The organism is Pseudomonas sp. Leaf59 (assembly GCF_920984685.1).
Taxonomy (GTDB): Bacteria; Pseudomonadota; Gammaproteobacteria; order Pseudomonadales; family Pseudomonadaceae; genus Aquipseudomonas.
Genome location: NZ_CAKLBR010000002.1, coordinates 344,435 through 398,429 on the forward strand (window position 1 = coordinate 344,435; position 53,995 = coordinate 398,429).

Annotated in this window: 52 protein-coding genes (1 of these 52 only partly in view); 22 read left to right on the plus strand and 30 right to left on the minus strand. The window is 62.0% G+C overall.

Going from position 1 to position 53,995, the window contains the following annotated elements; translation table 11 throughout:
• The 6 genes from LUB09_RS03220 to minC form a co-directional block, all read right to left on the minus strand.
• Positions 1-987, minus strand: the beginning of a protein-coding gene (locus LUB09_RS03220; protein ID WP_209983385.1) for a mechanosensitive ion channel family protein. The gene continues 1,185 nt to the left of window position 1, outside the view; only the first 987 of its 2,172 coding nucleotides appear in the window; the start codon lies at positions 985-987; its stop codon lies beyond the left edge, outside the window.
• Between the two features lie 144 nt (positions 988-1,131).
• Positions 1,132-2,421, minus strand: a complete 1,290-nt coding sequence (locus tag LUB09_RS03225; RefSeq protein ID WP_209983383.1) for a M18 family aminopeptidase — start codon at positions 2,419-2,421, stop codon at positions 1,132-1,134.
• Between the two features lie 107 nt (positions 2,422-2,528).
• Positions 2,529-3,164, minus strand: a complete 636-nt coding sequence (locus tag LUB09_RS03230; RefSeq protein WP_209983381.1) for an RluA family pseudouridine synthase — start codon at positions 3,162-3,164, stop codon at positions 2,529-2,531.
• A 96-nt stretch (positions 3,165-3,260) separates the two neighbouring features.
• Positions 3,261-3,515, minus strand: coding sequence for a cell division topological specificity factor MinE (gene minE, locus LUB09_RS03235; protein WP_003175252.1), 255 nt, complete (start codon positions 3,513-3,515; stop codon positions 3,261-3,263).
• A gap of 3 nt (positions 3,516-3,518) precedes the next feature.
• A complete protein-coding gene (gene minD / locus LUB09_RS03240) occupies positions 3,519-4,331 on the minus strand; it encodes a septum site-determining protein MinD (RefSeq protein WP_057008132.1) in 813 nt (270 codons plus the stop codon).
• 199 nt (positions 4,332-4,530) lie between these two features.
• Positions 4,531-5,268 carry a septum site-determining protein MinC gene (gene minC / locus LUB09_RS03245; RefSeq protein WP_231421603.1) on the minus strand — a complete coding sequence of 246 codons (738 nt, stop codon included), beginning with the start codon at positions 5,266-5,268 and terminating at the stop codon, positions 4,531-4,533.
• 118 nt (positions 5,269-5,386) lie between these two features.
• Between minC and LUB09_RS03250 the strand changes: the two genes are divergently transcribed.
• Entirely contained in the window at positions 5,387-6,322 is a 936-nt protein-coding gene (locus LUB09_RS03250) for a lipid A biosynthesis lauroyl acyltransferase (RefSeq protein WP_209983377.1), read from the plus strand.
• A gap of 30 nt (positions 6,323-6,352) precedes the next feature.
• Entirely contained in the window at positions 6,353-7,489 is a 1,137-nt protein-coding gene (locus LUB09_RS03255; RefSeq protein WP_231421604.1) for a patatin-like phospholipase family protein, read from the plus strand.
• Here the strand turns inward: LUB09_RS03255 and LUB09_RS03260 are convergent.
• From LUB09_RS03260 to puuE, 6 genes are all read right to left on the minus strand, one after another.
• Complete coding sequence (locus LUB09_RS03260) at positions 7,486-8,271, minus strand: outer membrane protein OmpK (RefSeq protein ID WP_231421606.1); 786 nt, start codon at positions 8,269-8,271, stop codon at positions 7,486-7,488. The two genes, LUB09_RS03255 and LUB09_RS03260, sit on opposite strands and share 4 nt — an antisense overlap.
• A gap of 290 nt (positions 8,272-8,561) precedes the next feature.
• Positions 8,562-9,845, minus strand: coding sequence for a urate hydroxylase PuuD (locus LUB09_RS03265; RefSeq protein WP_231421607.1), 1,284 nt, complete (start codon positions 9,843-9,845; stop codon positions 8,562-8,564).
• Positions 9,846-9,896: 51 nt separating this feature from the next.
• The gene (locus LUB09_RS03270; protein WP_209983370.1) at positions 9,897-10,400 is read right to left on the minus strand and encodes an ureidoglycolate lyase; all 504 of its coding nucleotides are present in this window, start codon (positions 10,398-10,400) and stop codon (positions 9,897-9,899) included.
• A gap of 119 nt (positions 10,401-10,519) precedes the next feature.
• Entirely contained in the window at positions 10,520-11,515 is a 996-nt protein-coding gene (gene alc, locus LUB09_RS03275) for an allantoicase (protein ID WP_209983368.1), read from the minus strand.
• A 40-nt stretch (positions 11,516-11,555) separates the two neighbouring features.
• Positions 11,556-12,071 (minus strand): 2-oxo-4-hydroxy-4-carboxy-5-ureidoimidazoline decarboxylase, encoded by a 516-nt coding sequence (uraD, locus tag LUB09_RS03280; RefSeq protein WP_209983366.1) that lies wholly within the window; start codon positions 12,069-12,071, stop codon positions 11,556-11,558.
• Positions 12,068-12,994, minus strand: a complete 927-nt coding sequence (gene puuE, locus LUB09_RS03285; RefSeq protein ID WP_209983364.1) for an allantoinase PuuE — start codon at positions 12,992-12,994, stop codon at positions 12,068-12,070. Before puuE ends, uraD begins: the two co-directional genes overlap by 4 nt.
• Before the next feature lie 426 nt (positions 12,995-13,420).
• On the opposite strand from puuE, the gene uraH reads away from it, so the two are divergent.
• Entirely contained in the window at positions 13,421-13,774 is a 354-nt protein-coding gene (uraH, locus tag LUB09_RS03290) for a hydroxyisourate hydrolase (protein ID WP_209983362.1), read from the plus strand.
• A gap of 140 nt (positions 13,775-13,914) precedes the next feature.
• Complete coding sequence (locus LUB09_RS03295) at positions 13,915-19,116, plus strand: dermonecrotic toxin domain-containing protein (RefSeq protein WP_231421608.1); 5,202 nt, start codon at positions 13,915-13,917, stop codon at positions 19,114-19,116.
• On the opposite strand, the gene LUB09_RS03300 is transcribed toward LUB09_RS03295, so the two are convergent.
• From LUB09_RS03300 to LUB09_RS03310, 3 genes are all read right to left on the minus strand, one after another.
• On the minus strand, positions 19,094-19,732 hold the full coding sequence (locus LUB09_RS03300) for a LysE family translocator (protein WP_231421610.1): 639 nt from the start codon (positions 19,730-19,732) through the stop codon (positions 19,094-19,096). The two genes, LUB09_RS03295 and LUB09_RS03300, sit on opposite strands and share 23 nt — an antisense overlap.
• A gap of 33 nt (positions 19,733-19,765) precedes the next feature.
• Positions 19,766-21,112: an NCS2 family permease gene (locus LUB09_RS03305; RefSeq protein ID WP_231421611.1), complete on the minus strand. Its 1,347-nt coding sequence runs from the start codon at positions 21,110-21,112 to the stop codon at positions 19,766-19,768.
• 186 nt (positions 21,113-21,298) lie between these two features.
• Positions 21,299-21,727, minus strand: a complete 429-nt coding sequence (locus LUB09_RS03310) for a MarR family winged helix-turn-helix transcriptional regulator (RefSeq protein WP_209983355.1) — start codon at positions 21,725-21,727, stop codon at positions 21,299-21,301.
• 82 nt (positions 21,728-21,809) lie between these two features.
• Here LUB09_RS03310 and LUB09_RS03315 point away from each other — a divergent pair, with 82 nt between their 5' ends.
• Both LUB09_RS03315 and LUB09_RS03320 read left to right on the plus strand, forming a co-directional pair.
• Positions 21,810-22,976 carry an aminotransferase-like domain-containing protein gene (locus LUB09_RS03315; RefSeq protein ID WP_231421612.1) on the plus strand — a complete coding sequence of 389 codons (1,167 nt, stop codon included), beginning with the start codon at positions 21,810-21,812 and terminating at the stop codon, positions 22,974-22,976.
• Positions 22,977-22,986: 10 nt separating this feature from the next.
• On the plus strand, positions 22,987-23,589 hold the full coding sequence (locus tag LUB09_RS03320) for a glutathione S-transferase family protein (RefSeq protein ID WP_231421613.1): 603 nt from the start codon (positions 22,987-22,989) through the stop codon (positions 23,587-23,589).
• 33 nt (positions 23,590-23,622) lie between these two features.
• Here LUB09_RS03320 and LUB09_RS03325 read toward each other — a convergent pair whose 3' ends face one another.
• Complete coding sequence (locus LUB09_RS03325; RefSeq protein WP_231421614.1) at positions 23,623-24,507, minus strand: LysR family transcriptional regulator; 885 nt, start codon at positions 24,505-24,507, stop codon at positions 23,623-23,625.
• Between the two features lie 111 nt (positions 24,508-24,618).
• On the opposite strand from LUB09_RS03325, the gene LUB09_RS03330 reads away from it, so the two are divergent.
• From LUB09_RS03330 to LUB09_RS03340, 3 genes are read left to right on the plus strand one after another with little or no spacing between them, the layout of a single operon-like run.
• The gene (locus tag LUB09_RS03330; RefSeq protein WP_209983346.1) at positions 24,619-25,911 is read left to right on the plus strand and encodes a CitMHS family transporter; all 1,293 of its coding nucleotides are present in this window, start codon (positions 24,619-24,621) and stop codon (positions 25,909-25,911) included.
• A 1-nt stretch (position 25,912) separates the two neighbouring features.
• Positions 25,913-27,238, plus strand: a complete 1,326-nt coding sequence (locus LUB09_RS03335) for an acyclic terpene utilization AtuA family protein (protein ID WP_231421616.1) — start codon at positions 25,913-25,915, stop codon at positions 27,236-27,238.
• The gene (locus LUB09_RS03340) at positions 27,235-27,549 is read left to right on the plus strand and encodes an AtuA-related protein (RefSeq protein WP_209983343.1); all 315 of its coding nucleotides are present in this window, start codon (positions 27,235-27,237) and stop codon (positions 27,547-27,549) included. The genes LUB09_RS03335 and LUB09_RS03340 overlap by 4 nt, the downstream gene beginning before the upstream one ends.
• Before the next feature lie 409 nt (positions 27,550-27,958).
• On the opposite strand, the gene LUB09_RS03345 is transcribed toward LUB09_RS03340, so the two are convergent.
• The 5 genes from LUB09_RS03345 to LUB09_RS03365 all read right to left on the minus strand — a co-directional run bounded on the left by LUB09_RS03345 (position 27,959) and on the right by LUB09_RS03365 (position 30,738).
• The gene (locus LUB09_RS03345; protein ID WP_057008115.1) at positions 27,959-28,330 is read right to left on the minus strand and encodes a glutaredoxin family protein; all 372 of its coding nucleotides are present in this window, start codon (positions 28,328-28,330) and stop codon (positions 27,959-27,961) included.
• A gap of 105 nt (positions 28,331-28,435) precedes the next feature.
• Positions 28,436-28,981 (minus strand): GTP cyclohydrolase I FolE, encoded by a 546-nt coding sequence (folE, locus tag LUB09_RS03350; protein WP_003192797.1) that lies wholly within the window; start codon positions 28,979-28,981, stop codon positions 28,436-28,438.
• Between the two features lie 78 nt (positions 28,982-29,059).
• Positions 29,060-29,617: a Smr/MutS family protein gene (locus tag LUB09_RS03355; protein WP_209983341.1), complete on the minus strand. Its 558-nt coding sequence runs from the start codon at positions 29,615-29,617 to the stop codon at positions 29,060-29,062.
• A gap of 74 nt (positions 29,618-29,691) precedes the next feature.
• Positions 29,692-30,012, minus strand: a complete 321-nt coding sequence (locus LUB09_RS03360; protein WP_209983339.1) for a hypothetical protein — start codon at positions 30,010-30,012, stop codon at positions 29,692-29,694.
• Positions 30,013-30,147: 135 nt separating this feature from the next.
• Positions 30,148-30,738, minus strand: a complete 591-nt coding sequence (locus LUB09_RS03365) for a cysteine hydrolase family protein (protein ID WP_209983337.1) — start codon at positions 30,736-30,738, stop codon at positions 30,148-30,150.
• A gap of 238 nt (positions 30,739-30,976) precedes the next feature.
• Between LUB09_RS03365 and prmB the strand changes: the two genes are divergently transcribed.
• Positions 30,977-31,885, plus strand: coding sequence for a 50S ribosomal protein L3 N(5)-glutamine methyltransferase (prmB, locus tag LUB09_RS03370; RefSeq protein WP_209983335.1), 909 nt, complete (start codon positions 30,977-30,979; stop codon positions 31,883-31,885).
• Between the two features lie 129 nt (positions 31,886-32,014).
• Here prmB and LUB09_RS03375 read toward each other — a convergent pair whose 3' ends face one another.
• Both LUB09_RS03375 and LUB09_RS03380 read right to left on the minus strand, forming a co-directional pair.
• Positions 32,015-32,821, minus strand: coding sequence for a hypothetical protein (locus LUB09_RS03375; RefSeq protein ID WP_231421617.1), 807 nt, complete (start codon positions 32,819-32,821; stop codon positions 32,015-32,017).
• Positions 32,822-32,920: 99 nt separating this feature from the next.
• Positions 32,921-33,883, minus strand: coding sequence for an alpha/beta hydrolase (locus LUB09_RS03380; RefSeq protein WP_209983331.1), 963 nt, complete (start codon positions 33,881-33,883; stop codon positions 32,921-32,923).
• Between the two features lie 142 nt (positions 33,884-34,025).
• Here LUB09_RS03380 and aroC point away from each other — a divergent pair, with 142 nt between their 5' ends.
• The 4 genes from aroC to LUB09_RS03400 all read left to right on the plus strand — a co-directional run bounded on the left by aroC (position 34,026) and on the right by LUB09_RS03400 (position 37,412).
• On the plus strand, positions 34,026-35,117 hold the full coding sequence (gene aroC / locus LUB09_RS03385) for a chorismate synthase (RefSeq protein ID WP_231421624.1): 1,092 nt from the start codon (positions 34,026-34,028) through the stop codon (positions 35,115-35,117).
• A gap of 77 nt (positions 35,118-35,194) precedes the next feature.
• Positions 35,195-36,358 (plus strand): MFS transporter, encoded by a 1,164-nt coding sequence (locus tag LUB09_RS03390; protein WP_231421625.1) that lies wholly within the window; start codon positions 35,195-35,197, stop codon positions 36,356-36,358.
• A complete protein-coding gene (locus tag LUB09_RS03395; RefSeq protein ID WP_231421626.1) occupies positions 36,355-36,885 on the plus strand; it encodes a 1,2-dihydroxy-3-keto-5-methylthiopentene dioxygenase in 531 nt (176 codons plus the stop codon). Before LUB09_RS03390 ends, LUB09_RS03395 begins: the two co-directional genes overlap by 4 nt.
• 248 nt (positions 36,886-37,133) lie before the next feature.
• Complete coding sequence (locus LUB09_RS03400) at positions 37,134-37,412, plus strand: response regulator transcription factor (protein ID WP_209983322.1); 279 nt, start codon at positions 37,134-37,136, stop codon at positions 37,410-37,412.
• Positions 37,413-37,474: 62 nt separating this feature from the next.
• Here LUB09_RS03400 and LUB09_RS03405 read toward each other — a convergent pair whose 3' ends face one another.
• Positions 37,475-37,753: a DUF3509 domain-containing protein gene (locus LUB09_RS03405; RefSeq protein WP_003236719.1), complete on the minus strand. Its 279-nt coding sequence runs from the start codon at positions 37,751-37,753 to the stop codon at positions 37,475-37,477.
• 366 nt (positions 37,754-38,119) lie between these two features.
• On the opposite strand from LUB09_RS03405, the gene LUB09_RS03410 reads away from it, so the two are divergent.
• The 4 genes from LUB09_RS03410 (at position 38,120) to LUB09_RS03425 (ending at position 41,915) form a co-directional block, all read left to right on the plus strand.
• The gene (locus tag LUB09_RS03410; protein WP_209983319.1) at positions 38,120-38,635 is read left to right on the plus strand and encodes an ankyrin repeat domain-containing protein; all 516 of its coding nucleotides are present in this window, start codon (positions 38,120-38,122) and stop codon (positions 38,633-38,635) included.
• Positions 38,636-38,676: 41 nt separating this feature from the next.
• Complete coding sequence (locus LUB09_RS03415; RefSeq protein WP_209983317.1) at positions 38,677-39,207, plus strand: hypothetical protein; 531 nt, start codon at positions 38,677-38,679, stop codon at positions 39,205-39,207.
• A gap of 68 nt (positions 39,208-39,275) precedes the next feature.
• Positions 39,276-39,467, plus strand: a complete 192-nt coding sequence (locus LUB09_RS03420; protein ID WP_003172956.1) for a PLDc N-terminal domain-containing protein — start codon at positions 39,276-39,278, stop codon at positions 39,465-39,467.
• 360 nt (positions 39,468-39,827) lie between these two features.
• Positions 39,828-41,915 carry an LTA synthase family protein gene (locus LUB09_RS03425; RefSeq protein ID WP_231421627.1) on the plus strand — a complete coding sequence of 696 codons (2,088 nt, stop codon included), beginning with the start codon at positions 39,828-39,830 and terminating at the stop codon, positions 41,913-41,915.
• Between the two features lie 53 nt (positions 41,916-41,968).
• On the opposite strand, the gene LUB09_RS03430 is transcribed toward LUB09_RS03425, so the two are convergent.
• The gene (locus LUB09_RS03430; protein ID WP_003236711.1) at positions 41,969-42,121 is read right to left on the minus strand and encodes a DUF3309 family protein; all 153 of its coding nucleotides are present in this window, start codon (positions 42,119-42,121) and stop codon (positions 41,969-41,971) included.
• Between the two features lie 329 nt (positions 42,122-42,450).
• Between LUB09_RS03430 and LUB09_RS03435 the strand changes: the two genes are divergently transcribed.
• Both LUB09_RS03435 and csrA read left to right on the plus strand, forming a co-directional pair.
• Complete coding sequence (locus LUB09_RS03435; protein ID WP_209983313.1) at positions 42,451-43,266, plus strand: SDR family oxidoreductase; 816 nt, start codon at positions 42,451-42,453, stop codon at positions 43,264-43,266.
• Positions 43,267-43,394: 128 nt separating this feature from the next.
• Positions 43,395-43,598: a carbon storage regulator CsrA gene (gene csrA / locus LUB09_RS03440; RefSeq protein ID WP_209983311.1), complete on the plus strand. Its 204-nt coding sequence runs from the start codon at positions 43,395-43,397 to the stop codon at positions 43,596-43,598.
• 10 nt (positions 43,599-43,608) lie between these two features.
• On the opposite strand, the gene LUB09_RS03445 is transcribed toward csrA, so the two are convergent.
• The 5 genes from LUB09_RS03445 to mnmC form a co-directional block, all read right to left on the minus strand.
• Positions 43,609-43,836, minus strand: a complete 228-nt coding sequence (locus LUB09_RS03445) for a YheU family protein (protein ID WP_003236706.1) — start codon at positions 43,834-43,836, stop codon at positions 43,609-43,611.
• Between the two features lie 59 nt (positions 43,837-43,895).
• The gene (locus LUB09_RS03450; protein WP_057008098.1) at positions 43,896-45,080 is read right to left on the minus strand and encodes an osmoprotectant NAGGN system M42 family peptidase; all 1,185 of its coding nucleotides are present in this window, start codon (positions 45,078-45,080) and stop codon (positions 43,896-43,898) included.
• A gap of 144 nt (positions 45,081-45,224) precedes the next feature.
• Entirely contained in the window at positions 45,225-46,970 is a 1,746-nt protein-coding gene (gene ngg, locus LUB09_RS03455) for an N-acetylglutaminylglutamine synthetase (protein WP_209983309.1), read from the minus strand.
• A gap of 3 nt (positions 46,971-46,973) precedes the next feature.
• Entirely contained in the window at positions 46,974-48,746 is a 1,773-nt protein-coding gene (locus tag LUB09_RS03460) for an N-acetylglutaminylglutamine amidotransferase (protein ID WP_231421628.1), read from the minus strand.
• Between the two features lie 127 nt (positions 48,747-48,873).
• Positions 48,874-50,856: a bifunctional tRNA (5-methylaminomethyl-2-thiouridine)(34)-methyltransferase MnmD/FAD-dependent 5-carboxymethylaminomethyl-2-thiouridine(34) oxidoreductase MnmC gene (gene mnmC / locus LUB09_RS03465; RefSeq protein WP_231421629.1), complete on the minus strand. Its 1,983-nt coding sequence runs from the start codon at positions 50,854-50,856 to the stop codon at positions 48,874-48,876.
• 141 nt (positions 50,857-50,997) lie between these two features.
• Here mnmC and pap point away from each other — a divergent pair, with 141 nt between their 5' ends.
• A complete protein-coding gene (gene pap, locus LUB09_RS03470; RefSeq protein WP_231421630.1) occupies positions 50,998-52,512 on the plus strand; it encodes a polyphosphate:AMP phosphotransferase in 1,515 nt (504 codons plus the stop codon).
• 131 nt (positions 52,513-52,643) lie between these two features.
• Positions 52,644-53,828: a thiolase family protein gene (locus LUB09_RS03475; protein ID WP_209983301.1), complete on the plus strand. Its 1,185-nt coding sequence runs from the start codon at positions 52,644-52,646 to the stop codon at positions 53,826-53,828.
• The last annotated feature ends 167 nt before the right edge of the window (positions 53,829-53,995 follow it).

Below are 53,995 nucleotides of genomic sequence, written 5' to 3' on the forward strand. Positions count from 1 at the left end.
GCGATTAAGGCGGCGCGACAGCGGCTGGTTGCGGATCAGGTGCGCAATCGGCCGGCGAAAGCGCAGGATAAACACGCCGGTGGACAGCGCGGCCATCACATTCGCCACGGTCGCGGCGGTATGGGCCAGGTGCTGTCCGAGGGCCTGCATCATGCGTGGGTCGCTCAAGGCTTCGCCGAACGCAGCGAAACTGCCGATCAGCCACAACGGGCGGAAGGCCTGGTGGCGCAGGATGTACAGCGCGCGATGGCGATGCGGGCCATCGAGCAGGGAAAAGGCAATCACGCAGATCGCCGAGAAACAGGTGCCCACCACCAACGCATAGGCCAGCACCATCGCCAGGGATTTACCCAGCGACGAGGGCAGCGCGTAGCTCAGGTACACGGTGATCACCAGTGCGATCAGCCAGGGGCCGAGCTTGCGCAGGGCGAAGCGCAGCATGTCCCAGGTGCGCGGGTGTTGCGGCAGTTCCTCGGGCAGGCCAAAGCGCTCGCGCAGGCGGTGGCTCAGCCAGATCAGCGCGGCAGCCAACAGGCTCCACAGCGCAAGGATCAAGGCGAAACCAAAGATGATCGGCAGCCATTCAGTGGCCGGCAGCATCAGGGCGCTCAATTCGTCCCTGGCCTGGTCGACTTCACTGGACCAGCGTCCCAGCGGGCTGTCAGCCCCGGAAAACTGTGATTCGAGGCCCGTCAACGTACTGCCGATCAACCCCAGCACGCCTTGCTCGGCCGCCGGCTGGGCCTTTTGCGTGGCGGCACGCAGTTTCTTCAGATCGCTCAGCAGTTGGGTGCGCTGCTGGTCGTTTTCGAGGGTCTTGATCACCTCGTCCAGCGACTGGCCCAGCGGCACTTCTGCCTGGGGTTGGGTCTTGGTGCCGCTGCCCAGCAGGCCGGGCAGGCCCACGGCCTGCGCAGGTGAGAGCGGCAGCAGAGTGAGCAGGGCGATCAACAGGTAGCAGGGCAGGGCAAACAGACGGGAAAGCACGAGGCGGTCAACCTTGAAAACGACGAGTGGCCCGAGTGTACGATTGCACGCGGCATTCGGCCAGTTTGGCGAAAGTCTTGTGCACGACAGTGCAGGTCAGGTGCACACAGAACCTCTGAGGGAGGGGGCAAGCCCCCTTCCACATCAGGGCAGGTCGCGACTGCTGTAGAACGCGCCGAGTACCTTCACCAGATGCGCCAGGTCATGGCTGCCGCACAGCTCGCGGATCGAATGCATGGCGAATGTCGGCAGGCCGATGTCCACGGTGCGCACGCCCAGGTGACTGGCAGTGATCGGGCCGATGGTCGAGCCGCAGCCCATGTCGCTGCGCACCACGAAGCTCTGCACCGGCACTTCCTGGGCCATGCACAGGTGGCGGAAGAAGCCTGCGGTTTCGCTGTTGGTGGCATAGCGCTGGTTGCTGTTGACTTTGATCACCGGGCCGGCATTGAGCTTGGGGCCGTGGTTGGCGTCGTGCTTTTCCGCATAGTTGGGGTGCACGCCGTGGGCGTTGTCCGCCGACACCAGCAGTGATTTCTGGAGGGTGCGCACGAACGCTTCGCCTTCGGGCAACAGGCGGCGCAGGGTCTGCTCGAGCATCGGGCCATCGGCACCGCAGGCCGAGCAGGAGCCGACTTCTTCGTGGTCGTTGCACACCAGCACGCAGGTTTCGTCGCTGTCGCTGGTGAGCAGGGCCTGCAGGCCGGCATAGCACGACAGCAGGTTGTCCAGGCGCGCGCCGGCGATGAAGTCGCCGTGCAGGCCAATCACGGCCGCGCTTTGGGTGTCGTAGAAACTCAGCTCGTAGTCAAGCACCACATCGGCGTTCAAGCCGTGTTCGCGGGCCAGTTGATCGGTGAGCACGGCGCGAAAGTCCACACGCTCGTCACCGGCAAACTGCGCAAGGATCGGTGGCAATTCGGTCTGGGCATTGATCGCCCAGCCCTGGTTGGCTTCACGGTTCAGGTGAATGGCCAGGTTGGGAATGATGGCAATCGGCAGCTTGAAGTCGATCAATTGGCTCTCGACCTTGCCGTCGCGGCGGAAGGTCACGCGGCCGGCCAGCGACAGGTCGCGGTCGAACCACGGTGCCAACAGTGCGCCGCCGTAGACTTCCACGCCCAACTGCCAGAAACCCTGGCGTTGCAGCTCGGGCTGAGGCTTGACACGCAGGCACGGGCTGTCGGTGTGGGCGCCGACCATGCGGATGCCGTCCTGCAGCGGCGACTGACGGCCGAGCTTGAAGGCGATGATCGAGGAGTCGTTACGGGTGACGTAGTAGCGACCGTTGGCCTCGGTGGCCCAGGTGTCGCGCTCGTCGAGACGCTGGTAGCCGGCCGCTTCCAGACGCTGGGCGAGGGCGGCAGTGGCATGAAAGGGAGTAGGGGAGGCCTTGAGAAAGTCGATCAGGCCTTGATTCAACGCTTCGCGCATAAATAGCTCCAGACAGCAGTGCGCGGAGTTTACCGTCCGATTGTCAGAAGTGCACAGTACAAATGTGGGAGCAAGCCCCCTCCCACATTTTTAATGCATTGGCAGCTTTAGAACGGGGCGGGGCACTCGAAGCGCAGCCGCTCGCCGCTCTGCGGATGCGTAAAGCTCAACATGCTCGCGTGCAGGCACAGGCGCGGCCATGCGGCCAGGGCCTGTTCATGGGCGTACAGGCCATCGCCCAGCAACGGATGGCCAATCGAGAGCATGTGCACGCGCAACTGGTGCGAGCGCCCGGTGATGGGTGTCAGCTCCACGCGGCACCAGTCGCCGCAACGTTCCAGCACCTTCCAGAAGGTCAGCGCGTGCTTGCCGAATTCGTGGTCCACCACGTGGCGCGGCTTGGTCGGCGGGTCATAGCGCAGGGGCAGGTCGATGCTGCCGCTGTCCAGTGCCGGCTGGCCCCAGGCCAGGGCGGTGTAGGCTTTTTCTGTTTCGCGGTCGTGAAACTGGCGAGACAGTTCGCGATGGGAATCCGCGTCCCGCGCCAGCAGGATGATCCCCGAGGTTTCCCAGTCCAGGCGATGCACAATGCGCGCTTCGGGGTAGCCGTTTTCCTGCAGGCGGGTGATCAGGCAGTCTTTGTTGTCGTCGGCCCGACCGGGCACCGAGAGCAGCAGGGTAGGTTTGTTGACCACCAGGACGGCGGCATCCTGATGCAGGATATGGATGTTGGACAGCGGCATTAAACAGCCTCGTAACAAACGCCAACGGCGGCTCGACCACCCGGTTCCCCTACAGGGATCAAGGTGACCGAGCCGCCGCAGCGGCCGCCTGTTCGATCAACGATCAGGCAGGGTGATATTGAGTTCCAGAATCGAGCAACTGCCGTCGTTTTCCAGGGCGACATGCACGTCATCGTTGCCGATATTGACGTACTTGCGGATCACTTCAACCAGTTCCTTCTGCAAGGCCGGCAGGTAATCCGGGGTGCTGCGTTGGCCGCGTTCGTGCGCCACGATGATCTGTAGACGCTCTTTCGCGACCGACGCGGTACTTGGCTTTTTGTTGGCGCGAAAGAAGTCGAGAAATTTCATTGTTCAATTGCCTCCAAAGATACGCTCGAAGAATCCCTTCTTCTTGACGTCGAGGAAGCGATGGTCAACGGTCTTGCCCAACAGGCGGTCAACCGCATCGCTGTAGGCCTGGCCGGCGTCGCTCTGGTCATCGAGAATCACCGGCACGCCCTGGTTGGACGCCTTCAGCACCGCCTGGGATTCCGGGATCACACCCAGCAGCGTCACCGCGAGGATGTCCTTGACGTCTTCCACGCCGAGCATTTCGCCATTGCTGACGCGCTCAGGGTTGTAGCGGGTGAGCAGCAGGTGTTCCTTGATCGGCTCTTCGCCTTTCTCGGCGCGCTGGGACTTGCTGGCCAGCAGGCCGAGCATGCGGTCCGAGTCACGTACCGACGACACTTCCGGGTTGGTGACCACGATGGCTTCATCGGCGAAGTACATCGCCAGGTGAGCACCGGTTTCGATACCGGCCGGGGAGTCGCACACCACGTATTCGAAGGTTTCCTTCAGTTCGGCGAGGACTTTGCCTACGCCTTCCTTGGTCAGCGCGTCCTTGTCACGGGTCTGGCTGGCGGCCAGCACGTACAGGTTCTCAAGGCGCTTGTCCTTGATCAGGGCCTGCTGCAGGTTGGCTTCGCCGTTTACCACGTTGACGAAGTCATACACCACGCGGCGCTCGCAACCCATGATCAGGTCGAGGTTACGCAAACCGACGTCGAAGTCGACGATGACTGTCTTGTGGCCGCGCAGTGCGAGGCCGGTACCGATAGCGGCGCTGGTGGTGGTCTTACCCACACCACCCTTGCCGGATGTAACCACGAGAATCTTGGCCAAGGTGTTTCACCCCTAAGGAAAAAGGACTTTTCAGCCCCTGAAAAACATCTCTTGAAACTCGCTGCAGGCGGACAGCCTGTGTAGGAAAAAGACTCGGTTTCCACGGGGGACGCCAACTTTCAGTTATTCCTACGCAAGTATTGCCGGTTTCGCTTTGCTATCAGAGTCTAGAGATGCTTGGAAAATGCGGCAGTATCCGTTAAAGACGGGTGATGTTCAACACATCGCCCGACAGGCTGACCTGTACCCCGGCCCCCCACAGCGGGTCGCGGCGTAAATCTTCGGCAACCTTGTACTGACCCGCGATGGATACCAGCTCAGCGGTCAACTGCTGGCAGAAAATACGGGCCCTGGTATCACCCTTGATGCCGGCGAGCGCACGGCCGCGCATCGGACCGTATACATGGATGTTGCCATCGGCGAGAAGTTCCGCGCCGGGACTGACCGAGGAGACTACAACAAGGTCGCCGCCCTGGGCGTAAATCTGCTGCCCGCCGCGTACGGGGGTGGTGATGATCTTTGTAGGCTTGATCAGCGGTTCCGCCGGTTTTTCCGGTTTTTTCTTCACCTCGCCTTCGCCTGGATCCAGCGGACGCTCGCGTGCGCCGGACGGTGGCAGTACTGGCAATTCAATTGCGATGGCCGCGGCAATGTCTTCGATCCGGCTGGCGCGAATTGCCAGGGTACGCAAGCCGTGGGAGCGGCAGACGCGCATCAGGCCGGGCAGGTCGACAGCGCCCTGACCGGCGGGCAGTTTGTCCAGGGCCAGTACCAGCGGGGCATTGTTGAAGAAGTTCGGCGCGAGGGCGACCTTGGCGGCGAGCTGGCGGTCCAGGGCGTCGAGGTCGTTGCGGGCCAGTTCCAGCACGGTGATGGCGAGCATGCTGCCTTTCAGCTGGAACACGGGATCTTGGTCTAGCGGTTCGGTTTGGCTCATGGTCGGCAAAAGCGGCTTGTCACGAAAAGTGTCGAGACTTATAACGAGAACATCCACTGGCCGCAAGCCGAGTCGAACCGTTGTAGAATGCGCGGCCCTGTCTTTACCGGAATCTGTAATGGATCGCCCGCGTTTTCGAGCTGTATTTTTTCACCCGCGTTTTTGGCTGCTATGGCTGGGGCTCGGCCTGCTGTGGCTGGTCACCCAATTGCCGTACCGGGCGCTGTTGACCATTGGTCGCCTGCTGGGTGCGGGCATGTACCGCGTGGCCGGCGAGCGTCGCCGCATTGCCGCGCGCAACCTCGAGCTGTGCTTCCCGCAGAAGTCCGCCCGGGAGCGCAAGCGTCTGCTCAAGGAAAATTTCGCCTCCACCGGCATCGCCTTTTTCGAAATGGCCATGAGCTGGTGGTGGTCGCGCCAGCGCCTGGCGCGTCTGGCTCACGTCGAAGGGCTTGAACACCTCAAGCAGGCGCAACTGGACGGCAAGGGCGTCATCCTCATGGCCCTGCACTTCACCACCCTGGAAATCGGCGCGGCCCTGCTCGGCCAGAAACACACCATCGACGGTATGTACCGCGAGCACGGCAACCCGCTGTTCGACTATATCCAGCGCCGTGGCCGCGAGCGGCACAACCTTGACTCGCTGGCGGTGGAGCGTGAAGACGTGCGCGGCATGCTCAAGCTGCTGCGCGCCGGGCGCGCCATCTGGTACGCGCCGGACCAGGACTATGGCGCCAAGCAGAGCGTTTTCGTGCCGCTGTTCGGCATCCAGGCCGCCACCGTCACCGCCACCAGCAAGTTCGCCAAACTCGGTAAGGCGCTGGTGGTGCCGTTCACCCAGGAGCGTCTGGCCGACGGCAGCGGCTATCGTCTGGTGATCCACGCACCATTGACCGACTTCCCCGGCGAGAGCGATGAAGTCGACGGCCTGCGCATCAATCAGTGGGTCGAGGCTGCTGTGAGTGAATGTCCCGAGCAATATTTGTGGACCCACCGCCGCTTCAAGAGCCGGCCACCGGGCGAGCCCAAACTGTACGAAAAACGCCGTCGATAACCGCCATTTTCCCCCACATGGAGTGATGCAATGCGTTCAGCCGAACCGGTCACAGGCTTGATTCTTTCCGGCGGCGGGGCGCGAGCGGCCTATCAGGTGGGGGTACTGGCGGCGATTGCCGAACTGTTGCCGCCCGGTGCGCCCAATCCGTTTCCGGTAATCGTCGGCACCTCGGCCGGGGCAATCAATGCGGTGAGCCTGGCCAGTGGCGCGATGGATTTTCGCGCGGCGATCCAACGGCTTACGGCGTTCTGGCAGGGTTTTGGCAGCCATCAGGTGGTGCGCAGCGACTGGCCCGGGGTGATGCGCCAGGCCAGTCGGTTTTTCATCCACAGCCTGCTCGGCCTTGGCCGGCAATGTCCGGTGGCGTTGCTCGACAGTTCGCCCCTGCGCGACCTGTTGCAGGACAAACTGCACTTGCCGGGCATCGATGAGGCGATCCGCAACAAGCACCTGCATGCGGTTGCGATCACAGCGTTTGGCTATGAGTCCGGGCAAGCGGTGACCTTCTATCAGGGCGGCGGCACCATTGAGGCGTGGTTGCGCCACCGGCGCATCGGCGTCCCCACGCAACTGACCGTCGAGCACCTGCTGGCAAGCTCCGCGATCCCCTTGCTGTTCGCTCCGGTAAAACTCGACCAGGAATACTTTGGCGACGGCGCGGTGCGCCAATCCGCCCCGATCAGTCCGGCCCTGCACCTGGGCGCCAGCCGGGTACTGGTGGTGGGCGTCAGCGGCAATCTACGCAGTCATGAACCGTCGATGCCGCGCAGTTTTACCGGCCAGCAGCCGACCCTGGCGCAGATCGGCGGGCATATGCTCAACAGCACGTTCATCGACAGCCTGGAGAGCGATATCGAGTTGCTGGAGCGCTTGAACCAGTTCAGTCATGCCGCGCCCGGCGTTGCGGCAGTGGAGGTGCTGGTGATCGCGCCCAGCCAGCCGATCGATGAAATTGCCGCGCGGCATCGCCAGGAATTGCCGGCGGCGCTGCGGGTGTTTCTGAAGGGGCCGGGGGCGACGAAGACGAGCGGGGCGGGGGTGTTGAGTTACTTGCTGTTCGAAGCGGGTTATTGCAGCGAGTTGATTGAGTTGGGCAGGCGTGATGCGTTGGCCAAGCGCGAGGAAATCACCCGATTCCTCGGCCTGCCCGCAATCAACGTTTAGAAGTGGTATTTGACCAAAAAGCTCGCCGTGTCCTGGGTGGTCTTGAACGCGCCGGAGTCTTCGATGCCGTACTTGTTCTTCCAGTAGTCGTACTCAAAGCCGACATACAGTTGTTTCTCGCCCCAGTGCAGCGCCTTGCCCAGGTCGTATTTTACCTGCGGGTTGAAGTGCAGGTTGGCGTGGTAAGTGCCGCGGGCGTTACGGTCGTTGTCCACCACCCAGTCGATGAAACCATCAATCAGGATGTTCGAGTTGCCCACCGGCAGGGTGTAGGCCCACACCGGCGTGATCTGCCAGACACCGTCACCCGGGCGATTGCCTTCGGTCTGGCGCTGGTAGAAGTTCAGCTGGAAATAGTCGAAGCCGGGGACGTTCAAATCAAAGGCCGGGCCGAGCAGGTAGGACTCGTTATCGCCTTCGCCGAACTCGTAGGTGAAGGCCAGCAACACGTCCTTGATCGGGCCGAGCGACAGGTCCTTGTCCAGAATCTTGCCGAATGACAGGCGCGGGCTGAACTCGCCGTAGTAGGTATTCGGGCCGACGTTGCCGTCTTCCTTGCCGTTGTAGAAGATGCGGTCGAGGAAGAAGAAGTTGTCGCCGTATTTCCAGGCGTCGGCATGTTCGAAGGTCACGGTTTGCTGGATCTGCGGGTTGACCGTAAAGTTTTTGCCCCACAGGTAGGTCAGGCTGTTGTTCTGCCACTGCAGCAAATCATCGGCCATGGCCTGGCCGCCGGCCAGCAGGGATCCTGCCAGCATCAGGCCTTTGAACATAGATTTCATTCGGTGCTCCCGAGTTTAAGGTGGTGTGTTTCTGCTAATGGCGCTCTGGTGTGGCGCCTTTGGGTTTGCTGCAAAAATCGTCTGATCGGTCAGCTTTGATACTGATAGCAAGAGCCGCGCCAAGGCAGGCAGTGGCAATCAATTCGAGCGGGCGCGGAGAATACTGACTCGCGCACCCTGGCTCAAGTGCGCCGTTGCGGCGCACGGGTTGGGTAGCGCGCATCATGAGCGAACAAACACTCTTCCCTGTGCGAGCAGCCCGCTCCCACCATTGGATCTGCGTCAGCCTGTCAGTTGATGTGCGCGCCCTGGCTGATCCAGGTGCCGATCAAATCCCGCTCCTGCTGGGTCATCTGGGTGATGTTGCCCAGCGGCATGATCGGGCTGGCAATGGCCTGTGCCTGGATGCGTGCGGCCTGCTGCTGGATCTGCGCCGGGGTGTCGAACATCACCCCGGCTGGCGCAGTGCTGAACAACGGGCTGGTGGGCCTGGCCGAATGGCACACGGTGCAGCGTTGTTCGATCACGCTGTGCACCTGGCCGAAATCGATGGCAGCCTGGGCCGGTGTCGGTTCGACAGGTGGTGCGGCGGGCGCGGCGGGTTTCACGCCACCGCCCAGCGCGGTTTCCGGCAACGGCTGGTACTCGATGGCAGCCGGCGACTTGGCCACGTCCACCGCTGGCTTGGGCCCGGTCACGTACGCCAGGCAAATCATCGCCAGGGCACCCACCGGTAAGGTCCATGCGTACTTCTGGCTGTTGTGCCGAGTGTTGAAGTAATGCCTCACCAACACGGCCGCCACCGCAATCCCTGCCAGGATCAGCCAGTTGTACTGGCTGCCGTAGGTGCTCGGGAAGTGGTTGCTGATCATGATGAACAGCACCGGCAAGGTGAAGTAGTTGTTGTGGCGCGAGCGCAGCAAGCCCTTGGCCGGCAGCGCCGGGTCGGGTGTGCGGTGCTCGGCGATGGCCGCCACCAGTGCGCGCTGGGCGGGCATGATGATGCGGAACACGTTGCCCACCATGATCGTGCCGATCACCGCACCCACGTGCAGGTAGGCGCCACGGCCACTGAAGACCTTGCTGAAGCCGTACGCCGCTGCAATCAACAGCACGAACAGGATCAGGCCGAGCAGGGCGGGGCGCTTGCCCAGGGCCGAGTCGCAGAGAAACGAGTAGATGAACCAGCCGGCAAATAGCGAGCCGATGCCCAGCAACACGCCTTCGGTGCCGCTGAGGCTGCTGCCCGGCGCCAGCAGGTACAAGGTCGGGTTCCAGTAGAACACCACGCACAGCAGCGCAACGCCCGACATCCAGGTGAAATAGGCTTCCCATTTGAACCAGTGCAGGTTGTCCGGCATGGTCGGCGGGGCCAGTTTGTATTTTTCCAGGTGATAGATACCGCCACCGTGGATCGCCCACAAGTCGCCGGCCAGGCCGTCCCTGGGGTTGACGCGGTTGAGGTTGTTTTCCAGCCAGACAAAGTAGAAAGAAGCGCCGATCCAGGCGACGCCGGTGATCATGTGAACCCAGCGCACGCTGAGATTCAGCCATTCCAACAGATGTGCTTCCACAGTCTTTACCTCTCGCCTGTCACCCTTGTTGTCGGGTGATCCGGCCTTCTCTTATTGGTGGGGGGCGAGGATCAACCGCTCATCCTCTTGAAAAAAATGCTCATCGCAGTTATTGCCGGTGCCACTGCGATCAACCACCAGGAAGTCATCCCGCTTTTCGATCGTCAGCACCGGGTGGTGCCAGACGCCGCGATGGTAATTGATGCCCTGCCTGCCGTTGGTGACGAAGGCGCGGACCAAGCCCGATACAGGTGCATCGCCAAGTGGCGCGACCACGATCAGAAAGGGGTTGCCGAGCAGCGGAATGAAGGCCTGGCTGCCCAGCGGGTGTCGCTCCAGCATGCACACGGTCATGGGCATGTCCTGCGCGTCGGCGCGGAAGATGCTGATGATTGCGTGGTCTTCAGGCTGGGCGGTTTCTACCGTTGCCAGCTTGTGAAAGCGCATGGTCGACCCGTTGTTGATCATGAAGTGATCGCTGCCGTCGGTTTCGATAACGTCACCGAAAGGGGCGAAGGCTTCTTTGGTCAGGGGTTCGATCATCAGTGTGCGCATGGCTGTCTCTTATCCGAATGCTGTGTTGTCTGGTCTGACGCCTTCGCGAGCAAGCCCGCTCCCACAGGGGAAAGCATTTCAAATGTGGGAGCGGGCTTGCTCGCGAATGGTTTCAACGCTTACTTCGCTACCTTGCCGAGAACCCGCAGGCGACTCACCCCACCATCCGGGAACACATTCAAGCGAATGTGGGTAATCGGCCCCAATGCCTTGATCTGCTCGGCAAACGTATGCTCGGCGTGCATTTCCAGCTTCTGTGCCGGCAGCAGTTCGCGCCAGAACAACGACTGGGTTTCGATCTGGCTGTCGGTGCCGCCCTTCACGAAAGCAGCCTGGATCGAGCAAGTGTCAGGGTAGTTGCCTTTGAAGTGCAGGGTGTCGACGATGATTTTCTCGACCTCGCCAGCATGCCCCAGGGCAACGATCACCCAGTCATTGCCGGGCGTGCGACGACGCGCGGTTTCCCAGCCATCGCCCATGTTGACGCCACGGCCAGGGTTGAGGATGTTGCTCATGCGTCCGAAGTGTTCATCGGAACAGGCCAGCGCACGACCGCCATTCAAGGCCGCGGCCAGGTCGAGTTGTTCGTTGTCGCCCACCGCCGACCAGTCGCGGAACGGCACGCCGTACACCCGCAGGCGGGCCACGCCGCCATCCGGGTAAATATTGAAGCGCAGGTGGCTGAACGCCTGGTCGTTGTTGATTTCATGGAAGTGATGGCTGTTGCCCTGTAGCTCGACAGCCGACAGGATCTCAACCCATTGGGTGTTGTCATCCGGCTCGCCGCTTGCGAGGAAGCACGCTTCGAGGGACGCCGACGGTGGGTAGTTGCCGGTGAAGAATGAGGTGTCGATGTCCACGCCCTTGATCGAACCGGGCACGCCCAGCTGAATCACCGCGCTGTCGTAGCCTTCGAAGCGCTTGCGGCGCGACTCCCAGCCGTCCATCCACTTGCCGTTGTCATCGAACACGCCCTCCTTCCACACGGCCGGGGTAGGTTGGAACAGGCGATTGGCGTCGGCGAACCAGTCATCGGTCACCGAAAGAATCCGGGTGCCCAGGCGGGCGTCGGCGAGGTTGACGAACTTCTCGAAAGGTACGGCGTGAGCTTTCATTCTTCTTGTCTGCCTTGAGTTGAGTGGCTGGGGCGGGTCTTCAAAGGGTGAGTAAACGGAACAACGCGATTTTGTTGATCTCGTCCAGTGCGCATTTGAATTCGGTGTCCGCCGAATGATGAATGCGCGTTTCGAACGCAGCGAGGATCTGGTGCCGGTTGCTGCCTTTTACCGCCATGATGAAGGGAAACTTGAATTTGGTCTTGTAGGCTTGGTTCAGCTCGGTGAAGCGGGAAAACTCTTCGGCCGTGCACTGGTGAATACCGGCGCCAGCCTGTTCATTCGTGCTGGCTTCGGTCAGTTGGCCCTGCACGGCGGCTTTGCCGGCCAGGTCCGGGTGCGCGTTGATCAGGGCCAACTGGCTGGCATGATCGGCGCTGAGCAGGATATCGCTCATGCGCTGGTGCAGGGTTTCAATCTGGTCGATGGACGCATCCTGGCCCAGGTCGAAGGCCTTTTCGGCCACCCAGGGCGAGTGCTCATAGATATCGGCAAACGCGGCGACGAACGCCTCGCGGCTCAGGCTCGAGGGTTTCAGCGTGTTGAAGGCGGTCATTTCGCAACTCCCGTGTACGGGTGGGTGGCGTGCCAGTGTCGCGCGATATCGACGCGACGGGTAAACCACACCTGTTCATGGCCTTTGACGTATTCGATAAACCGCTGCAACGCGGCCAGGCGTGCCGGGCGGCCGATGAGGCGGCAGTGCAGGCCGATGGAGAGCATTTTCGGGGCCTCGGCGCCTTCGGCGTAGAGCACATCGAAGGCGTCCTTGAGGTACTCGAAAAAGTCATCGCCCTTGTTGAAACCCTGCACCTGGGTAAAGCGCATGTCGTTGGTGTCGAGGGTGTAGGGGATCACCAGGTGCGGCTTACCGGTGGGGGTGTTCGGTTCCCAGTAGGGCAGGTCGTCGTCGTAGGTGTCGCAGTCGTACAGGAAACCGCCTTCTTCCATCACCAGCCGCCGGGTGTTGGGGCCGGTGCGGCCGGTGTACCAGCCCAACGGGCGTTCACCGGTCAGCTCGGTAAGGATGCGGATCGCTTCGCGCAGGTGCTCGCGCTCCTGCGCCTCGTCCATGTACTGGTAGTCAATCCATCGGTAGCCGTGGCTGCAGATTTCGTGGCCGGCGTCGACCATCGCACGGATCACGTCCGGGTGGCGCTGGGCGGCCATGGCCACCGCGAAGATGGTCAGCGGGATATCGAACTGCTTGAACAACTTGAGGATGCGCCACACGCCGGCACGGCTGCCGTATTCGTACAGCGACTCCATGCTCATGTTGCGCGCGCCCTGCAGCGGCTGGGCCGAGACCATTTCCGAAAGGAAGGCTTCGGACTCTTTGTCGCCATGCAGGATATTGCGCTCGCCACCTTCCTCGTAGTTGAGCACGAACGACAGCGCGATACGTGCCTCGCCCGGCCAGTGGGGGTGAGGAGGGTTACTGCCGTAACCGATCAGGTCGCGTGGGTAGTCAGCGCTCACTGCAGTCTTCCTTCTTGTGCGTGGTAGCAGGTGTGTGGCGGCAAGGCCTTGAAAATACTGGGTGGCGTCACAGCAATGCGTGATTGTATACAACTTTTCGTGGAATTTGTAAGCCTGCATTTCTGCATTTTTTCCTGATTCAATCACTGCAAGAAACTTGCCCAACTGGTCAGTTAATCCACAGAAAAGCTACTGCAGGAGCGACGTTGCTCGCGAAGATCTGAAGGGCAGCCCTTTCCTGCTCCAACAGCGCATCATCGTTGACGTTTTTTGCGAGCAAGCTCGCTCCTACAGTGAACTGGGCTCCTGTTGAAATTATTGTGTACAGTTTTTTATAAAAGTGTCTTAATCGGCTATTGCCGACTTTTTGCTGCCCTGAAAAAGTGCGGCCTCTTCTTCTACTGACCTCGGGAGGCGCGTAACGCCATGGGACGTTTGACCACGCACGTTTTGGACGCCGCACACGGCTGCCCCGGCAGCCATATCCAGATAGAGCTGTACCGCGTCGAGGGTGCCCAATTGGAACTGGTGTACACCGCCATGACCAACAGCGACGGCCGTTGCGACGCGCCGCTGCTGCAGGGCGAAGACTACCGCAGCGGTGTGTACCAATTGCAGTTCAGTGCCGGCGATTACTACCGCGCACGGGGTGTGCCGTTGCCCGAGCCGGCTTTTCTGGATGTGGTGGTGCTGCGTTTTGGCATCAGTGCCGAACAGGAGCACTACCATGTGCCATTGTTGATCTCGCCTTACAGCTACTCCACCTATCGCGGTAGCTGAGCGTTACCTCGCTTCACACCACAAAGTCCTTCGTTGGTTTTTTGCCCGCCCACACTGCGGGCTTTTTTACGCTCAATTATGCAGTGCCTTGAGAGCACCCGCGATGCCTAGGCTTTTCCTCATTTAGAGATGGAAAAACCATGACCTCGTCCCAAACCATTCGCGACCAACTGACACTGCGGATCAACGCCGCTACCCACCCCAGCCGCCTGATCAACCAGATCGGCCTTGCCGACCGGCGCAGCGCCGAGTCGACGCGGGCGCTGACACGCCTGACATGGCGTTCGCCCAGAGTGCTGCAGGTCATTCGCGCCGAGCTGCGCGAAGAGTTCGATATCGACCCCGACAGCCTGTTGTTCACCGAACTCCCGCCATCCACGTCCAGCTGTACCGTCGAGAGCCTGACCGATAAAGCGCTGTTGCTGTTGGTTCGGCCTGCCGTTGAGGCCAACGTTAATCGCTTCATTGTCCTGAGTGTCAAGGGGGAGCCGAACCGTCGGTTGCCCTACACACCGCTGGACGTGTTGCGCCGGGTTATCGCGATGAGGCTTTTCGAACGGCTGGATCGGGCTGCAACTGACTATTGGCTTGGCCTTGCAGACGGTTCCTGGCTGACCCGGCGCGAGCACTGGGTTCAATTGCAAAGGGCACTCTTCGCTGATCGAGCCTTTATGGCACGACAACTGGATGAGCTGTCGAGTGCGGGAATGGCCATGGTTCAGGCCCTGATCGACGCCCCCACCGCCGAGGCACGCCAGCACGCCGGCGCAGCATGGGCGCGTGTAAAGGTGGGCCAGTTGATGTGGCCGGGCAATGAGTCGGCAGCACTTCCCGGCGCCTTGCATATCTTTGTTGAAGGCGACGCCAGTCCTGTGCTCCATGTGATTTACCTGCCGGGTGTGACGCGCAACTTCCATGAGTATTCGTCCCTTGACAGTTTGCAACGTGGCTTGCTGGCGTTGGGGGAAGCCGTGTTCGACAACCTCTGGCAGTGCTTGCCGCTGGGTCGTCGCAATGAATTGTGCGCGCCCGATAACCTGTCCCGCACATGCGGTTTTGTTGGCGGTATTGAGCTGTTGGGCGACGCCTTGACGTGGAGTGCCGAGTCGCTGCTGGACGGGCAGTGGAGCAACGAACTGGCCTGTGCTGTGCAGATCAATCATGCGTACGTGTTTTCTACCCAAACGCCTGCGCGGCGGTTGAGCGCCGTGCCTTTTCTCACTTATGTCGAGCGTGCCCGCAAACAGTTGGTGGGCAGCGCCAGGCTTGGTGATCTTCGTGAGCCGCTGCTCAAGTGGGACCAGCAGCGAAGGGGCGCAGAAATAGCCTTCGCCAGTGCCGGTTCGAACTTGGCGCTTCACACCGCAGAGCAACAGCTCACGCGTTACGAAATGGGCCTGGTGGCGCTGCTGCAGCGGGATGACCCAAGTGTTGAGACAGCAGCTTATAAGGAAGTGTTGTCGCTGATGAGCCAGCTCAACGCCCATCACCAGGCGCTGACTGACTTGCTGCTGGGGGCGCAGCAAAGGTTACTGAAAGTGAGCTTCTGGACTGAACGTCCCGCCGGCAAGCAATCGTTGAGGCGTGCGTCGCTCTTCATGCAGGCCCAAACCGAGGCGCTGCGCTGCGAGGTTGAGCTGCAACATCGCCTCAAGCTGTTGAGCACTGCGCACCGGGACCTGGTGATCGAAGTGGTGGAGCAACCCTTGGCGAGCAAGCGCGAGGGCAGCGAAACCCAGGTGTTGTCGATTGCAGTGGGCATTGAGCCGGATGCGTTCTATGCGATCCATAACCTTTGGGTGGTCACCACAGCGTCAGCGCTGAGGAGGCCCGCTCGCCAACTGCCGGTCACGCTATGTGCGTTCGGCCGCAGTGGCGCGGTGAAAGCGTTTGCCGGCCTCGACGCATTGATCCACAGCCTCAAGGCCAGCCTGAACAGTCGTGACGACTCGGTGTTATGGCGCTATGTCGAGCGGAATAAACGCAAGGATTTGCGCGGCCATGCGGCGCGGGAAACACTGGCGCTGCGGCTGGTACCCATCGAGGGGAAGCCCGCGTTCCTCTCTCTGAAGAAACTGCTGGGCAGCTATGATCGCCTGCATAAAAGCGACGAAGACATCACGCGTATTTTCAGCGAAGTGACGGACGCCGCGGTCAGCCGTGAGTTGTTGATGGTTGAGCTGCAAGATCACCTGAAGATGCCCGTCAATAGCCTCCTCAATCAGGCGCAGACTACGCTTGAATTGCTGCGCAAGGCCGCCGCCGAGGCGAAGAAAATGCCGGCCTGGCTGGCCAATGCGACACCTGTACAGCATAAAGGCTTCAGGCGCCTGCAACGGGTTTACCTGAGTGGCGTGCTTGCCTATCAACAACGAGTTGAACAACATTTGCCGGGCCTGGACACGTTTGCCCAGCGCGCCTTGACCACCCGCTTGCGCCAGGATGGCATCGCTGCGTCGTTGGATATTTATCAGCCCTTTATCGATATGCCCGATGACGTCACCGCGAGGTATTGCTCGAGCCCGTCGTTTTGTACGCGCGTCGGCCAGATGATCGTATATACCCCGACCACTGCGCGCACCACCTTCAGTCTGATGCAGTTGGCGCTGCACAACCTGGACCCGTTGGCGACCTGGACCGATTGGCGATTCAGGTACGCCCGTTTTCTGCAGCCCGAATGGAAGCGTCAGATTAATTCCACTTACCTGATAAGTACGGTGTCGGCATTGGATATCGCCGGGCAGTATGACCGATTGCTCAACAGGGTGTTTTATCCGCCTGGGGACGCTCACGGCAAGCTCGGCGAAGGGCGTATTCCCCCGCTATTGAATCGCGCGTTGCAGGCGTGTTTTGCGCAGCAGCTTTTTTCGTCGGTTCAAGAGGGGCTGTCGGTGAATGACCAATGCCTATTCAATACCGCGATGGCGGCGCGTACGTCGCAGGACTTGTTGAAAAACCAGCATCAATTGCAATTGTATGTGGTCCATCTGGTGGGCCACACGATGCAACATGACCGTTACATCGCCGGGATTGTGGCGATGCATGACAAGCGCTCCGGGCGCTGTCTGGTGTACTGGCCAAATGCCCCTGAAGGCATGGTTCTGACGCTCTACAGCTGCTTGCAGCACGCCCATACGGAACTCAATTGCCTCGGCGCATTGCCTGACAACGCCAGGGCACTGGCACGTCAGGTCGCCCCTTGTTGGGCATTTGAAGCCATCACGCATCACCCGATCAGAGCCGATGAGCGTGCCCAGGAATTCAACATGTTCGATAGGGTTACGTTTGCCATGGTCAACGGCGTTCGTCAGTCCAAGGACTTTATTCGCTCATTTGCCATCCGGCATCTTGAGCCTACGGCTGTGCCTGAGGAAATTGAACAACAGACGTTTGAGCAGATTGCCAGTGATCCCCAGAACTGGCTGGCCCTGGTCGCCACCTCCCACAGTAACGCTCAGGCATTGTTGTATCGTGCCAGCCTGCTTGCGCGGCAGCGTCAGACCCAGGCTGTCAGTCGCTCTGCAACAGAGCTGCAGTCCTATCGAATCCGGCGCATTGCCGAGCGGCGCAATGCGGCGCTACGCAATCTGGTCGCCTCCTCCAGCTCGGTGATCGGGTGGTTCATCGATGTTTACGAACTGTTGCTTGCCGCGCGTCACTATCATCGCTTCGGCGACTCCGACGATGCCATTGATGTGGGTTTCAGGACCGCACTTATTGCGACTGACCTGCTGCTGAGTTTTTTGCCAGGGCCCAGGCGAATCGGCGCTGTAAAGCCGCGCACGCTGCAGCCCGCGCTTAGGTCTGCCCTGGGGCAACTGAAACGCTGGCGTATGACCGCGCAGGCTGTATCCGCCCCGTCGCCCGTCACCCGACTCAATGCCCTGGAACGTTTCCAGCGCAAGGGTGTGCCTGAGGGCGCCGTAGCGTTGAAAGGCCTGAGTGAGCAAGGCGTGTTCGTAAAAAATGGCGAGCTGTTTGTGGCCGATGACTCATCCCATTACCCACTTTACCGGCGCGACAAGGAACCGTTCTATCGCTTGAAAAACCAGCAGGCACCGGGGAAGGATGAACTGATCCTGAGCATCCATCAGCCCGGAGAGTGGCTGCTCGACGCGGACGCCCCACAGCCGGTGGCAGGCAGCAGTTCAGGGCGACTCAACCCGTGGCGTGCGCCTGCGCAGCCGCCGCCGGACTGGCAGTCGCCCACCTCGGCTACGCGCGTGGCCACACACACAGCCATTGTGCAGTCGTATGTGACGACTGATCACTGGACAGCGTGGTCCATTCCGTTTCAGCGCGACATGCAGTTGATTTCGTCGGACCCGGAGGTGTTTCAGATCACCCAGGGTTCCTCAGGCGCTCGCCATAAAATCATCCGGATGGCCCCGGCAAACGTCGGGCCTGCCGATCCTTCCAGCAGTTACTTCAGGTTGCTTTCGGAGGGCGATCAGGCCCCTCTTGATAACATCGTGTTTATCCGCAAGGACGACACACCGGGTTCATCGGCCAGGGCTGATATCGAGCGATGGACAAGCACAGCCCTTGATGAGCAGCCTCTGGCGGTGTCGCGTATTGCAACGGGCGGCTGGCTGGTCCACGCGCCCTTGTTCGACAGGTCTTTGCCGGATTATGTGGGTGCGGCTTTCCCCACCATGACGCATCAAAGCCGGGCGTTCGCAGCGGCAAGGATGATTGAGTTGAGCAATCCTGACAGCGCGGCCACGGCCAGCCACCTGCTCAATATTCGCGCGACGTTGGACCGCTGGTTGCCTGCGGCGCCCGCCAGGCCCGGTCAAACGGACGATTTGCTGAGAATGCTGCGCCCGACTAAAAGAAGCGGTGTCAATGTGAATATCGGGTTCGAGGGCATGTCGCCCGGCTTCATCCGTGTTGACTTCACGCCGCCTTTCTCGTTGAACCCCAGACTCAAATTCGTGGCCACTGCAGTCGGGGATGAGCGGTTTATTGCACAACATGCAGCGGTCAGGGCCGTGCTGGAAGCCCAGGGTTTCTCCGTGCTGGACCTGTCAGTGCGACGTCAAGGCGCGACGGCCGGATTGGGCAACCTTGAATCAATCGCGACGCATATCGATTCGGACAAGCTGTATTACTTGACCTATCGATGGATTGGGACCGGGCAACTTTCAGTGGGGAAGAAACTCACGGACGCCTGGATCAACGTGGCAATCAAGCAACACGACGCTTCGTTGTTAATGGCAGCGGTCGATAACGCGATGCGAAGCGGTCGTCTGGGGCGAATTTTCGCTGGCATTCAGTGGCCCACCAAGGACTTGTCGCCTCCAAGCGTCTATTTCGTCAAAGTGGATTCCCTGCATTGATCAGCGACGCCGCGCCGGCGCCGCCGAACAGCCCGGCGCTGACCCGGTTGAACCAGCTCTGGCCATTGCCGCTGCGCAAGTATCGCGCCGCAGCATGGGCGCTCAGGCCGTAAGCGAGCTTGCACAGCAGGTCGAGCACCGTCCAGGTCGCGATCATGATCAGCAGTTGCGGCAGGAACGGCTGCTGGCTGCCGAGAAACTGCGGCAGGAAGGCGGCGAAGAACAGGATGTCCTTGGGGTTGCTGGCGCCCAGCACGAAGGCACGCCCAAACAGCGCACGAAAGCGCGGCACGCCTGGCGCCTGCGGCACGTTGGCTGCCTGGGCCGGCCGGCGCGACTGCTGCCAGCTTTGCCAGGCGAGGTAGAACAGGTACAGCGCGCCGACGATTTTCAGCGCGTTGAACAGGTGCTCCGAAGCCAGCAGCAACGCGCCCAGGCCCAGCGCCGAAGCGCTCAGCAGGCAGATTGACGCAAACACCCCGCCGAGAAATGCCGGGTACGAGCGACGCAGGCCGTAGTTGAGGCTGTTGCTGATCATCAGCAGCGACAGCGGGCCGGGAATCAGAATCACGATCAGTGCGGCGCCGCTGAACAGCAGCCAGGTTTCAAGCGTCATTTCATTGCTCCAGTGTTTGGCAACTGCACGTGTTCATAACCATACAAACTTGGCGATAAAGATCGCACACAGCACCCACAGGCTGACGGAAATCTCACGGTACTTGCCGGTACCGGCCTTGAGCGCCACGTACGTAATAAAACCCAGGGCAATCCCGTCGGCAACCGAAAACGTCAGCGGCATCATGATCGCGGTGACGATCGCCGGAATGCTGTCGGTGGCCTCATCCCAATTGATATGGGCCATGCTGCCCATCATCAGCATCGCCACATAGATCAGCGCGCCAGCGGTGGCGTAGGCCGGGATCATGCCCGCCAATGGCGCAAAAAACATCGCCGCCACGAACAGGATGCCCACGGTCACCGCCGTCAGCCCGGTGCGCCCGCCAGCCGCGACGCCCGCGGCACTTTCCACATAGCTGGTTACCGGCGGCACACCGACCATGGCGCCGAACACGCTGGACGCGCTGTCGGCCTTCAAGGCGCGGGACAGGTTGTCGATCCTGCCGTCGGCATTCACCAGGCCTGCGCGTTGCGCAACGCCCATCAGTGTACCGGCAGTGTCGAACATGTGTACAAACAGAAAGGCAAATACCACGCTGATCATGCTTACATTGAACACACCCATCACGTCCATCGCCATCCAGGTCGGCGCCAGGCTCGGCGGCGCGGCGAGAATGCCGTTGTAGTGCACCAGGCCCAGGCCCCAGCCGGCCAGGGTCACGGCGATGATGCTGATCAGAATCGCGCCGAACACCCGGTGATAGCTCAGGATGGCAATCAGCAGAAAGCACACCGCCGCCAGCAGCGGCGCCGGCTCATGCAACGAGCCGAGCCGGATCAGGGTGGCCGGGCTGTCGACAATGATGCCGGCGGTTTTCAGGCCGATGACCCCAAGGAACAGGCCAACCCCGGCGCCCATCGCGTGGCGCAGGCTCACCGGAATGCTGTTGAGCAGCCATTCACGGATGCGCGACAAGGTGAGGATCATGAACAGCACACCGGAGATGAATACCGCGCCGAGTGCGGTTTCCCAGCTGTAGCCCATCGTGCCGACCACGGTGTAGGTGAAGAACGCATTGAGCCCCATGCCGGGTGCCAGGCCCACCGGCCAGTTGGCGTACAGGCCCATCAGCAGGCAGCCCAGCGCGGCGGCGATGCAGGTGGCGACGAATGCCGCGCCGTGATCGATGCCGGCGTCCGCCATGATGTTGGGGTTGACGAAGATGATGTAGGCCATGGTGATGAAGGTGGTAAGGCCGGCGAGCAATTCGGTCTTCACCGTGGTGCCATGCACGCGCAGTTTGAACAGGCGTTCGAGCAAGCCGCTGCGTGGCGCGGCGAGGTCGAGCGTAGAAGCTTCGGGTTTGCGGCTATCCACAGCGAGTACTCCTCAAGCATTTTATTGTTATGTCCAGCGCTGCTCGCCTGAGTGGGCTGCGGCGCTGTGAGGGAGTGGCGAGTTTGTTGACCATCTAGTCAGAAACTCGCACGAAGCGAATTATGCTTTTGTATACAAATAAAGCAAATAGTGTTTTCGATTAACTTGACCAGAGAACGTGCAAGGCTATCCGGCAAGGGCCTGATTGACCGCCAGCCATCCCATCACCGCTGCTTCGCCGGCCTCACTGAATGCGCGCTGCAACAGCTTCACCTGTTCACGGCGCAGCGACTGCTCGAAACGCCGGCCCTCGTCGGTCAGTTGCAGCAGGCGCTTACGCTTGTCGGTGTCGCACGCCACGCTGTCCACCAGGTGCATCTCCTGCAATTGGCGCAGCGGTATGTTCAGCGCCTGTTTGCTCACCCCCAGCAGTTCCAGCAGTTCCTTCACGCTCAAGGCCGGGTAGCGCGCGATAAAAAACACGATGCGTTGGTGCACCCGGCTCAGGCCACGGCGCTCGAGCATTTCATCGGCTTTGGCGGTAAAGGCCTGGTAGCCGAAGAAGAACGCTTCCATGGCCTGCTGCTGGCTGGTCGAGTTTTTAAGGTCAATCATCTTGACGTATCCGCGCAAGTCGTCGTAATTTCGGTCAAGCAGTTTGACGTATTTCCCACAGCCTTCGCTAGCGGTGACTTTCATGGCCTTCTCTGAACGTGTTTCGCGCTTAAAAAGCTCCCTGATCCGTGAAATCCTCGCGGCGGCGCAACGCCCGCACGTGATGTCGTTCGCCGGTGGCCTGCCGGCCGAGACCATGCTGCCGGCGCTGAACTGGGATGACATGCCGCCCACCATCGGCCAATACGGCATGAGCGAGGGCGAGCCGCAACTGCGTGAACTGCTCGCCGCGCAGGCGCGCGCCCTGGGCGTACCCTGCCAGGCCAGCCAGGTGCTGGTGGTCAGCGGCTCACAGCAAACCCTGGACCTGGCGGCCAAGCTGTATATCGACAAAGGCACTAAAATCCTGCTGGAAGGCCCGACTTACCTGGCCGCCTTGCAGATATTCCAACTGTTCGGCGCCGATTGCCTCACCGTGCAACTGGAAGCTGACGGCCCCGATCTGGCCAGCCTGCGCGCCAACCTCGAACGCCATCGCCCGGCGTTCATCTACCTGATCCCGACGTTTCAGAACCCCTCTGCGGTGCGCTACAGCGAAGCCAGGCGCGAAGCCGTCGCGGCGCTGCTCGACGAGTTCGGTGTGACCCTGATCGAAGACGAACCCTACCGCGAGCTGACTTTCGATGGCGGCAGTGCCAGGCCCATCGCCGGTCGCCTGAAAAAGGCCAGCTGGATCTATACCGGCACTGTGTCCAAGACCTTGTTGCCGGGCCTGCGCGTGGGCTACCTGATCGCCAGCCCGGACCTGTTCCCGCACCTGCTCAAGCTCAAGCAATCGGCCGACCTGCACACCAACCGGGTCGGCCAATGGCAGGCGATGCAGTGGATCGGTACCGAACAGTATCAGCAACACTTGGCCGAACTGCGCAGCTTTTACCGCGAGCGTCGCGACGCGTTCCAGACTGCATTGACGCGCCACTTCGGTGACCTCGCCGACTGGCAAGTGCCCCAGGGGGGATTATTCTTCTGGCTGACCTTGAAACAACCGCTCGACACCCGCACCTTATTGGCGCCAGCACTGGAGCAGGACGTCGCATTCATGCCCGGAGAGCCGTTCTTTTCCGAGCCGGACCAGCACCTGGGTTCATTGCGCCTCAACTTCAGCCATATCGACCCGGCCCGCCTGGATGAAGGGCTCAAGCGTCTGGCCGCGGTGGTCCGTCAAGCACAGCTCGCGCAAGCGGCATAAGGGGAGCTTCATGTACAAGGTTTATGGCGATTACAAGTCGGGCAACTGCTACAAGGTCAAGCTGATGCTCAACCTGCTGGGCATCCCGTATCAATGGATCGATGTGGATATTCTCAACGGCGACACCGAGACCGCCGAGTTCCTGGCGAAGAACCCCAACGGCAAGATCCCCGTGCTGGAACTCGAAGACGGCACCTGCCTGTGGGAGTCGAACGCGATCCTCAACTTCCTCGCCGATGGCAGCGAATTCCTGCCGAGCGAGCCGCGCCTGCGGACCCAGGTGCTGCAGTGGCAATTCTTCGAGCAGTACAGCCACGAGCCGTACATTGCGGTGGCGCGGTTCATCCAGTTTTACCTGGGGCTGCCCCAGGAGCGGCAGGAGGAATACAAGAAGTTGCACAAAGGCGGCTACAAGGCGCTCAAGGTGATGGAACGCCAACTGCAGCTGACGCCGTACCTGGTGGGGGAGCAGTTCTCGATTGCCGATGTGGCGCTATATGCCTACACCCACGTGGCCCATGAGGGCGGGTTTGACCTGGACGCCTATCCGGGCGTGCAGGCGTGGCTGGCGCGGGTGGCCGACCATCCCGGGCATGTGGCGATGCTGGATTGATCGATGCGCTGCTTCCCTCATTCAGTTCGAACGTTATTCAGGTAAGTGCTCATGCAGCAGTTCGAAACAGCGCTGTGCCGCCGGGCTTAATGCGATCCCTGTGCGGCTGATCAACCCGATCTCCCGGTTAACGCCGGGATGATCGATATCAACGCGCTGCAATCCCTCCAGGCTGTCCGCCGCCGACTCCGGCAGAATACTGATCCCCAATCCCTGGCGCACCAGTGCCAGCACCGTCGACATGTAGTTGGCCTCAATCCCCGCGTTCATCGTCAAGCGCGTCTCATCGAACAACCTGTCCACTTGCTCGCGCACGCTGCTGTCGCGCCCGGTGAGGACGATCGGGTGCTCGGCCAGTTGCGCCAGCGTCACCCGGCGGTGGCGACTGAGGCTGTGGTCCTGCGGCACGAATGCGCACAACCGGTCATTGAACACCGGCACGAAATCCAGGCCATGGCTGAGTTTGGCGCGCACGCCGATACCGAAGTCCACTGCTCCGGCGCGGACCTCGGCGTGAATGCGCTGGGCCACGAGGTCATGCAGGCGCACCTCGATCCCGGCAAAGCGCTCGCGAAACAGGCGCAGGGCCGGCGGCAGGGTGTCGGCGCACACCGAGGGCAGGGCGGCGAGGGTGACCACGCCGCGCCGCAGGGCGGCGAGATCGCGCGAGCCGGTGACGATGTTATCCAGGTCCAGCAGCAGTTTTTCCATGGGGCCACGGGCGTCGCGGCCGGCGGCGGTGAGGCTCAGATGGCGCGGGCTGCGGTCGAGGAGGGCGACGCCCAGCCAATCTTCCAGTTGCTGCACCTGCACGGTGAGGGCTGAGGGCGACAGATTCAGTTCGTTGGCGGCTTTAACGAAGCTGCCCAGGCGCGCCACCGCGAGGAAGGCCTGGATATGCTGGACTGAGTTTTTCATTTTGTTTTTCCGAACACACAGGGCTGAATATTCCAATTTACAAAGGCTGGCGTGCTTTTGATACTCCGGGGAAAACAATAACCGGCCACCAAGGCCGCTCTGGAGTAACCCATGCTCGCCACTCTGGGTGTCATCACCATTCTGTGCCTGCTCGCTGCCGTCATGAGCAAACGCCTCTCGCCCCTTGTCGCCCTGATCGCGTTGCCGATTATCGCCGCGCTGCTCGGCGGGTTCGGTCTGCAAACCAGCGCCTTCATCATCACCGGTATCAAGAACGTCGCCCCCGTGGTGGGCATGTTCGTGTTCGCGATTCTGTTCTTCGGGATCATGACCGATGCCGGCATGCTCGACCCCATCATCGACCGCATTCTGCGCACGGTCGGCACGCGTCCTACGCGCATTGTGGTGGGCACCGCGACCCTGGCGTTGCTGGTGCACCTGGATGGCTCCGGCGCCGTGACCTTTTTGGTGACGGTGCCGGCGATGCTGCCGCTGTACACCCGCCTGGGCATCGACAAACGCATCCTCGCCTGCGTGTGCGCCATGGCCGCCGGGGTCAACTTCCTGCCCTGGACCGGTCCGGTGCTGCGCTCGTCGGCGGCGTTGCATGTGCCGGTGGCAGACCTGTTCCAGCCGCTGATCCCGGTGCAGATCGTCGGCCTGATTTTCGTATTCGCCTGCGCCTGGTGGCTGGGCCGGCGTGAAGAAAAACGCCTGGGCCTGGGCGCCGGCTCCACGGTGGATGCGGTGCCGCAACGGGTGCTCAGCGACGACGACATCAAGCTGCGCCGGCCCCGGCTGTTCTGGGTCAACCTGATGCTGACCCTCGCGGTGATGGTCGTGATGATCGCCGGCTGGGTCGATCCGGTGGTGATGTTCATGCTCGGCACGGTATTGGCGCTGTGCATCAACTACCCCAACGTCGATGCCCAGCGCGCCCGCATCGACGCCCATGCCAGGACCGCCCTGACCATGGCCAGTATCCTCCTCGCCGCCGGGGTATTCACCGGCATCATGCAAGGCACCGGCATGCTCAAGGCGATTGCCGAAGTGGCAGTGGCACAGATTCCGGCCGGCCACGGCAAGCTGATCCCGGCGGTGGTGGGTTTTATCTCCATGCCGCTGAGCATGCTGTTTGACCCCGATTCCTATTACTTCGGCGTGATGCCGGTGATCGCCGAAGTCGGCAAGGCCCTGGGCGTCGACCCGCTGCAGGTGGCCCAGGCTTCGCTGCTCGGCGTACACACCACCGGTTTTCCGGTCAGCCCGCTGACCCCCGCGACCTTCCTGCTGGTGGGCCTGTGCAAGATCGAGTTGGCCGATCACCAGCGTTTCACCATTCCTTTTCTGTTTGCCGCGTCGGTGTTGATGACCCTCACCGCGTTGCTCCTGGGAGTTATCTGAGATGAAAACCTTGCGCATTGGCTCCGGCGCCGGTTACTCCGGCGACCGTATCGAACCTGCCGTGGAACTGGCCGAGCGGGGCGATCTGGATTACCTGGTGTTCGAATGCCTGGCCGAACGCACCATCGCCCTGGCCCAGCAGGCGCGCATCGGCGACCCGGCTGGCGGTTACGACCCGTTGCTGGCTGAACGCATGCGCCGGGTATTGCCATTGGTGGGCCGTCACGCAGGCAGGCGACGCTTGCGGGTGATCACTAACATGGGCGCGGCCAACCCGGTGTCGGCGGCTGTCGAGGTACGGCGCATCGCCAGTGAGTTGGGCCTGAGCTGCAAGGTCGTGGCCGTGGTCGGGGATGATGTGCTGGAGGGGTTGCGCCCCGAGCATGTGCTGGATAACGGCCAGACGCTCGGCTCGCTGGGCGAGCGGCTGATCTCGGCGAATGCCTACCTGGGCGTCGATGGCATTCTGGACGCCCTGCGCGAGGATGCCGATGTGGTGATCACCGGGCGGGTGGCCGATCCTTCGTTGTTTCTCGCACCGCAGATGTTTGAATTCGGCTGGGCGGCGCACGATTGGGAACTGCTGGGGCGCGGCACCCTGGTCGGGCATCTGCTCGAGTGTGCGGGGCAGGTCAGCGGCGGCTACTTCGCCGAGCCCGGTTTGAAGGACGTGGATGATCTGGCGCGCCTGGGCTTTCCGCTGGCCGAGGTCGACGCAGACGGTGCTGCGGTGATCACAAAGGTGGCCGGCTCCGGTGGCCTCGTCAGCCCTGCTACCTGCGCCGAACAGTTGATCTATGAAGTGCATGACCCGTCGGCGTATTTGACCCCCGACGTGACGGCGGACTTTTCCCAGGTGGCATTTACCCAGGAGGGCATCGACCGCGTGCGCGCCGAGGGGGCGTCGGGGCGGGCGCGGCCGGAGCAGTTGAAAGTCAGTGTCGGTTATCTGGATGGCTGGATCGGTGAGGGGCAAATGTCCTATGGCGGGCCGGGAGCGGTCGCGCGGGCGCAACTGGCGCGGGACATCGTTCTCAAGCGCCTGGCGTTGACGGGCGTACAGATGCAGGAGGTGCGCGCCGAACTGATCGGCATGGACGCGCTGCATGGCCCGCGCAGCAGCGTCGAACCCTGGGAAGTGCGCCTGCGCGTGGCGGCGCGCTGTGATGAGCGCAGCGACGCGGTGCGCGTTGGCAATGAAGTGGAAACCCTTTACACCAATGGCCCGGCCGGCGGCGGTGGCGCAAGCAAAAGCGTACGTCAGGTGGTGGCGGTGGCATCGTTGATGCTGCCCCGTGGTAAGGTCAACGCGAGGATCGAAGCATGAAATTGCACACCCTGGCCCACTCCCGTACCGGGGACAAGGGCGACACGTCGAACATCTCGATCATTGCTTACCGCGCCGAGGATTACCCGTTGTTATGTGAACAACTGACCGCCGAACGCGTGGCGCAGTTTTTCGACGGCTTGCGCGAACCGGGGGCTGCGCCGGTGCGGCGCTATGAACTGCCCAACGTGCAGGCGCTGAACTTCGTGCTGCCGGGGATCCTGCGCGGCGGCGTGACCCGCTCGCTGGCGCTGGATGCGCATGGCAAGTGCCTGGGTTCGGCGTTGTTGGAGCTGACAATATTTGACTGAAGGTGACCCAATCTTCGAACAGTGGCAAGCGGGCACGTTGTGGCAAGCAGGCATGTTGTGGCAAGCCCTAATGCCGTTCAGTTAAGCGCAGATTCCCTGTGGCGAGCAGGCTTGTCCTGCGTTGGGCTGCGCAGCAGCCCCAAAGCCAGGCGCTGAGCCGTATCAGGTACACCGCGTTTTACTCGATGGGGGGCGCTTCGCACCCCAACGCGGGGCAAGCCCGCTCGCCACAATAAGCCCACAAGCGCAGATTCCCTGTGGCGAGCAGGCTTGTCCTGCGTTGGGCTGCGCAGCAGCCCCAAAGCCAGGCGCTGAGCCGTATCAGGTACACCGCGTTTTGCTCGATGGGGGGCGCTTCGCACCCCAACGCGGGGCAAGCCCGCTCGCCACAGGGATATTCGCAGGGCGGTCAGATCGCAGCGAAGCGCTTGTCGAGGTAGTCGATGATCACCTTGGAGTCATACATCCAGGTGGTCTGGCCATTCTCTTCGATACGCAGGCACGGCACCTTGATCCGGCCGCCTTGCTCCAGCAGGGTCTGGCGATCATGTTCGTTGTTCTTCGCGTCCTTCAAGGCCACCGGCACATTGAGGCGGTGCAGGGTGCGACGGGTTTTCACACAGAACGGGCAGGCGTGGAACTGGTACAGGGTCAGGTCCCTGGCCGCCGCATTCACCTGGGCCTGTTGCTCGGCGGGACGCTGTTTTTTGCGGGGGCGGGTAAGAAAGTCGCCCGCGATGATGAGTTGGCCCAGGCCCACTCGAAGTGCTTTGACGAACATGGCTGAAACCTCTGGCCCTAAACTTGAGGGGTGGCAGCTTACCTGAATTCTGCAGGCGAAAAAAAACCGGCGATGAACGCCGGTTTTTTTTATCGAAGCAGCCCGTTACTTGATCAGGCTGAGAAACTCGCTGCGGGTGGCCGCATTTTCGCGGAACTCACCGAGCATCACCGAGGTGATCATCGACGAATTCTGTTTCTCCACGCCGCGCATCATCATGCACATGTGCTTGGCTTCGATCACCACGGCCACGCCCAGCGCGCCGGTCACTTCCAGTACCGCATCGGCGATCTGACGGCTGAGGTTTTCCTGGATCTGCAGGCGGCGCGCGTACATGTCGACAATCCGCGCTACTTTCGACAGGCCCAGCACCTTGCCACTCGGGATATAGGCGACATGTGCCTTGCCGATAAAGGGCAGCAGGTGGTGTTCGCACAACGAGTACAGCTCGATGTCCTTGACCAGCACCATCTCGCTGTTGTCGGAGCTGAACAAGGCACCGTTGGTGACTTCTTCGAGTGTCTGTTCATAGCCGCGGCAAAGGTACTGCATCGCTTTGGCGGCACGCTTTGGCGTGTCGAGCAGGCCCTCGCGGGAGACGTCCTCGCCGAGCTGGCCGAGAATCTCTGTGTAATTCTGTTCCAGGGACATGAAACTACCTGTTGGATTTTCGCAAAGCGCAAGGTTACGGGGGCGGACACATCGCTGCAAGCCTGACGATGGCACTTGTTACTCGTCGCGGCCTTCCATCATGGTGCGCTTGAGCATCACATACACCGCACCGGCACCGCCGTGGCGGGCCTGGCAGGAAGTAAAGCCGAGCACCTGGGTATGCTGGCGCAGCCAGGTGTTGACGTGGCTCTTGATCATCGGCCGCTTGCCGTCCAGACGCACGGCCTTGCCGTGAGTGACGCGCACGCAGCGGATTTCGAATTTTGTGGCTTCGGCGAGAAAGGCCCACAGGGTTTCCCGGGCTTTTTCCACGGTCATGCCGTGCAGGTCGAGGCTGCCTTCGAAGGGGATCTGGCCGAGCTTGAGCTTGCGCATCTGGCTTTCCTGCACGCCGTCGCGGGCCCACATCAGCTCGTCCTCGGGGCCGACGTCGATCACGAACTGGTCCGACAGACCATCCACGGTGGTGGCATCGGTGCGCACGGTGGCGGCCTGGCGCAGCTTGGCGATCTGCGCCCGGTCGGCTTTGGGTTTGCCGGTGTCGGCGCGGTCGTGCTTGATCGGCTTGACGCCGCGCAGCTCGTTTTTGAACAGGGAAAAGTCGTCGTCTTGCATGTCAGCCTCCGCGAGGGGCGGGCAGTTTACCTAATCGCGGCGGCCAGGGCGCAGGAAACGCTATCCAGGCGCCATCAGTCGTGCTTTTTCATCAGGTGCGAGGCGATATTCAGTGACGAGGTCTGGCGCATTTTCCGACGGCTGCGGCGCCACAACCATACGCCGAACCACAGCACCAGAAGGCCGATTACCAGCAGAATCGCCGAGCCACCGGGGCTGGCATTCAGCTCACCAAGGGCCGGCGAGTGACCAAACAAACCGGCGCCACCAGCGCCGGCCAACAACAGACCACACATCGTCAGCAGCGCGGCAAAGCACGCCACCAGACGCAGACGCCAGTTGCTCGGGCCCTTGGGGCGCAAGCGACGAGCATCAAAACCATCGGATATCTTCATTCCGACCTTTCCTCCAGGGTATCGGCCCTTCGACCGGAAGATACACAGGTTGTTCCGGGTGGAGGGGTAAATGCGCCAAATGAAAGGGCTTTGCGGATGAGTGGGGTTTAAACACACCGCTCACCCGCAGGTCGATCAAATCAGATCTTTGGTCAGCGCGAGGGTCGCGAAATTGTCGGCCATGATGGCCATTTCGGTCTGCTGCACGTGCTCGGCACTCAGGATACCGCCTTTGCAAGGCAGGTCGCGGGTGGCGCAGGCGTCTTCCACCAGCGTGCAGCGAAAGCCCAGGTTCTTGGCGGCGCGCACGGTGGTGCTGACGCTGGAGTGGCTCATGAAGCCGCAGACGATCAGGTCCAGCGAGCCCAGGTCCTGCAGGTGTTTTTCCAGGCCGGTGCCGTGGAAGGCGCTTGGCAACAGCTTGCCGATGATGGTTTCGTCACCCTCAGGCTCAAGGCCGGGGATGAATTCGCCGCGTTCGCCCTGGGGGTCAAACAGGCCGCCGACGGTGCCGAGATGACGCACATGCACAATCGGGCGCCCGGCATTGCGCGCCGAGGTCACCAGCTGCCTGATGTTGGCGACGGCCGCGTCCATGCCCGAGAGGGCGAGCGGGCCGCTGAGGTATTCCTTCTGGGCGTCGATGATCACGAGGGTCGCATGGGCAAGGTTCGCTGCTGCGTAACCACGACCGCTGAGTTGAAACATCGTCTTTGGAACGGACATTCTGGGGCTCCTGTCAGGGGGGCGTTTGCGACATTGTCCACTGGCAGAGCGGTTCTGTGAATCGCTACCATCGCAAGCTGCGCCGTTGCTGGCGTGCAGCCCTGTCAAGAGGCTGCCGTGTTTAACCAGAGGGCAGCCATTTGGATGAAATCCGACAGATGGCGCGAGCACTGCACTCATCGTCGGTCCCGGCGAAGGCTGTTAGAATCGCCAGTCGTTTTTTCCAGGAGCTTGCCCCGTGATCACTTCCCGCCTGCGCACCTTGCGCGACCATATCCGTTGGGCTGTCAGCCGTTTCCACGGGGAAGACCTGTTTTTTGGCCATGGCACCGACAACGCCTGGGACGAAGCCCGGCAACTGGTGCTCGGCGCTCTGCATCTGCCCTGGGAAATTGCCGACAGCTATCTGGACTGCAACCTCGAAGAAGAGGAAATCTCCCACGTGCAGCGTTTGCTGCATCGCCGCATCCATGAGCGCGTGCCCACGGCTTACCTGTTGAAGGAAGCCTGGTTCTGCGGTCTGTCGTTTATCGTCGATGAGCGCGTGTTGATCCCGCGCTCACCGATTGGCGAACTGATCGAAAACCGCTTCGAACCCTGGCTGGCCCAGCCGCCTGCGCGCATCCTCGACCTGTGCACCGGCTCCGGTTGCATCGGCATTGCCTGCGCCTACGAGTTCCAGGAGGCTGAAGTGGTGCTGGGTGATGTGTCCTTTGAAGCATTGGAAGTGGCCAACCAGAACATCGAGCGCCATGGCGTGGATCAGCGCGTGTACACCGTGCAGGGCGATGGCTTCGATGGCCTGCCGGGCCAGCGTTTTGACTTGATCGTGTCCAACCCGCCCTACGTGGATGCCGAAGACTTTGCCGATATGCCCGACGAATATCAGCACGAGCCGGAGTTGGGCCTGGCCTGCGGTGACGACGGCTTGAACCTGGTACGGCGCATGCTCGCCGAGGCGGCGGACCACTTGACCGAGAAGGGCTTGCTGATTGTCGAAGTGGGCAACAGCCAGGTGCACGTCGAGGCGCTGTACCCGCAAGTGGATTTTGCCTGGCTGGACTTCCAGCGCGGCGGGCATGGCGTGTTCATGCTCACGGCTGAACAGTGCCGCGAGCATCAGGCCGTCTTTGCCGCGCGGGTCTAGCTGAGGACGTGAGGTCAATGTGGGAGGGGGCTTGCTCCCGATTGCTGAGTGTCAGTCACTGAATACAGTGACGGGTACACCGCTATCGGGAGCAAGCCCCCTCCTACACGTTGATCGCATTGCAATTTATCAGCGGTGCGTGGCGATCCAGATCAACAGCCCCGCCTGAAACACCGTAAATGCCACCAGGCAGGTAATGGTAAAGCGCAATCCGCTGTCCTCGCGCTTGAACTTGGTGACCTTTTCTTCCTCCTTGCGCAGCTTCACTTCCTGCTCCTGCAGGTTCTGCTCGGCCTGTTGCAGCATCTGCGCCGCTTCCAGAATCTGCACGAACTGTACCTTCTCGGTGTTCCAACTGTCCAGCACGTTGCTGACCTTGCCCGGCTGCACATTGCCTTTCAAATGCTGCACATCGGCGTAGGCCACATCGAAACCCTGAATGCGCAGGAAGTGATCACGGCGCAGGCGCGTGGCTTCGTTGAGTGCATCCTTGTTGGCCAGGCTCACGCCGTCGACGCGGTAGTGTGACCACTTCCTTTTCGCCCAGGCGGCGGCCTGGGCCACCAGGAAACGACCAAGGCCACGGTTGACCGGTTCGATCTCCAGGCTGTTGCCCGGGCCGAAGTGCACGCGGTGTGTTTCGTGGTCCACCCACACGTCGAGCTGGTTCTGCTCACGCCGCACGCGCTGGCTCGGTAACTCGATGACCATGCGCAACAGGCTGCGTTGCGCATCATGCCGCTCGGCGTAGCCGAACTGCACAAAGCGCAAGGGCCGTGCTCCGGTGGCACGGTCGATTGCCAGGGGCGCCAGGCGCAGCATCTTGAAATGTTCGGCCTGCACGTCCGCCCACGGCAGGGCCGCTGCCTCGACGGCCTCGGGCACGTCGGCCGGGGTGTCGCTGGTCGGTTCCGGTGTTGCTTCGGTGATTGTCATGCGGCGCGATCCTGTCCAAGCCGTGCGAGCCGACAGTCTTTTTACTGTCGACCCTGGGCTTATCGGCCGGTTCTGCCAGGACTGGAGGCCAATACTTGCTTAGCGCGAGCGCAGTCCGTCGATAAAGCGTACCAGGCGCTCGCCCAGCTCGGCGGCCAGCGGCAGTTTCGGGTCGTTGTAGGAGGCCAGTTGCTGCTTGACGTTGTTGGGCACGATGCGCATTACGTGGTTCATGCCTTCGATGATGGTCAACTGCGCGTCGGGTTTGGCCTGTTGCAGTTGCCGCGCATCGGCCACACCGACCTGGATATCGTTGGTGCCCTGGATGATCAGTGCCGGCATGTGCAGCCTGGCGAACGCGGCCGATGGGTCGGCGCGAAACAGGCTGATCAGGTAAGGCTGCACGCTGGGCCGGAAAATCCCTTCCAGGGGAGTCGGCACATCGGCATCCACCTGACCGGCCTTGAGGTGGTCGAGGATTTCATTGCTGCGCAGCAACAGCGCAGGAGGCAGATGGTCGGCCAGTTGCTGGCGGATCACCTGGTCGACCGGGCGCGCGCTGCCGGAGAGCGACACCACCCCGGCCGGGTCCAGTTGCGGCGCGGCGAGGGCGGCGACCAGTGCGCCTTCGCTGTGCCCCAGCACGATCAGCGGGCCCATGCGTGTGTCCGCCTTGAGCCGTTTGCCCCAGGCCACGGCGTCGGCCACGTAAGCGTCGAGGGTGAGGTTGCGCTCGTCGGGTGTGGCCGCAAGGCTTGCGGCCACACCGCGCTTGTCGTAGCGCACGCTGGCGATGTTATGCCGCGCAAGCACCCAGGCCAGACGCTTGAGGCTGTCGTTGCGTGCACCGTCGGCACTGTTGCCGTTGCGGTCGGTAGGGCCGGAGCCGGCGATGATCAGCACTACCGGCACCGGTTTGTCCGATTGTGGCAACAGCAGCGAGCCGAACAGCTCGCCGCTGCCGGTGTCGAGGCTGATGGGGCGTTGCAGCACCACCGGGGAGGCGGCATGGGCCAGGCTTGTAAAGAGGGTAAGGGCTAACAGCAGAACTCGAAGCATCATCGCGCCATCATTGGAAGGTGCCGGTTGGACCCGTGTCCACCGCTAAGGTTTCGAGGATGAACTAGTCGGTTAGCCTGCGTATACTGGCGGCCTTAAGTTATTACGGTTGACTTGATTCAACTGATTTCACGGAGCGCCCTGCATGTCCGGCAATACCTTCGGCAAGCTGTTCACTGTCACCACCGCGGGCGAAAGCCATGGCCCGGCGTTGGTCGCCATTGTCGACGGCTGCCCGCCCGGCCTTGAGTTGTCCCTGGACGACCTGCAGCGTGACCTCGACCGCCGCAAGCCCGGCACCAGCCGCCACACCACCCAGCGTCAGGAGCCCGACGAAGTCGAGATCCTCTCCGGCGTCTTCGAAGGCCGCACCACCGGCTGCGCCATCGGCCTGTTGATCCGCAACACCGACCAGAAGTCCAAGGACTATTCGGCGATCAAGGACCTGTTCCGCCCGGCCCATGCCGACTACACCTACCATCACAAATACGGCGAACGCGACTACCGTGGCGGTGGCCGCAGCTCGGCTCGCGAGACTGCGATGCGGGTGGCCGCCGGCGCCATCGCCAAGAAATACCTGGCGAGCCAGGGCATCGTGATCCGTGGCTACATGAGCCAACTGGGGCCCATCGAAATCCCGTTCAAGACCTGGGACAGCGTCGAAGACAACGCTTTCTTCTGCCCCGACCCGGACAAGGTGCCGGAACTGGAAGCCTACATGGACCAGTTGCGCCGCGACCAGGACTCGGTCGGCGCGCGCATCACCGTGGTGGCCGAAGGGGTCAAGCCGGGCCTGGGCGAGCCGATCTTCGACCGCCTGGACGCCGAGCTGGCCCACGCGCTGATGAGCATCAACGCCGTGAAGGGCGTGGAAATCGGCGCCGGTTTTGCCTGCGTGTCCCAACGCGGCACCGAGCATCGCGACGAGCTGACCCCGCAGGGTTTTCTCAGCAACAACGCAGGTGGCATCCTCGGCGGCATCTCATCGGGCCAGCCGATCGTGGCGCATCTGGCGCTGAAGGCCACGTCCAGCATCACCACGCCAGGCCGCTCGATCGACGTGCACGGCAATCCGGTGGACATCATCACCAAGGGTCGTCATGACCCCTGCGTGGGCATTCGCGCCACACCGATTGCCGAAGCGATGATGGCCATCGTGCTGATGGACCACCTGCTGCGCCATCGTGGGCAGAACGCCGATGTACACGTGAACACTCCGGTGCTGGGCCAGCTGTGACGGTCCGTTGTGGCGGGCGAGCTTGCTGTGGCGAGCGAGCTTGCTCGCGTTGGGCCGCGAAGCGGCCCGTGTAACCTATGACGTCAACGCTCCCCTACTGGCGCCTCTCCAGCTTCTACCTGTTCTACTTCGCCCTGCTGGGGGCCACCGCGCCTTTCCTGGCGCTGTACTTCGATCACCTGGGCTTCTCCAGCGCGCGCATTGGCGAACTGGTGGCCATCCCTATGCTGATGCGCTGCGTGGCGCCCAACCTGTGGGGCTGGCTGGGCGACTACACCGGCCGGCGCCTGGCCATCGTGCGCTTTGGCGCGGTGTGCACCCTGGCCAGTTTTGCGCTGATTTTCGTGAGCAAAACCTACGCCTGGCTGGCGCTGGTCATGGCCCTGCATGCGTTTTTCTGGCACGCGGTATTGCCGCAGTTCGAGGTCATCACCCTGGCGCACCTGCGCGAGCAGACCGCACGCTACAGCCAGCTGCGGCTGTGGGGTTCCATCGGCTTTATCCTCACCGTGGTGCTCATGGGCCGCCTGTTCGACTGGCTGAGCCTGGACATCTACCCGGTGGTGGTCGTGGTGATCATGGCCGGGATTATCGTGGCCAGCCTGTGGGTGCCGAATGCGCAACCCGTCAGCCACGGCAACCGCCCGGCCGGCGACGGTTTTCTCAAACAGCTGCGCCGCCCCGGCGTGCTGGCGTTTTATGCCTGTGTGGCGCTGATGCAATTAAGCCACGGCCCGTATTACACCTTTCTCACCCTGCACCTTGAGCACCTGGGCTACAGCCGTGGCGTGATCGGCCTGCTGTGGGCCCTGGGCGTGGTAGCCGAAGTGCTGATGTTTTTGGCGATGAGCCGCATCCTCATGCGCTTTTCCCTACGCCGGGTGCTGCTGGCCAGTTTCCTGTTGGCGGCGCTGCGCTGGCTGCTGCTGGGCACCTTTGCCGAATTCTTCTGGGTGCTGCTGTTGTCGCAAGTGATGCACGCTGCGACCTTCGGCAGCTTTCACGCCGCAGCGATTGCCTTTGTGCAACGCAGCTTCGGCGATAAACAACAGGGTCAGGGCCAGGCGCTGTACGCCGCTCTGGCCGGCACCGGTGGCGCCCTCGGCGCCCTCTATTCGGGCTACAGCTGGAACCTGCTGGGCCCGACCCTCACGTTCGGCATCGCCAGCGCCGCCGCCCTGGCCGCCGCCGTTATCATCGGCCTTCGCTTGCACGAGCAGAATCAAGGAACCGTCCCATGAGCCATGTCGCCGTCTATGCCCTTGCCACGCTGGATACTCCGAACAAAGTCCTTACCCACGCCGACGATATTGCCTCGACCCTGGCCGACCACGGTGTGCGGTTCGAGCGCTGGCAGCCTGGTCCGCTGGAGAAGGGCGCCAGCGAGGCGCAGATGATTGCCGCGTGCCAGCCGCAGATCGACGCCCTGGGCTACAGCGCGGTCGAGGTGTTCAGCGTCGGCAGCGATCAACCGCACCCGCAAGCGTTGCGCGCCAGGCACCTGAAGGCGCGACGCTACAGTGAGGACCACGCGCGTTTGTTCATCGCAGGTCAGGGCTTGTACACCCTGCAAGTGGGTGACTACCTGTATGCCGTGCGCTGTGAAAAAAACGACCTGCTGGTGATCCCTGCAGGCTTGTCACACGGGTTCGACATCGGCGAGAACCCCTGCTGCGTGACGTTGTGCCTGTCCAACAGTGTGCAGGGGCTGACGCCTGAGTTCACGCTGGGCGCGGTGACTGAAGGCTTACCGGGACTGGATGACTGATGGTCCGCACGCGCTGACAGGGCGAGGTAGTGCAATAGCCAGGTAAATGTTCAACCGCAAAGAGTTGGATTTTTTTGTGGGAAGAGCCGTATTTACGTGTAGGTCACGGCTATTTATGTCGCGACCAAGCGCACGGCTGCGTGGGTTATGTAACGCTCTCAAGCTTCGGTGCTTATACCAGCTGTCAATAGGAGGAATCCGAAGGTCGGTATAGGCATCCGCCAAGCGCTTATAAGAAGGAGAGCGGCATGAGTGGCCCACAGGAGTTGTATCCACCCGCGACCGGGCTGTGCGACACGGCCATGGCGGCGCGAAAGCGCTTGAGTCTGTCCGGCAAACCCCTGACGCCCACGGAGCTGGAAATCCTGCGCTGGGCCTCGGAGGGCAAGACCGTCTGGGAAATCAGCAAGATTCGCGCGACCTCCCAGGCGGCGGTCAAATTTCATCTGCGCAATATCTACGGCAAGCTTCAGGTGAGCAATCGCGTGCAGGCAGTCAATGAGGCGGTGCGCCAACGGCTGTATTGAACGCATGAAAAAGGGCCGCGACGTTCAACGACGTCGCGGCCCTTCTCGTAAAAAGCCGTTGCTTAAGCCGAATGGTAGGTCGGCAGGGCAAAGCGGTTCTGGCTTTGCAGCATCGAAATCTGCGGCAGGTCACTGGCTTGTTCAGCCAGGTCGCGGCGGATGGCACTGATTACCCAGGTCAGTTGGTCGGCAGTGTGCAACTGCTGATAGGAAATCGAGCGCTTGACCTGTTTGCCTTCGCCGTTGCGCAGGGTCAACAGGATGCCGCCGTCCGGACGGGGCTGGGTGGTGACGTCGTATTGGGAAAATACTGAAGCGAATTTATCTTGGATCAGGCTCATGTCTATCAGCTCCGTTGGCTCAAGTTGGCAAGCATGGAGTGATAGGTGCAGTGATTGTGCCAGCTAGTGGCTATTTAAAATATCGTTATAAATCAATGGCTTGAATTTATTCTGGATTTTCGGTTTCGTGCAAATTGCATGAAGGGCCATCGTGCACCCCTGCATTTTGCGCTGTCTGGTCAGCGGCGGCTGCAAGGTCCCTAAGCTAAAAGACTCGAAACATACGGTTAAATTCCCTTCTGTCGTTGCTGCCGGTCTGAACAGGTGATTGATTGTCGCTATGACGACTTTTGACAAAAAAGCCATGACAGGCGGGAACTCCCTCGCAACACTGGCGCCTATTCAGTACTGATCAAGGAGCCGCATATGTCAGACCAACCCAAACAGATGACCGACGACGAAGCTGCCGAATTTGCCGAGCAGGTCTTCGATGTTGCCCGCAAAGGCGACGCCGCCATGCTCGCCGCGCTGCTGGCCAAGGGGTTGCCCGCCAACTTGCGCAATCACAATGGCGACACCTTGCTGATGCTCGCGGCCTACCACGGCCACGCCGACGCGGTAAAAGTGCTGCTCGAATTCAAGGCCGACCCGCTGATTGCCAACGACAAGAATCAACTGCCGATTGCCGGCGCGGCGTTCAAGGGCCATATGGCCGTGGTCAAGGCGCTCATAGAAGGTGGCACCCCGCTGGAGGCCGCATCCTCCGATGGCCGTACCGCATTGATGATGGCCGCGATGTTCAACCGTATTGAAATGCTCGACTACCTGCTGGAGCAGGGCGCCAATCCCAAGGCGACCGATGCACAGGGCGCCACGGCACTGGCGGCGGCGCAGACCATGGGCGCGGTGGATGCGGCGGCGAAGTTACAGAAACTGGTGTAGGCTTTGCGCCCTCCAAAACCCGCCCGCCACAGGATTGCCCCATGAAAACCGCCCTCGTCGAACTCATCAGCCACATCAGCGCCGGCGTCATGGGCGAGGACGAGGTGGCGCGCATTGCCGATGAGGCCGCCCAGGCGTATGCCGATCCGGCGGCGTTTTTGGCGGCGAACCCGGACATCAACTACGACGACAGCTTCCCAATCCCCTTGGGCGAGTGGGTGGTGGTCGGCAGCCTGCCGGACACGGTGCTGTTCCAGGCCGACAGTTATGCCGATCTGTTCGCGCAGATCGTTGCCTCGTTCGGCCCTGGCGTGGCGTTCAACCTCAAGCCCAAGCAACTGGCCAAGGCCGACGACCTCACGGCGCTCAATCGCATTCAGATCCAGATGAGCGCGTTGAGTGCCGAAGACGGTGGCTATGTGCTGGTGAATTTCAGCCAGTTGCTGGATGACGCCATCCAGGTGGTGCTGGTGCATGGCAATCACCTGCCGCACGTCTTGCAACGCTGCGCCGAGGTCGGCATCCAGGCTGAACCGGCCCTGGAAGCCCTGCGTGTGGCCGTACACGTCTGAATTAAAACGGAACGATGGCTGGCAGCGCCTATCCTAAGCAGGCATGACCTCACTTAAGGAGCGACACCATGGGTTCTACCTTTAATGGCCTGATTGGCCTGATCATCCTGGCGTTGGATATCTGGGCGATCATCAACGTGTTCAAAAGCGGCGCAAGTACCGGCGCCAAAGTGTTGTGGATCCTGTTGATCCTGCTGCTGCCTGTGCTTGGCCTGATCATCTGGGCAATCGCCGGGCCACGGGGCAACGTGCGGATCTGACACCCCTCTATAGCGGGAGCGGGCACGGTAAGTGTGGGAGGGGGCTTGCTCCCGGTAGCGGTGTATCAGCCAGTCAATCTGGTACTGAAACACCACTACCGGGAGCAAGCCCCCTCCCACATTTGCATTACGGTGCCAGGGGAGATTTGTGTGTCGAAATATTCGCTGCACAGAATTTTCACATTTCATCCAAGAGAATTCGCTGGCTCTATCCTCCGGCCACGGGCCTGCCCTGGGCGCTTTTAAAGGCGTGGTAGCGTTACTCGTTCAGTAATTAATAGCCTTGCCGGCACTGATCGGGCACCATTCGCGCCACTGCAATGCTTCGTCACTTAACTTCCAATGGGTCCTGAAAACGACATGGCAAACCCGGACGCCCTGAGTCAGCAGCGAGCTTCGAATCGCCTGCTGCAACCGACCGTCAAATCCCATCTGGCTTACACGCTGCTCTGTGCACTGGTCATGATGGTGATGTTCTCCCTGCTGCGCCTGGCGCTGCTGGTCTACAACCGCGAGATGATCCTCGACACGCCGGCCGCGACCTTCCTCGAAGCGTTCGCCAATGGCCTGCGTCTGGATCTGCGCCTGGTGGTGTACCTGCTGATCCCGTTGTTACTGGCGCTGTTCAGCGTGCGAGCCATGGCGGCGCGCGGGTTCTTCCGTTGCTGGCTCACCGTTGCCTCGAGCATCGCGCTGTTCCTGGGCCTGATGGAGATGGACTTCTACCGCGAGTTCCACCAGCGCCTCAACGGCCTGGTGTTCCAGTACGTCAAGGAAGATCCCAAGACCGTAGTGAGCATGCTCTGGTACGGTTTTCCGGTGGTGCGCTACCTGCTGGCCTGGGCCGTGGGCACGCTGATCCTGAGTATGGCGTTCAAGGGCGCCGACCGCGCCACCCGTCCGCGCGGCCCGTTCAGCGGCGGCAGTATCGGCACCCGCCAGGTGGCGCCGTGGTACAGCCGCATCGCCGTGTTTGTGGTGTGCCTGCTGATCGCCGTGGTCGCCGCCCGTGGCACCCTGCGCCAGGGCCCGCCGCTGCGCTGGGGTGACGTGTACACCACCGATTCCAACTTCGCCAACCAGTTGGGCCTCAACGGTACGCTGTCGTTGATCGGCGCCGCCAAGGCACGTTTCTCCGAGCACCGCGACAACGTGTGGAAAGCCACCCTGGAACAGCCGTTGGCGACTCAGACCGTGCGCGACATGCTGGTACTGCCGAGCGAAAAACTGGTGGATACCGACACTGCCGCTGTGCGCCGCGACTACACGCCACCGGCCGAGAAGACCCTGCCGATCAAGAACGTTGTGGTGATCCTGATGGAAAGCTTCGCCGGTCACTCGGTGGGCGCTTTGGGCCGTCCGGGCAACATCACGCCTTACTTCGACAAACTGTCCAAGGAAGGCCTGCTGTTCGACCGCTTCTTCTCCAACGGCACCCACACCCACCAGGGTATGTTCGCCACCATGGCCTGCTTCCCGAACCTGCCGGGCTTCGAATACCTGATGCAGACCCCGGAAGGCAGCCACAAGCTGTCGGGCCTGCCGCAGTTGCTCAGCGCGCGTGACTTCAACGATGTGTATGTCTACAACGGCGATTTCGCCTGGGACAACCAGTCGGGCTTCTTCAGCAATCAGGGCATGACCAACTTCATCGGGCGCAACGACTTTGTCGACCCGGTGTTCTCCGACCCGACGTGGGGCGTGTCCGACCAGGACATGTTCAACCGTGGCCTCGAAGAGCTCAAAGCCCGTGAAGGCGGCAAGCCGTTCTACGCGCTGCTGCAAACCCTGTCCAACCACACGCCGTACGCGTTGCCCAACCCTTTGCCGGTGGACAAAGTCACTGGCCGTGGCAGCCTCGACGAGCATTTGACGGCGATGCGCTACTCCGACTGGGCCCTGGGCCAGTTCTTTGAAAAGGCGCGCAAGGAGCCGTACTTCAAGGAAACACTGTTCGTGATCGTCGGTGACCACGGGTTTGGCAACGAGCAGCAGATCACCGAAATGGACCTGGGCCGTTTCAACGTACCGATGCTGATGATTGCACCGGGCATGCAGGAAAAATTCGGCGAGCGTGACCACACCGTGGGCACCCAGATCGACATCGTGCCGACCATCATGGGCCGCCTCGGTGGCGACACCCTGCACCAGTGCTGGGGCCGCGACCTGCTGAACCTGCCGGAAGGCGACAAGGGCTTCGGCGTGATCAAACCGTCGGGCAGCGACCAGACCGTGGCCTTGCTCACCGGCGACCGCGTGCTGGTATTGCCCAAGGAGATGCCGCCGAAGTTGTGGCAATACGAACTGGGCGCGAACCCGACCGGTAAAGTGATCGCTGAATCGCCGGACGAAGCCGCGTTGAAGCAGAAACTTGAATCGTTCCTGCAAACGGCCACCAAGAGCCTGTTGGATAACACCGCCGGCGTAGTGGACGGCAAGCCCGACTGATTCACGGGCAATAAAAAAGAGGCCTTTAAAAGGCCTCTTTTTTTGTCCGGCTTTTAGATGCGGCCGAGCAACAACAACACCACCAGTACTACCAGGACAACACCCAGGATACCCGACGGGCCGTAGCCCCAGTTACGCGAGTGCGGGAACACGGGCAGACCGCCGACCAGCAGCAGAATCAGGATAATGATCAGAATGAGGCTCATGGTTTTATTTCCTTATAGGCCTTCAGCGAGACCGGTTATTTATCAAGAGGCTCGCACCGTTAATTGCGTACGCCTTAACAACTCGGACTAGAGGGTGTGATAAAAAATTCAGTAATTTTTTAAAGTATTTCGATTAGTTGCTTATTTCTTTTTCACTGAACAAAAAACTTTTCCCTTAGTTGAAAAAATCGCCTCTGAGCAATAGATCGGCAGCCGACCGGGCCGACGGTTTGCCTGGGGCATTCATCACCCTGATGGTGCGTGGTTGGCGCAAAATCCTTCGCTACACTGCCGCTCACTTCTTCCGTGAACCACAAGGCAGCTCTCCTATGCAAAATCGCATGATGATCACTGGCGCCGGGTCCGGCCTGGGTCGTGAAATCGCTCTGCGCTGGGCCCGTGAGGGGTGGCAGCTGGCCTTGTCGGACGTCAGCGAGCCGGGCCTGCAGGACACCTTGAAAAGGGTACGCGAGGCGGGCGGTGATGGCTTCACCCAGCGCTGCGACGTGCGCGACTACAGCCAGCTCACCGCCCTGGCCCAGGCGTGCGAGGTCAAGCTGGGTGGCATCGATGTGATCGTCAACAATGCCGGCGTGGCCTCGGGTGGCTTCTTCGCCGAGCTGTCTCTGGAAGACTGGGACTGGCAGATCGCGATCAACCTGATGGGCGTGGTCAAGGGCTGCAAAGCGTTCCTCCCGCTGCTGGAAAAGAGCAAGGGCCGCATCATCAATATCGCGTCAATGGCCGCCTTGATGCAGGGGCCAGCGATGAGCAACTACAACGTGGCCAAGGCCGGCGTGGTGGCGCTGTCGGAAAGCCTGCTGGTGGAACTCAAGCAGCAGGAAGTGGGCGTGCACGTGGTGTGCCCGTCGTTTTTCCAGACCAACCTGCTGGATTCGTTTCGCGGGCCCACCCCGGCGATGAAAGCGCAGGTAGGCAAGTTGCTCGAAAGCTCACCGATTTCGGCGGCGGACATTGCCGATTACATCTACCAGCGCGTGGCCGCAGGCGAGTTCATGATTCTGCCCCACGAGCAGGGGCGTATGGCCTGGGTATTGAAGCAGAAAAATCCCCAGTTGCTGTATGACGAAATGACCACCATGGCCGACAAGATGCGCGCCAAGGCGCAGGCTGTTAAAGGCTGATTTAGGCGTGGTCTGTCAGGCAAATTACCCGCAGGTGTAGGTAAGGCCTGATTTGATCGCGCACCATTGTCGCGACACGCCCCGTGCGCGCATGGTCAATGTCCTGTCATTCGAAAAGGACAATCGACATGCTGGTATTAAGCCGCGCAGTGGGCGAAATCATCGCCATCGGCGATGACATCGCTCTGCACATTCTTGAACTCAATGGAGGCCAGGTGAGGTTTGGCGTTGCGGCGCCGGCGGGCGTCAACGTCCATCGCGCCGAGGTCTACCGGAAAATCCAGCGTAGCCAGGACGCCAACACCCATCCGGTGCCGGTGCCCAATCCCTGATTGCAGGGTGTCAGTCAAACAGATGCTTGGGCACATCGTGCTTGAGCATCAACTGGCATTGCTCGCTGTCGGGGTCGAACACGATCAGCGCCTGGCCCTTGGTCAGCGCCTGGCGCACGCGCAATACACGGGTTTCCAGGGGCGTGTCGTCACCATTATCGGTGCCGTCGCGGGTCACGAAATCTTCGATGAGGCGGGTCAGGGTGTCGACTTCAAGTGCATCGTAGGGAATCAGCATACAAGCCTCAGGTAGCGGGTCCCGGCGATGCTACTGCGCCGGGCCCCGAGTTGCCAGTATCAGGTCTTGTTCCCGACCAGGCTGTCCACCGACGGCACGCGCGTGTCGCTCTCCATCTGCGTTTCATGCTCGATCTGATGACTGAACCGGTCCAGTGAACCCTGGGCCGGTTGCGCATCGCTGGCGAACACCGGCGGGCTGAGGATGTAGGCGCCCAGCAGACGGCTCAACGCGGCCAGGCTGTCGATGTGGGTGCGCTCATAACCGTGGGTCGCGTCGCAACCAAACGCCAGCAGGGCGGTGCGAATGTCGTGGCCGGCGGTCACCGCCGAGTGCGCATCGCTGAAGTAATAGCGGAACAGGTCGCGGCGCACCGGCAGGTCGTTGTCCGCCGCCAGGCGCAGGAGATGACGCGACAGGTGGTAGTCATACGGCCCGCCGGAATCCTGCATCGCCACACTCACCGCATGTTCGCTGGAGTGCTGCCCGGGTGCGACCGGGGCGATATCGATGCCGACAAACTCACTCACGTCCCACGGCAGGGCGGCCGCGGCACCGCTGCCGGTCTCCTCGGTGATGGTGAACAGCGGGTGGCAGTCGATCAGCAACGGCTCGCCGCTGTCGATGATCGCCTTGAGTGCCGCGAGCAGGGCGGCCACGCCGGCCTTGTCGTCCAGATGTCGCGCGCTGATATGCCCGCTCTCGGTGAACTCGGGCAGCGGGTCGAAGGCTACGTAGTCGCCCACGCTGATGCCCAGCGAATCGCAGTCGGCACGGGTCGCACAGTAGGCGTCCAGGCGCAGTTCCACGTGGTCCCAGCTCACCGGCATTTCGTCGACGGCAGTGTTGAACGCGTGCCCGGAGGCCATCAGCGGCAACACGCTGCCACGGATCACGCCGTTATCGGTGAACAGGCTGACGCGGCTGCCTTCGGCGAATCGGCTCGACCAGCAACCCACCGGGGCCAGGGTCAGGCGACCGTTGTCCTTGATCGCCCGCACGGCGGCGCCGATGGTGTCCAGGTGCGCCGACACGGCCCGATCGGGGCTGTTTTTCTGGCCCTTGAGGGTGGCGCGAATGGTGCCGCGCCGAGTCATTTCAAACGGAATGCCGAGTTCTTCCAGGCGCTCGGCGACATAGCGCACGATGGTGTCGGTGAAACCGGTGGGGCTGGGAATGGCGAGCATTTCCAGCAGGACTTTCTGCAGGTAATTCAGGTCCGGTTCGGGGATGGTTCGGGTCATAAGGACTCCTGTTGAAGTGGCAGGCCTGAGGAAGGGTGGCGCCGGTATCGGCGCCTTCGCGGGCAAGCCGGTTTCCGCAGTGGCATGCGGTCAGCCTGTGGCAGCGGGCTTGCCCCTGAGGCGGCCGATCAGGCAACGCCTCTCTCAAACCGTTGACTGGCTGTGGGGAAACAACAGATCCACAAATTTCTCGGCAGTCGGCTGCGGCTCATGATTGGCCAGGCCGGCCCGTTCGTTGGCCTCGATAAATACATACTCGGGTTGATCGGCGGCGGGCACCATCAGGTCCAGGCCCACCATGGGAATGTCCAGGGCGCGAGCGGCACGCACGGCAGCGTCCACCAGCGTCGGGTGCAGGATCGCGGTCACGTCTTCCAGGCAGCCGCCGGTGTGCAGGTTGGCGGTGCGGCGCACGGCCAGGGTCTGGCCTCGGGGCAGGATGCTGCTGTAGTCGTAGCCGGCGGCGTGCAGGGTGCGTTCGGTTTCCGCATCCACGGGAATTTTACTTTCGCCATCGGTCGCGGCCTGGCGCCGCCGACTCTGAGCCTCGATCAGCGCACCGATGGAATGCTGACCATCACCTTTGACTTCGGCAGGGCGGCGGATCGCTGCGGCCACCACTTCAAAACCGATCACCAGAATGCGCAGGTCCAGGCCTTCGTGAAAGCTTTCGAGCAAAATACGGCTGTCGAACGCACGCGCCGCTTCGATGGCCTGCTGCACCTCTTCAATGGTGCGCAGGTCCACCGCCACGCCGTGGCCCTGTTCGCCGTCCAGCGGCTTGACCACGATGCGCTGGTGTTCGTCGAGAAACTCCAGATTGTCATCGGCACTGCCCGCCAGTTGTTGCGAGGGCACGTTCAAACCGGCAGCCTTGAGCACCTTGTGGGTCAGGCTCTTGTCCTGACACAACGTCATGCTGATGGCGCTGGTCAGGTCGCTCAACGATTCGCGACAACGCACGCGGCGCCCGCCGTGGCTGAGGGTGAACAGGCCGGCGTCGGCGTCGTCCACCTGCACATCGATACCGCGCCGATGCGCCTCTTCGACAATGATCCGCGCATACGGGTTGAACCCCGCCTGCGGGCCCGGGCCGAGAAACAGCGGCTGGTTGATGCCGTTCTTGTGCTTGATCGCAAAGGTGGTCAGCGCGCGAAAGCCCAGCTTGGCGTAGAGGCTCTTGGCCTGGCGGTTATCGTGCAGCACCGACAGGTCGAGGTAGCTCAGGCCACGGCTCATGAAGTGCTCCACCAGGTGGCGCACCAGCACCTCGCCCACGCCTGGGCGCGTGCACTGCGGATCGACCGCCAGGCACCACAGGCTGCAACCGTTCTCCGGGTCGTTGAAGGCTTTCTGGTGATTGAGGCCCATCACGCTGCCGATCACTGCGCCGCTGTCTTCGTCCTCGGCCAGCCAGTACACCGGGCCGCCCTGATGACGCGGTGTGAGGCGTTCGGTATCGACCGGCAACATGCCGCGTCCCTGGTAGAGGCGGTTGACCGCCTGCCAGTCCGCCTCATTCTGCACCCGACGAATGCGAAAGCCGCGAAACACCCGGGTGGCCGGGCGATAGTCGCTGAACCACAGGCGCAAGGTGTCGGACGGATCGAGGAACAACTGCTGCGGATCAATCCCGAGGATCTGCTGGGGCGCGGCCACATACAACGCAATGTCGCGCTCACCGGCTTGTTCATTGAGCAGTTCCTCGGCCAGGCTCGCGGGGTCCGGGAAGGTATGGCCGATCAACAGCCGTCCCCAGCCGCAATGCACCGCGATATGGCCGGGGCTCTGCGGGTTGCCGTCCTCGGCCAAACGCGCTTGCAGGCGCTCATAGGTCGGCGCCTGGCCCTTGAGCAAGCGTTGGCTGTACGCCGCGGCGTTCTGTTTCATCAATCAGATTCCTTGTTCGCTGAGCCACAGGTTCAGCGCCGCCAGTTGCCACAGCTTGGAGCCGCGCAGCGGGGTCAGTTGGCCCTGCGGGTCGTTCAGCAGGCGGTCGAGCATGGCCGGGTTGAACAGGCCGCGATCCTGGCTCGGGTCCAGCAACAGTTCGCGCACCCAGTTCAGGGTGTCGCCCTGCAAATGCTTGAGGCCCGGCACCGGGAAATAGCCTTTTTTGCGGTCGATGACTTCGCTCGGGATCACCCGGCGCGCCGCCTCTTTCAACACCTGCTTACCGCCATCGGGCAGCTTGAATTTACCCGGCACCCGCGCCGACAGTTCCACCAGGCGATAGTCCAGAAACGGCGTGCGCGCTTCCAGGCCCCAGGCCATGGTCATGTTGTCGACGCGCTTGACCGGGTCGTCCACCAGCATCACCGTGCTGTCCAGGCGCAGGGCCTTGTCCACGGCGGCATCGGCACCGGGCATTGCAAAGTGTTCACGCACAAAATCCCCGGCGGCGTCGTTGGCGGTCAGCCATTTCGGCGCGACGGTGGCGGCGTAATCGTCGTAGCTGCGGTCGAAGAACGCCTCGCGATAGGCCGCGTAGGGATCGCTGGCGCCGTCCACCTGCGGGTACCAGTGGTAGCCGGCAAACAGTTCGTCGGCGCCCTGGCCGCTCTGCACCACCTTGCAATGCTTGGCCACTTCCCGCGACAGCAGGTAGAAGGCAATGCAGTCGTGGCTGACCATCGGCTCGCTCATGGCGCGGAACGCCGCCGGCAGCTGTTCGATGATCTCGCTTTCGGCAATGCGCAATTGGTGATGGCGCGTGCCGTAATGCTTGGCGATCAGGTCCGAATACTGGAATTCGTCGCCGCGCTCGCCGCCGGCATCTTCAAAGCCGATGGAGAAGGTCGACAGGTCCTGCACGCCGACTTCGCGCAGCAGGCCGACGAGCATGCTCGAATCGACGCCGCCGGAGAGCAGCACGCCCACGTCCACTGCCGCCCGTTGACGAATGGCCACGGCTTCGCGGGTGCTGTCGAGGACACGGTCGGTCCAGTCCTGCAACGTCAGGTTTTTTTCATCGTCATGGGGACCGTAGGGCAACGTCCACCAGGTTTTCTGTTCGGTGGTGCCGTTGGCGTCGATGCGCATCCAGCTCGCCGGGGGCAGTTTCTCAATGCCCGCCAGCAACGTGCGCGGCGCAGGCACCACGGCGTGGAAATTCAGGTAATGGTTCAGCGCCACCGGATCGAGGATCGGGTTGATGTCGCCGCCCTTGAGCAGTGCCGGCAATGCCGACGCAAAACGCAGGCGCTGACCGGTGCGCGACAGGTACAACGGCTTGACGCCAAGGCGGTCACGGGCGATGAACAGGCGCTGGGCATCACGCTCCCAGATGGCGAAGGCGAACATGCCGTTGAGCTTGGGCAGCAGCGCTTCGCCCCAGGCGTGGTAGCCCTTGAGCAGCACTTCGGTGTCGCCGCCGGAATAGAAGGCATAGCCCAAGGCTTCCAGCTCTTCACGCAATTCCGGAAAGTTATAGATCGCACCGTTGAACGCCAGGGACAGCCCCAACTGGGCGTCGATCATCGGCTGCGCCGAGCCGTCCGACAGGTCCATGATCTTCAGGCGCCGATGGCCCAGGGCAACCGGCCCCTGGGCATGAAAGCCCCAGGCATCGGGGCCACGCGGGGCCAGGTGATGGGTGATGCGCTCAATCGCTGCCAGGTCGGCAGGTTGGGCATCGAAACGTAATTCTCCAGCTAATCCGCACATAAATTCCTTACCGGTTTTTCCGTTGGGGAGGGTCAATACTCAATACGCCCAAGAGGGCGCGTACCCAGAAACTGACCCGGTGCTATACGTGGAGTTTTAGAACAATAAGTTATAAGGCAAAACGCCGTCAGCGTGGAACGGGCGCATGGCTGCGGATCAGGCTGCGCACGGCAAAGCGATTGGGGTGGCAGGCTTCGGCGACGCTGCGTGGCAGCGGCAAGGGCTCGTTGTCCAGCCAGGCGGCGAGCAGCTCGGCCGACAAGGGCGCGGTAATCAGGCCGCGCGAGCCATGGCCGCTGTTGACATACAGGCCGTCAAGCCACGGGCAGACGATGGCGGGCACCTGGCGCGCATCCTTGCGCAAGCCGGCATATGCCTGGTCAAAGGCGGCCGCGTCGGCCAGTGGCCCGACAATCGGCAGGTAGTCCGGGCTGGTGCAGCGAAAGGCCGCACGGCCTTGCACCGTGGCCGGGTCGAGGCTGTCGACGTGCAGGCGTTGGGCCAGGTCCACGGAAATACCCTTGAGCAGTTCCAGGTTGCCGGCGTGTTCGGCGGCGGTGGGCGTGAGGTCATCGCTCTTGAAGTCAAAGCTGGCGCCAAGGGTGTGCTCACCCAGGCGTGGCGGCGCCACATAGCCTTCGGCGCAGACCACCGTGGCGAGGGCCTGGCTTTCCGCGGTTTGCGCCAGCGAGGTGATCTGCCCGCGGATGCGCTTGAGCGGCAGGTTGGCGAAACGTTGCACCTCGGCGGCGCCAGCCAGGACCACCACCGGGGCATCGCCGAGCAGCCGCTCGCCTTCCCAGGCTTGCCAGCGTCCGTTGATGTTGCGCAGGTCCAGCACCTCGTGATGCGTCAGCACGGTGATACCGCCGCGCTGCGCTTGCCATGCGCACAAGGCGGGCGGGTGGACCCAGCCGCCCTCCGGGAAAAACAGCCCGCCGTGCGCCAGTGCGACCCCGGCGCGAGCCTGGGCCTGTTCGCGGTCGAGCTGATGCAGCAAGCCTGGCGCGAAGGCCTCGGCCAGTTGTGCCTGGCGCTCGCTTTCCTTGGCATCGAAGGCCAATTGCAGCACGCCGCAGCCGTCCCATGCCACGCCGCGCTGCAGGTGCTCAAGCACGCGACGGGTGTAGCCGAACCCGGCCAGAATCATCTGCGACAGCGCCGTACCGTGCGCGGAGAGCTTGAGGTACAGCACGCCTTGCGGGTTGCCCGAGGCTTCCTGGGCCAGGGCTTCATGGCGCTCCAGCAGGCTCACCTGCCAACCTCGGGCCGCGAGGCTGGCAGCGGTGGCGCACCCGGCCAGGCCGGCGCCGATCACCAGGGCCTTGCGCTCACCGCTAACGGCGGGAGGGCGGGCGAACCACGGCTTGATGCCCGGCGCTGCCGGGGTGTCGGCGGGCCAGCCACGAAACTCACCGCGCAGGATTTCCCATTTATGCCCGATGCCCGGCGTGCGTTTCATCTTGAACCCGGCGGCATTGATCAGCCGGCGTACCCAGCCGGTGCTGGTGAAGGTGCTGATGGTCGACCCCGGCGCGGCCAGGCGTGCCAGTTCGGCAAACAGCTCGGCGGTCCACATGTCCGGGTTTTTCGCCGGGGCAAAACCGTCGAGAAACCACGCATCGATCTGTGCGTCCAGTTGCGGCAACTGCTCCAGGGCGTCGCCGATCAACAGGGTCAGGGTCACGCGGCCATTGTCCAGCACCAGCCGCTGGAAGCCCTGGTGGATGGCAATGTAGTGGGCCAGCAGTTGTTCGGCGAACGGCGCAAGTTCCGGCCAGAGGGCGAGGGCGCGTTGCAGGTCGGCGTGGCTCAGCGGGAATTTTTCGACGCTGACAAAATGCAGGCGCGCGCCCGCCACGGCGTGCTGTTCGAACAACTGCCAGGCGCATAGAAAATTCAGCCCGGTGCCAAAACCGGTCTCGCCGATCACCAGCCGCCCGCCCGCAGGCAAGGCAGCAAAGCGCTCCTGCAGGCGGTTCTGCTCAAGAAACACATAGCGGGTTTCTGCAAGGCCCGACTGGTCGGAGAAGTACACGTCGTCGAAGACCCGCGAGTGCGGGCGACCTTGGTCGTCCCAGTCGAGCTGGGCGTGGGTTACGGGGTTCATGGGCGGCTCGGCAAAGGCAAGGCGGCCATTCTAGCCGATCGACCGGCAATGATTTGCCCCGTGACAGGCGCCGGTGGAATTTCCTCCCGCGTGTCGTTGCCCAATCCGCTAGTCTTGAGCCATCTTGAAACGGAGCTGCCCATGTTCGAATCCGCCGAAATCGGTCACGCCATCGACAAAGACACCTACGAGGCAGAGGTTCCCGCGTTGCGTGAAGCGCTGCTGGACGTGCAGTACGAGCTGCACCAGCAGAAACGCTTCCCGGTGATCATCCTCATCAACGGCATCGAAGGCGCCGGCAAGGGCGAAACCGTCAAGCTGCTCAACGAATGGATGGACCCGCGCCTGATCGAGGTGCGCACCTTCGACCAGCAGACCGACGAAGAACTGGCGCGCCCGCCGGCCTGGCGCTACTGGCGCCAGCTCCCGGCCAAGGGGCGCATGGGCATTTTCTTCGGCAACTGGTACAGCCAGATGCTGCAGGGCCGGGTGCACGGGCAGATCAAGGATGCCCGGCTCGACCAGGCCATTGCCGGTGCCGAGCGGCTGGAGAAAATGCTGTGTGACGAAGGCGCGCTGATCTTCAAGTTCTGGTTCCACCTGTCCAAAAAACAGATGAAGGCGCGGCTCAAATCGTTGGCCGACGACCCGCTGCACAGCTGGCGCATCAGCCCGCTGGACTGGCAGCAATCGAAGACTTACGACAAGTTTGTCCATTTTGGCGAACGCATCCTGCGTCGCACCAGCCGCGACTATGCGCCGTGGCACGTGATCGAGGGCGCCGACGCGCACTACCGCAGCCTCACCGTGGGCAAAATTCTCCTCGAGGGCCTGCACAGTGCATTGACGTTGCCCAAGGCCAAAACCAGTGGCATGAACCCCGCACCGTTGCTGGCCTCGGTCGATCAAAAAAGCCTGCTCGACAGCCTCGACATGACAGTGAGCCTGGACAAGGACGATTACGAAGAACAACTGATTACCGAGCAGGCGCGCTTCTCTGGCCTGATGCGTGACAAGCGCATGCGCAGCCACGCGCTGGTCACTGTGTTCGAAGGCAACGACGCAGCAGGCAAGGGCGGCGCCATCCGCCGGGTCGCCGCCGCGCTGGACCCGCGCCAGTACCACATCGTGCCGATTGCCGCGCCCAGCGAAGACGAGCGCGCCCAGCCTTACCTGTGGCGCTTCTGGCAGAAAATTCCGGCGCGCGGCATGTTCACCGTGTTCGACCGCTCGTGGTACGGCCGTGTGCTGGTGGAGCGGATCGAGGGTTTCTGCACCCCGGCCGACTGGATGCGCGCCTATGGCGAGATCAACGACTTCGAAGAGCAACTGCGCGACGCCGGGGTGATCGTGGTCAAGTTCTGGCTGGCCATCGACAAGCAGACCCAGCTCGAACGCTTCCAGGCGCGCGAGGAGATTCCGTTCAAGCGCTTCAAGATCACCGAGGACGACTGGCGCAACCGCGACAAGTGGGACGCCTACCGCACCGCCGTCGGCGATATGGTCGACCGTACCAGCACCGAGGTTGCATGCTGGACGCTGGTGGAGGCCAACGACAAGCGCTGGGCGCGGGTCAAGGTGTTGCGCACGATCAACCGGGCGCTGGAAGAGGCGTTCGAGCACGCTGGCAAGCGCGGGAAGAAGAAAAAGAAATAACTGTCAGCCGCTTGCCACAGGCAGCCTGATCACCATGCTTTTGTATAGGCCGGGTGAATGATCATCGCGGTGGGGCAGGTCTGGATCTATCCTCGATTGATCTGCCAACAACCACAAGATCGAGGTAGCCCATGCGTGAAGTAGTGATCGTCGACAGCGTGCGAACCGGCCTGGCCAAGTCCTTTCGCGGCAAGTTCAACCAGACTCGCCCGGATGACATGGCGGCCCATTGCGTCAACGCGCTGCTCACCCGCAACGGCATTGACCCGGCGACGGTGGAAGACTGCATCGTCGGCGCGGCCTCCAACGAAGGCGCCCAGGGCCAAAACATCGGGCGCAACGTGGCGGTGCTGTCGCGGTTGGGCACCGGTACGGCGGGGATGACGCTCAACCGCTTTTGCTCATCCGGCCTGCAGGCGATTGCCATGGCGGCCAATCAGATTGCCTCGGGCTGCAGCGAGATCATTGTCGCCGGCGGCGTCGAGTCCATCAGCCTGACTCTCAAGAGCATCAACACTGACAACCTGATCAACCCGTTGCTCAAGGAACAGGTGCCGGGCATCTATTTTCCCATGGGCCAGACCGCCGAAATCGTCGCGCGCCGCTACCACGTCAGCCGTGAAGCGCAGGACGCGTATGCGCTGCAAAGCCAGCAGCGCACCGCGCAGGCGCAGGCGGATGGCCTGTTCGATGATGAAATCGTGCCGATGGCGGTCAAGTACCGGGTCGAGGATAAGGACACGGGCGGCGTGCAGATCCTCGACGGTGTGGTCGACCGCGACGACTGCAACCGACCCGACACCACCCTGGCCAGCCTCAGCGGTTTGAAGCCGGTGTTTGCCGAAGACGGCTCGGTGACGGCGGGCAATGCCTCGCAGTTGTCCGATGGCGCATCGATGACGCTGGTGATGAGCCTGGAGAAAGCGCTGGCACTGGGGCTCAAGCCCAAGGCGTTTTTCCGTGGCTTTACCGTGGCCGGCTGCGAACCCGACGAGATGGGCATCGGGCCGGTGTTCTCGGTGCCCAAACTGCTCAAGGCGAAGGGCTTGCAGGTGGCGGATATCGACTTGTGGGAGCTCAACGAAGCGTTCGCGTCCCAGTGCCTGTATGCGCGTGACCGGCTGGAAATCGACAATGCCAGGTACAACGTCAATGGCGGCGCTATCGCTATCGGCCACCCGTTCGGCATGACCGGTTCGAGGCAAGTGGGGCATCTGGTGCGCGAACTGCAGCGACGTCGTTTGCGCTATGGCATCGTCACCATGTGCGTGGGCGGCGGCATGGGCGCGAGCGGACTCTTTGAAGCCGTGCGCTGAACCAGCGCTGTCGCGCAGCAAACTGGCGCCTCTGTGGCAAGCCCTGATGCCGTTCAGTTAAGGAAAATGTGTGGGCTTATTGTGGCGAGCGGGCTTGCCCCGCGTTGGGGTGCGAAGCGCCCCCAATCGAGCAAAACGCGGTGTACCTGATACGGCTCAGCGCCTGG

Excerpts from the sequence above, each read along its gene's own strand:
- LUB09_RS03410 (WP_209983319.1), top strand. The coding sequence starts at position 38,120 with ATGTCAGACCAACCCAAACAGATGACCGACGACGAAGCTGCCGAATTT.
- LUB09_RS03225 (WP_209983383.1), bottom strand. The coding sequence starts at position 2,421 with ATGCGCGAAGCGTTGAATCAAGGCCTGATCGACTTTCTCAAGGCCTCC.
- LUB09_RS03300 (WP_231421610.1), bottom strand. The coding sequence starts at position 19,732 with ATGACGCTTGAAACCTGGCTGCTGTTCAGCGGCGCCGCACTGATCGTG.
- LUB09_RS03400 (WP_209983322.1), top strand. The coding sequence starts at position 37,134 with ATGAGTGGCCCACAGGAGTTGTATCCACCCGCGACCGGGCTGTGCGAC.
- folE (WP_003192797.1), bottom strand. The coding sequence starts at position 28,981 with ATGTCCCTGGAACAGAATTACACAGAGATTCTCGGCCAGCTCGGCGAG.
- minE (WP_003175252.1), bottom strand. The coding sequence starts at position 3,515 with ATGAAATTTCTCGACTTCTTTCGCGCCAACAAAAAGCCAAGTACCGCG.
- mnmC (WP_231421629.1), bottom strand. The coding sequence starts at position 50,856 with ATGAACCCCGTAACCCACGCCCAGCTCGACTGGGACGACCAAGGTCGC.
- csrA (WP_209983311.1), top strand. The coding sequence starts at position 43,395 with ATGCTGGTATTAAGCCGCGCAGTGGGCGAAATCATCGCCATCGGCGAT.
- LUB09_RS03430 (WP_003236711.1), bottom strand. The coding sequence starts at position 42,121 with ATGAGCCTCATTCTGATCATTATCCTGATTCTGCTGCTGGTCGGCGGT.
- LUB09_RS03255 (WP_231421604.1), top strand. The coding sequence starts at position 6,353 with ATGCGTTCAGCCGAACCGGTCACAGGCTTGATTCTTTCCGGCGGCGGG.
- minC (WP_231421603.1), bottom strand. The coding sequence starts at position 5,268 with ATGAGCCAAACCGAACCGCTAGACCAAGATCCCGTGTTCCAGCTGAAA.
- LUB09_RS03355 (WP_209983341.1), bottom strand. The coding sequence starts at position 29,617 with ATGCAAGACGACGACTTTTCCCTGTTCAAAAACGAGCTGCGCGGCGTC.
- LUB09_RS03345 (WP_057008115.1), bottom strand. The coding sequence starts at position 28,330 with ATGTTCGTCAAAGCACTTCGAGTGGGCCTGGGCCAACTCATCATCGCG.
- LUB09_RS03435 (WP_209983313.1), top strand. The coding sequence starts at position 42,451 with ATGCAAAATCGCATGATGATCACTGGCGCCGGGTCCGGCCTGGGTCGT.
- LUB09_RS03260 (WP_231421606.1), bottom strand. The coding sequence starts at position 8,271 with ATGAAATCTATGTTCAAAGGCCTGATGCTGGCAGGATCCCTGCTGGCC.
- LUB09_RS03360 (WP_209983339.1), bottom strand. The coding sequence starts at position 30,012 with ATGAAGATATCCGATGGTTTTGATGCTCGTCGCTTGCGCCCCAAGGGC.
- LUB09_RS03270 (WP_209983370.1), bottom strand. The coding sequence starts at position 10,400 with ATGCGCACACTGATGATCGAACCCCTGACCAAAGAAGCCTTCGCCCCT.
- LUB09_RS03390 (WP_231421625.1), top strand. The coding sequence starts at position 35,195 with ATGACGTCAACGCTCCCCTACTGGCGCCTCTCCAGCTTCTACCTGTTC.
- LUB09_RS03420 (WP_003172956.1), top strand. The coding sequence starts at position 39,276 with ATGGGTTCTACCTTTAATGGCCTGATTGGCCTGATCATCCTGGCGTTG.
- LUB09_RS03250 (WP_209983377.1), top strand. The coding sequence starts at position 5,387 with ATGGATCGCCCGCGTTTTCGAGCTGTATTTTTTCACCCGCGTTTTTGG.
- LUB09_RS03405 (WP_003236719.1), bottom strand. The coding sequence starts at position 37,753 with ATGAGCCTGATCCAAGATAAATTCGCTTCAGTATTTTCCCAATACGAC.
- alc (WP_209983368.1), bottom strand. The coding sequence starts at position 11,515 with ATGAAAGCTCACGCCGTACCTTTCGAGAAGTTCGTCAACCTCGCCGAC.
- LUB09_RS03380 (WP_209983331.1), bottom strand. The coding sequence starts at position 33,883 with ATGATGCTTCGAGTTCTGCTGTTAGCCCTTACCCTCTTTACAAGCCTG.
- LUB09_RS03445 (WP_003236706.1), bottom strand. The coding sequence starts at position 43,836 with ATGCTGATTCCCTACGATGCACTTGAAGTCGACACCCTGACCCGCCTC.
- LUB09_RS03450 (WP_057008098.1), bottom strand. The coding sequence starts at position 45,080 with ATGACCCGAACCATCCCCGAACCGGACCTGAATTACCTGCAGAAAGTC.
- LUB09_RS03320 (WP_231421613.1), top strand. The coding sequence starts at position 22,987 with ATGTACAAGGTTTATGGCGATTACAAGTCGGGCAACTGCTACAAGGTC.
- LUB09_RS03475 (WP_209983301.1), top strand. The coding sequence starts at position 52,644 with ATGCGTGAAGTAGTGATCGTCGACAGCGTGCGAACCGGCCTGGCCAAG.
- LUB09_RS03365 (WP_209983337.1), bottom strand. The coding sequence starts at position 30,738 with ATGTCCGTTCCAAAGACGATGTTTCAACTCAGCGGTCGTGGTTACGCA.
- LUB09_RS03310 (WP_209983355.1), bottom strand. The coding sequence starts at position 21,727 with ATGATTGACCTTAAAAACTCGACCAGCCAGCAGCAGGCCATGGAAGCG.
- uraD (WP_209983366.1), bottom strand. The coding sequence starts at position 12,071 with ATGACCGCCTTCAACACGCTGAAACCCTCGAGCCTGAGCCGCGAGGCG.
- LUB09_RS03295 (WP_231421608.1), top strand. The coding sequence starts at position 13,915 with ATGACCTCGTCCCAAACCATTCGCGACCAACTGACACTGCGGATCAAC.
- LUB09_RS03375 (WP_231421617.1), bottom strand. The coding sequence starts at position 32,821 with ATGACAATCACCGAAGCAACACCGGAACCGACCAGCGACACCCCGGCC.
- LUB09_RS03340 (WP_209983343.1), top strand. The coding sequence starts at position 27,235 with ATGAAATTGCACACCCTGGCCCACTCCCGTACCGGGGACAAGGGCGAC.
- LUB09_RS03415 (WP_209983317.1), top strand. The coding sequence starts at position 38,677 with ATGAAAACCGCCCTCGTCGAACTCATCAGCCACATCAGCGCCGGCGTC.
- ngg (WP_209983309.1), bottom strand. The coding sequence starts at position 46,970 with ATGAAACAGAACGCCGCGGCGTACAGCCAACGCTTGCTCAAGGGCCAG.
- LUB09_RS03335 (WP_231421616.1), top strand. The coding sequence starts at position 25,913 with ATGAAAACCTTGCGCATTGGCTCCGGCGCCGGTTACTCCGGCGACCGT.
- LUB09_RS03325 (WP_231421614.1), bottom strand. The coding sequence starts at position 24,507 with ATGAAAAACTCAGTCCAGCATATCCAGGCCTTCCTCGCGGTGGCGCGC.
- LUB09_RS03330 (WP_209983346.1), top strand. The coding sequence starts at position 24,619 with ATGCTCGCCACTCTGGGTGTCATCACCATTCTGTGCCTGCTCGCTGCC.
- LUB09_RS03315 (WP_231421612.1), top strand. The coding sequence starts at position 21,810 with ATGGCCTTCTCTGAACGTGTTTCGCGCTTAAAAAGCTCCCTGATCCGT.
- aroC (WP_231421624.1), top strand. The coding sequence starts at position 34,026 with ATGTCCGGCAATACCTTCGGCAAGCTGTTCACTGTCACCACCGCGGGC.
- LUB09_RS03460 (WP_231421628.1), bottom strand. The coding sequence starts at position 48,746 with ATGTGCGGATTAGCTGGAGAATTACGTTTCGATGCCCAACCTGCCGAC.
- LUB09_RS03230 (WP_209983381.1), bottom strand. The coding sequence starts at position 3,164 with ATGCCGCTGTCCAACATCCATATCCTGCATCAGGATGCCGCCGTCCTG.
- uraH (WP_209983362.1), top strand. The coding sequence starts at position 13,421 with ATGGGACGTTTGACCACGCACGTTTTGGACGCCGCACACGGCTGCCCC.
- pap (WP_231421630.1), top strand. The coding sequence starts at position 50,998 with ATGTTCGAATCCGCCGAAATCGGTCACGCCATCGACAAAGACACCTAC.
- LUB09_RS03395 (WP_231421626.1), top strand. The coding sequence starts at position 36,355 with ATGAGCCATGTCGCCGTCTATGCCCTTGCCACGCTGGATACTCCGAAC.
- LUB09_RS03425 (WP_231421627.1), top strand. The coding sequence starts at position 39,828 with ATGGCAAACCCGGACGCCCTGAGTCAGCAGCGAGCTTCGAATCGCCTG.